The sequence below is a fragment of the Pseudomonas sp. NPDC090203 genome, assembly GCF_044746765.1.
Classification (GTDB): Bacteria; Pseudomonadota; Gammaproteobacteria; order Pseudomonadales; family Pseudomonadaceae; genus Aquipseudomonas; species Aquipseudomonas putida_AD.
The window spans coordinates 56,628-111,202 of record NZ_JBIVCV010000013.1; the positions used below are offsets into that span (position 1 = coordinate 56,628).

Sequence of the window (54,575 nt, forward strand, 5' to 3'; positions counted from 1 at the left end):
TGGTTCGGTGCAGGTGCTGGCCAACATTTCGGCAATTACCCAGTTCATGCCGGGGCTGATCAAATCCTTCATGGCTCAGTACCCGTTGATCAACGTAGGGCTTGAGGAGCAGCCGAGCCTGGCGATCACCAAGGCCGTGGCCGAGAACCGCGCCGACATCGGGATTTTCACCCGCCTGCCCCATGGCGCCGACATCGAAGTCTTCCCGTTCCGGAGCGATCAACTGGTGCTGCTGGTGCCCAATGGTCACCCGCTGGCGGGGCGTGAATCGGTCGCTTTTGCCGAGACGCTGGATCATGAATACGTCACGCTGCGAAGCGGTACGCACCTGAATTTCCAGCTGATAAAAGCCGCCAATGACATGGGCCGTTCGTTGAAAATCCGCATGGAAGTGTCGAGTTATGACGCTTTGTGCCTGATGGTTCAGGCGGGTGTCGGGATCGGCATCATGCCCAGGGGCAGCGTCGAGATTTACCGAATGGACAGCGCCACGGTTGTGCCGTTGACCGATGATTGGGCGCGGCGCGAACTCAGCCTGTGCGTCCGGTCCCGGGAAGGGTTGTCGATGGCGGCAGGGTTGTTTCTGGAGCATCTCCTCAAAAGCTGATCCAAGCCCCCTACGTGGGATTTTGCGACACAACTTGTAGGAGCGCGCTTGCCCGCGACGGCGGTGTGCCTGAGGGATACGAACTGTCTGACACGACGCCATCGCGGGCAAGCGCGCTCCTATAAGACGTTGCGGTGTACCCATAGAATCTACTTGGGGTCATACCCCCCGAAACATGCGCGAACCAACACCAGCATCAACATCAGGTTGCCCTTGAGCCCGCCGATCTTGGTTGGCACCTCACCCTGTGGATAACGTCGTACGCTCGGCAGTTCGATGCAGTGATAACCCAGCTTGGGCGCACGATAGGACAGGTACGCCAGCAGCTCGTAGGTCATGAACGCATCCCGAAAAATCGCCAGGCGCGGGTCGAGGAGGAGTTTGCGGCTGTAGGCGCGAAACCCTTGGGTGGTGTCAGTCCAGTCGTGGCCCGAGGCAATACTCAGCATCGGCGCGTGTATGAAACGGATGGCAATGTCGCGGGACTTTGGCGTGTTCTCTCCCGCACCGCCTGTGAGAAAACGCGACGCCTGAACGAAATCCACCCCTTGCCTGAGCGCGTTGATAAAGCGCGGAATCGCCTGCGGGTCATCCTTGTCGTTGCCGTCGATGGTCACGATCCCTTCGTAACCCTGATCCAGGGCAAAGGCATAGGCACAGCGCAACTGCGCACTGAGCTTGCCCGGTGCGGTCTTGACCAGCAAACCGCGCACCGCAGTGACCATCAGCATGTCGTGGGCCAGGGAATTGTCGGTGCTGCCGCCGTCGACAATGATGATGTCGGCCATCTGGTTGATCGCCAGCGCGGCCATGCGCGCCAGCAGGCTGACGATGCGGTCGCCCTCGTTGATGACCGGGATAATCACGCAGTAAGGATGCAGCCTACCCAGCCACAGCGGGGTGTCGAAGGTGGGAACCTGGCGTGTCAGTTGGGCCAGGCTCGGTCGTCCGGAGGTGTAGGTTGTGTCGGTCATCACGCCACCCGCGCAGTAATCAGGGCGACACCCGCGATTACCAGCACGATGCCGGCCGCCGTCGTCCAATAGAAGGTTTCACGAAAAATCAGCACCGAGGAACAGGCCACGGCAGCCACCGCCCCGGCGGTCAGCACCGGGTGAGCGATATTGAGCGGCAAGCGCGCCAGAGCGGCGGCGTACAGCAGAAAAGCGGTGCCGTATAACCCCAGCCCCAGCCAGAACGGCCAGTTGCCCAGGGCCTGCAGCGGGGCATTGAGCGAGGGAAAACTGCGCGGCGGCATCATGGCCATTTTCACCAGCACACTGGCCGATGCGTTGGAGAGGATCCCCAGGATCAGAATCGCCCACTTCATGATTGCGCCCTCAAGGCTTCGGCCCGGTAATGCCAGATCGCGACGTTCAGGGCACGCTCGATGGTATCGACGTGGGGCTCGTTGCGCTTGGGCAGCATCTCGATGGTGATCAGGTGATCGGGCAGGTAGCGGCTGATTGCGGCCGCCATCCCGGCGTGATCGGCAGTGCCGTCGCCCAGCGGCAGCAGGCTGGGCTCGCTGGCATGGACATGGCCGATCAACTCGGCGGCGCCCTGCAACACAGCGAACGGGTCCTCGCCATTGATCGCCAGTGAACCGGTGTCCAGTTGCATGAGGATATTGGGGTGATCGACCCGCCGCACCACCTCGGCAGTCAACGGGCTGCTGGTCATGAAGTTGGCGCCGTAGCACTCCGGGTTCGGTTCCAGGCAGATGGTCACGCCGTGGTCCCGGGCGACGTTGCCAAGCATTCTGAAAAACGGCACGGCGATGTCCATGGCCTCGTCGTCGCCCAGGCCGTTGCGGTCGCGGTTTTTCGGCGAGCCGAACACCAGTCGTGTCGCACCCAGGCCCTCGCCAATGCGGCAGACCTCATCCAGGTGCTGCAACATCGAGGTCTGGCTGGCGGCGCAGCCAAACAGGTTCAGCCCCTGGGTGCCGAACAGCAGTGCCTGCATGCCGGTGATGTCGATGCCGCGCCCGGCCCAGGTGTCACGCACGTCGGCAATCTGGCCAGGCGTGGCGGCCACCGGATCCGGAAAATACTTGCCCGGCGCGACGTCGATGGCGTCGATGGCGTAGCGCCTGAGCAGGGCTGCGATGTCCCGGTCCTCGACGATGTCCCAGGCGATGTTGGAGATGGCCAGTCTCATGCCCGGTGCTCCGTGGTATGCGGTTCCGATTGCGCATAGGCGCGCACCGCCATCAGCTCTTCCCGGGCGCTGTACTGATAACGCCCGCGAGCGCCGAACAGGGCGGCGTGGCAGGTCTGCATCGCGTAGCGCGCCGGCATCACGCTGCGCACGTTGTCGAACGGCTTGCCGAAACCTTCCTGCGAAATCTCGCTCACGGTGACCGGCTCGGCACACAGGTGCACCAGCTTGAGGCCGGCATTGAGTGCAACCTGGATGTCGTGGCAGAGGTTGACCATCGGGTAGAACTGGAAGGTGCCACGGCTGTCGATGGCCGACAGGTTGTGCTGGTTGTGGATGTCGAACACCACGTTCTTGCGCAGGCCGGGACCGACCAGGCCTGGCAGACGCACGATCAGATGCTGTGGGAAATAGTCCTCCACGAAGCACTCCAGCAAGCGCCGGTTCATGCCGTAGGCGTGCAGGCCCACCTCTTCGACCTGACTGTCTTCGTCCACGCCCATGGGCGTGTGAAAGACGTCCACGGTGCTGATCAGCACGAAGGTGCGGCAGCGCACCGAGCGCAGGTGCTCGATCAGGTTCTCGATCCTCTCGCGGTCGGCATCGGGGTCGCGGTTGGCGATCCATTTCTGTGCGGGGGCTCCAGCGCACACCAGCGCGTCAAAGGAGCGCCCCTCGATTTCGTGAATGTTGGTCGAGCGATACAGCGCGCCGAATTGGGTTTGACGCATCAGGGTCGAGCCGACGAAGCCGGTGTATCCGATCAGACCATTCATAGTTGCGCATCCAGCGGGCAGTGCACCCGGATCAGTTGGGCGTTGTACACGTAGAAATACGAGGTGTAGGTGCAGTTCAGGCGGCTGATTTCGGCCTCCAGCGCCTTGCCGCGCCCGCTGATGTCCTTGTCCAGATTGACGTGGGACACCAGCACGGAAAAGTCCTTGGAGGGGCGCTGTCGCAACAGCTCGGCGAGGGAGTCCAGGTACTCGACCTTGCCCATCTTCGGATCACGCATGCGCGTCGCTTCATCGTTCACACGCACGTACTGATGCTTGCTCAGGCGCTGATCGAGCAGGCTGTAGTACTCAAGCGACGGCTGGGCGTCGGGGTAGACCAGAAACTCGGTGGGCGGCATCTGCGCGATGTGCTCGTAGAGCGCGTTGTTGTCGACGTACTCGTAGTTCACGCCGCGAAGATTGTTGTAACAGGCCTTGCCCGCCTGCAGTGCCATCAGGCTCAGCAGCACCCAGCCCAGCACCTTGAGCGGGCGCGACGGGCTGGCGGTGAATTCCAGTACCCCAAGGCAGGCGATGACCATGCTGAATGGCGCCAGCCAGATCACATGGCGGGGATAGGTGGCAGGGTAGAAACCGGCGATTCGCCCTACGAGTACGATCAGCAGAATGCCAATGAAAAACAGATTCAGCCTGCACACGAAACCGCTTTTGTGGGTAAACAGCAGCACTACGCTGGCAACCCCGGACGTGATGAGCAAGGCTTTGCCATACGCCCCGAGAATCGCCTCCTTCAGCACGCCCAGCGAGCCCAGCGCGGTGGTCTTGTAATAGTCGTCGTAATTGCCCAGTTGAAACACGGTGAGGTACTTCATGTAGGCATACGCGACCACCACCACCAAAGCAGCCCCGGCAATCGCCACGACGGTCGATGCCTCGCGCTCGTTCCTGGGTTGCGACGCATGACGCACCACGGCATACATCAGCAGCGCGCCTGAAACGATCAGTGTTGAAAAACCCAGCACACTGATCGCAGCCGCCATCCCGATGGGCCAATGAAGATTGTCCTGTTCCGAGGACCGCCACAGCGCAGTGATCGCCAGAAAACTCACCGACACTTCGAGGAAGTAGTGCTTGAGCTCGGTCAGAAACAGGCCCATGGAAAACGAGTGGCCGATCAGCGCCAGCACAAACACCAGCGCCCCCCAGCGGTAAGGACGAAACACTGCGAACACCGGCGCGATCAGCACGCAGGAGAGCGCCAGCACCGACAACCTCAGCGGCGCGATGTTGTAGTGGAACAGCAGCATGATCGCCTTGAAGAACAGCGAGGCGAGCACCGGTTCCGCCTGATCGTAGTAAGGCAGCGGCTTGAAGAATTCCTCGGGGCTGCGCAGCTCGATGATGTCCTTGAGCAGCATCGCCTCGTCGATCCAGATCGAACGGGTGGCCAGCGTCAGGAACAGGCTCGCCAGCACCGCCACGGCGACAGGCAGCACGAGGGTCGGGTTGAGGCGCGAAAGATCAAAAGACTTCATTGTCCAGTTTCTCCAGCACGTCATAGATGTTGTCGATCTTGCCGCCAAGCACCGAGTAGCAGCCCGGCAAGCTGGCGTGCTTCTCGAACAGAATCGGGCGCCCGTCGTTGCGGTCGTTGCGCGCCAGGACAGTCTTGACCTCGTACAGCGAGTCGATGTGCTGCGAGTCGAGGATCGCCGGGATGTAACGGGCCACATCGCGCACCATGCGCTCGACACGGCTGGCACGCTCATGTCCGGCGAGCCTGTCGTAGGGGTTGATCGATTTCTCATCGTCCCAGTGCAGGTGCGGCGTGAAGCGCACGTGGGACAGCGTGTGCAGGTTGCGCGACGGAAACGGCATCATCGAAAAGAACGGCCCGTCCATTACCGTCACGCCCAGACCCTGCAGCGCGGACGGCATCTGCATCAGCGCCATTTCCGTGATCTCGTGACGCAGATCGGTGTCCAGCCCCGGGAACTCGCCGTTGAAATGATTGCTGCCGCTGTAGGTGCAATTGAACAGGTAACGGCAGCTCAGGCGCTGCGGGCCGCCCTCACTTTCAGTGACCACCTGCAAGGTGCTGTCGGGGCCCTGGTAGATCTCGGTGGCGCGGGTCAGCAGGCGGATCTGCACGCCGCAGTCTGCCAGTTCACGTTCCGCCCAGTGCGCCAGACGGGTCGAGTCGAAGGCGTATTCCTGCACCTGAAACACCGCCTCGATCAGGCGAGGCTCGAACAGCCCGTGGGCCGCGGCGTCCGCGCGCCTGACCTGGGCGCCGATATCGTGACAAAAGCGTTCGAACTGTCGGGCAGTGACTTTCGAATTGTGTCGGGCGATGGCGTAGAGCTTGGTGAAATCGCTCTTCACCGCATTGGGCCAGTCGGCCACGAAACGCGGCAGGTTGATCCGGCTGCGATAGGCCGTGGTGAAGCTGCGCGGGTAATGATAGCCGTTATGCACCCGCGCCTGATTGTTGTACGAGGCGCGCCTGAGCAAGCCGCTTTCGCGCTCCAGCAGTACGATGCGCTTCAAGCCGCGCTGGCGCGCCAGATGCACCGCAATCGCCGATCCGTAGAAACCACCGCCGATGACGATTGCGTCCAGGCAATCCCCTGGCGCGTTCATCGCGATGCCCGCTCGGCGCCCCAGGCCCGGACCACCTGGGCATTGGGGGTGATTTCTTCGACGTTGAGCCGTTCAAGGCGCGTCATTCGGCAACTGGTAAATTCCTGGCCGATGTAATACAGCGGCCCGTCGTTGGAAAAACTGGCCATGTTCAGGATGTATTCGCCAAGCACCAGCAACACCAGCGAAATCAGAAAGAACATCCCCGACTGCTGCAGCGAAAGGCTGGTCCAGCCTGCTGCCACATCGGTCTTGAACAGCGCGATCCCGACCACATACGCGCAATAGATCAGGTTCATCACCGCGCCAAACAGCGACAGCGCCGTCACCATCCGCATCGGCGCCCGCGTGCTGGAAATCAGCATGCGAATCCCCCGATCGACACTCTCCCCCAGATGCTTGCGCGGTTGCGCCTTGGGCGGAGCCGAGTAACTCAGACAGACCCTGGCAAATCCGCCTGTCGCCGGCAAATGACGGTAGATCATCGTGGGTTTGGGGTGCTGCAGGATGAAACTGATGACCTTGCGCGTCAGCAGCCGAAACTGCGGCGCCTCCTTGACCAGATGAATGCCGTTGAACCACCGGTATGCACGGTGAAAGAGTTTGAAAGCCAGGTAATAAGGCAGGCTTTGCGTGCTGTGCTCGGCGTTGCAGACGAACACCACATCCGCCCCCTGCGCCGCCTGCTCCAGCATGTTGGGCAGGAAGGCGATGTCATCGGCCAGCGGGTCGAGCACCACGGCATAGTCCCCCAACGCATTCTCCAGCCCCACCCAGGACGCCGTGTCCAGATCCACCTCACGGGTCAGCGCATACACCTGAAGATTGGCCACCCCGTCTTCGCCCGTCAGGCGTTTCAACTGCGCGATGCTGTCGTCGGTCGACGCGTTGTCGACAATGATCAGCTCATAGTCCGACACCATCGAAGCGATCAGCCCCGTCGCTTCAAGCAGCATCCCCTCAAGCCCCTCGGCCTGATTACGCACGACCAACACCACCGACAAGAAACAGGGAAAAAAAGCCATGGCGAGATACTCGAAACGGCCTTCCCTGGCGGTGTTTTTTTATAAGAGCGTGCAGACGGGTGTCATCAGGTGAACACGTGGGGAACGGGAATTATTCACAGGGCGGGAGGCGCAGTTTTGAGAGGTTTCAAGCGTGAATCGTTGGCTGCTTCGCAGTGCTATCGGGGTTTTCAAAGCACTGATTAATCAACGGGTTGTGTGTAACGATGTGGGGTATTGATATCCGTGAAGGGAGACAGATGTCAGGGGTTTTTACAGATCTGGTGAGGCGCAGGGCTTATTTAAAGTTTGCATGGGTAGGGCGGGGTTGGAGGGAATACTGGCGCCAGATCTGGAATACGTATGAAACTTGAGTGTATTTGTGGCCCTTGGGCTGCATAATCGACGTTTACGCCATTTTTGATGCCCGAGGGCTACAAATGACTTCGCTTCTCGATGTCGCTGAAATGCTGAAGGACGCCCGCCGTGATGCGCGGCTGAGTCAAGTAGCTATTGCAGATCGGGCAGGCGTGTCTCGATCGACAGTCGCCAGGATGGAAACTATGGCCAGGGGTGATATGAGCGTTTCTGCACTCGTGCGACTTCTGGAAGCAGCGGGGTATGACCTGAAATTGGTCAAGACTGGTCATCAGCGAACTGTCGAGGACATCCTTGCCGAGCAACGCTGCGGAGTTGCCTGACATTTCCACAATTGACTTGGTCAGCCTTGGACTGCCCGTCACTTGAAGTCGTTGGCCGCTAGTAACTATGTAATCGATTTCCGCGCTCGGCATGCTTGAGTCGACTAAGAATCTCCGAGGCCGCTAGATCATAGAAAGTAAGGAGGGACTCATGTTGGTCTTCGACTGCACCCAAGCGGCCTGCGAATTCTTCTCTGGCAAAGTGAAAGGCGAACTGGTCAGCCGCGTCGAGCCGGCCTCAGCAGCTAGCTTGCTGTCCACTGACAGGGAAAATATCGAGCGATGGCAGCTGCACACGACCAAGTTTGGTAAAACCAACATTCTCGTCGCGATGCATGTCGAAACCCGCTACGCAATGCTCTTCGTTGGCCTTAAGCGCAATGACGTCGACGGTTTTCTCCGTCAGTTCATTCCCCGCTATTTAGGCGGCATGGAGCTTATGGCGCTGAACATGGGATTGGTGATGCCACCTGAGGCGGAACTGAATCGGCATGTCAATGAATGGGCAGACACTCTTGAGGATGTACATTTTTACAAACGTGGTGATCGAAGCGTCCAGGCTCACATCAACGACGTCCTGTATCTCGCCGCGCATGAGGCATATGAAGGGCCAGGACTGCCCATCGAGCTTGGTGGCCTCGTTGAGTTTGATGGGATTGCCAACAGATTCCTGAGATCAATCAAAGGGGGTGATTATTTCCGGCCAGCAGAAACTGCTTTCCAGAAAGCCTACAGGCATTTGGGGATAGGCATGGAGCCGGAGGAGGTGGCGCAGGCACACCAACGATGGTTTGCTGGCAAGTGAGGATGTGCTCATGAGCCTTGCCCGATGCAGGGCAGCGATAGCCAACCAATGGATCGATTGATTAGCGGCGTTCCTTTTCCATCCGAATGATTTCGACCTGAGAGACAAATTAAAAAGCCGGCTTGTGGCCGGCTTCTCGGTGACAGGTTTGGTTAGTTTTTGGCTAACCGCACCCGTCCGCAAAAGTGCGCGCTGCAAGGAGGCGCTTGTAAGGTAGACCGGGCGTGTCACAGGGGACGGTGCCGGGTCGATCACCCATCCGCGGGTAGCCGATGGGTGTTGAAACGAAGGCGTGCAGGATACTCATGTTCTGCGCTGATGCCCAGCCTTGATGGGCTGCCATTTGTCTCTTGCTGTTGCGCATCAGGGCATGGTGGCGGGGTGGCGGCGGTTGTTGAGGGTGGACCACCAGAAGATCCAGCCCAGGATCTGGATGTGCTGTTCCTGTATCTGTTCGGCGCTGAAAATCTCGTCGGGGTATTCGCCGGCGTTGTGGCTGCGCAGGCGCAGGCTGCCGCCTGGCAGGCGATAGAGGTATTTCACGCGCAGCATGCCGGCGTGTTCGAGGGCGTACATTTCGCCGTCGATGACGTTGGTGCGGCCTCGGTCGACGCCGATGAGGGAGCCGTCCTGGATCTTGTCCGCCATGCTGTTGCCGACCATGGCGATGCAGATGGCGTTGTGCAGTTCGACGTCCATGGCTTCCAGGACGCGGCGGGATAACCGCACTTTGTGGTTGGGAATTTCGCTGACGGCGGTTTGCCCGGGGTTCTGGGTTTGAAGTTCGGTATAGACGGGCATGTCCAGCTCTTCCCGAACGTGGCCGCGCGCAGGAGGCGTGCGGGACATGCGATCGTGGCCGTTTTTTTCGCGGCCTTCTCCCGGGTGTTTCGGGCCGTCGCCTGTGCGCAGCCATCGTGCGTTGACGCTGAGCAGTTCGGCGACTTCCTCCATGCGTGCCATGGGGATGCCGCGTTTGAACCAGTTGTTCACGTGTTGCGGCGTCACCTTGCGGTTGGCGGCGAAGTCTGTGGCGGAGAGATGGCACTCCCGCAGAAGGACGCGTAGTCGATCACCTGATGTATTCATGGATCGAATTTTACGGACAGTTCAAGTTTGTTTAAATGAACGAAGTGTTCAAATGCGTCAAGCATCAAACTTGAAGTTGACGTTAGGGATTACAACGTTCGAATGAAGTTGTAGGGCATGTCGTTCACTGTTTCTTTTGCGCTCAACAATCCATGCGCCCGGACAAAAGTACCTGTTTTCAAAGGCGTTCCGTGAATCGCCCGATCTAGAGCCTCAAGTCGTCCGTTATCAGGTGCGATGCGGCGAAGTTTTATTGCCAATGAGCCTGCGGCGTTTTATTCGGATAAACGGCAAGACTTTACCCACTAAACTTTAAACATTCAGGGCAAAAAAGTTGCGGGAGTGATGCTGGAGAAAGGTGTCAGGGGGAGAGGCATACAGGCAGGAGGGTGCCACCTGCGAAGCGGCGAGCGCTTCGCAGGGAGCGAACCGGATCAGCCCTTGTAGGCAGCGGCCGATTTGGTGATGGCTTCGCGAGCGGCATCAGCGCCGGCCCAGCCTTCGATCTTGACCCATTTGCCTTTTTCGAGATCTTTGTAGTTCGCGAAGAAGTGCTCGATCTGCTGGATCAGCAGCGGCGGCAGGTCGGTGTATTCCTTCACGTCGACGTACAGCTGGGACAGCTTGTCGTGAGGAACTGCGATGACTTTGGCATCGCCGCCGCCGTCGTCGGTCATGTTCAGTACGCCAACCGGACGGGCGCGGATGACCGAGCCTGGTGCGACCGGGTATGGAGTCACGACCAGCACGTCGAGGGGGTCACCGTCGTCGGCCAGGGTGTTGGGAATGAAACCGTAGTTGGCCGGGTAGAACATCGGGGTGGCCATGAAACGGTCAACGAACAGGCAGTCGCTATCCTTGTCGATTTCGTACTTGATCGGCGCGTGGTTGGCCGGGATCTCGATGGCGACGTAGATGTCATTCGGCAGGTCTTTACCGGCCGGAATTTTGCTGTAGCTCATTGGGCTTTGCCCCCTTGGTTGACCATTGCTGAATCTGGCGTGCAACGCCAAAAAGTGGCCGGATTATAGGCATATTTGGTAACCGTTACCATTACACCCATCGGTCCTGGACCTTGTCTTGAGCCTCATAGACAGGCTTGCAGGCCTAAAGTGCTGCCTGAAGCGCCGTAAGCCGCGCCAGAGGGTCCTGCCGGTAGAACGCCTTGAGCTGCCGATAGACGTCCGGATAGGCCTCGACCAGCAAATCCGGGGCGCTGAAGAAGTACTCGCTAGTGACTGCAAAGAACTCGGCCGGGTTTTCCGCAGCGTAGGGGTCGATGGCCGTTTCGGCGTCGGGGTCGGCGTCCAGCTGGCGATTGAGGTCATCGAAGGCGCCTTGCATGGCGCTGGCCCAGTCGCTGATGCGCATGTCGCTGTGCAGCGGAGGCAGGCCGTTGGCGTCGCCGCCCAGCATGTCGAGTTTGTGCGCCAGTTCGTGGATCGGCAGGTTGTACGCCTCCCAACCGCCGCTGGACAGCACCCCCGGCCAGGCGAGAATCACCGGGCCCTGGCTCCAAGCTTCGCCGCTGTGCTCGCCATCCCACTCGTGTTCGATGCCGCTGGCGTCGCGGTGTTTCTGCGGGCTGATGAAGTCATCGCCATAGAGGATGATTTCGTGAAAGCCGCGATACCAGTCCAGGTCGTCCAGCGCCAGCAACGGCAACTGGGCCTGCGCCGCCAGGAACAGGCAGGACTCGTCGTCCAGTTCGACGCCTTCCAGCGCGGTCAGGGTCTTGGCTTGCAGAAACAGGATGCAGCTGTCGAGCAGGCGGCGATCCTCTTCGGCGCTGAGGCCGTCGAGGATCGGCAAACGCTCGCGCACCCGGCCCCAGAGTTCAGGGGCGACCTGGTGACGTGCCAGCGTGCGGCGCTTGAGCCAGTTGCCAAACGGCCACATGGTTCAGCGCGCTGTGGCGGAACGGCCCATGCGGCTGCGGACCAGGCCAATGATCATCGGCAGCAGCGAGATCAGGATGATGACCAGCACCAGCAAGGTCAGGTTCTTCTTGATGAACGGGATGTTGCCGAAGAAGTAGCCCAGGGTCACCAGGCTGCCGACCCACAGGATCGAACCCAGCACGCTGAAACTGACGAAGCGCAGGTAGTTCATCTTGCCCAGGCCCGCAACGAACGGGGCGAAGGTGCGGATGATCGGCAGGAAGCGCGCCAGGGTCACGGTCTTGCCGCCATGGCGCTCGTAGAACTCGTGGGTCTTGGTCAGGTAGTCGCGGCGGAAGATCTTCGAATTGGGGTTCTTGAACAGCTTGTCGCCCACCGTTCGGCCAATGACGTAGTTGGTGCTGTCGCCGATGATCGCAGCCGCCATCAGCAGCCCGGCCAGCACGACAGGGTCCAGGCCGCCACCGGCTGCCACCGCGCCTGCGATGAACAGCAGCGAGTCACCCGGCAGGAACGGCGTCACCACAAGGCCGGTCTCGCAGAAGATCACCAGGAACAGGATCGCGTAGACCCAGGTGCCGTAGTTGGTCACCAGCATGTCCAGGTAGACGTCCAGGTGGAGAATGATATCGATCGGGTTGAAATCCATGTACGGCACCTGATGATGAGACCCGGTCCGGGTCAGTGGAAAGAGGTGAGGTGGGCCGCATTATAGAGGGAAGAATCGGGGTGTTGCTGGGACTGTGTGCAGATTGAAACGTTTGGTATTGATGGAACACATCTTCCGTAGGAGCGCGCTTGCCCGCGACGGCGGCGTGTCAGACGGCAAATCGTCCCCAGCCAGATCGCCATCGCGGGCAAGCGCGCTCCTACGGGTGCGGGAACCTCAATTGATCGGCAACACGTAGTTCTTGAATTGGGTATCTTCACGAAATCCGATGGATTCGTAGACTTTCTGTGCCACTTCGTTGTTGGCGCTGGTGGACACGCGCATGCGCACGGCCTGGGTTTCGCGGGCCATCTTCTTGGCTTTCTGGATCAGGTGATCGGCGACCAGTTGGCGGCGGGCGTCTTCGGCGACGTAGATGTCGTTGAGGATCCACACGCGCTTGAGCGACAGCGAGGAATAGCTGGGGTAGAGCTGGCAGAAGCCCAGCAACTTGCTGTCGTCATCCATCGGTAGCGCCAGGTAGATCACCGACTCTTCGCGGCGCAGGCGTTTTTCCAGGAAGTCACGGGAGGAATCGGGGTAGGGCAGTTCGCCGTAGAACTCGCGGTATTTGACGAACAGAGGGGTCAACAGGTCCAGGTGCTCCAGGGTGGCTTGAATGATCCGCATGGTTGGGCCTCAGCTTCATTGTGCAATGCATGAAAGGGGGAGGACGCCTGGCACTGGGACAGACGGTTTCGACTTTGCCCAAGCGCTTTAGAAAGTGCAATCCAAAAGCGCTGCTCTCGCCGCACCGTACCCTGTAGGAGTGAGCTTGCTCGCGATAGCGGCAGACCATTGGCGTTGTGGTGGTAGGCAGGCAACCATCGCGAGCAAGCTCACTCCTACAGGAATGTGGTGGCGGTTAAAAAAAAACGGCCTCCGAAGAGGCCGTCATCTGACTGCTGTCACTGGATCAGAAGAAGCCCAGCGGGTTGATGTCGTAGCTCACCAGCAGGTTTTTGGTCTGCTGGTAGTGTTCGAGCGCGACTTTGTGGGTTTCGCGGCCGACGCCGGATTTTTTGTAACCACCGAATGCAGCGTGGGCTGGATACAGGTGGTAGCAGTTGGTCCACACGCGGCCAGCCTTGATGGCGCGGCCCACGCGGTAGGCGCGGTTGATGTCGCGGGTCCACACGCCGGCACCGAGGCCGAACTCGGTGTCGTTGGCGATGGCGACGGCTTCGGCTTCATCCTTGAAGGTGGTCACGCTGACCACCGGGCCAAAGATTTCTTCCTGGAACACGCGCATCTTGTTGTTGCCGCGCAGCAGGGTCGGCTGGATGTAGTAGCCGGTCGCCAGCGAGCCTTCCAGCTTCTCGACCTTGCCACCGGTCAGCAGCTCGGCGCCTTCGCCCTGGGCGATGTCGAGGTAGGAAAGGATCTTGTCGAATTGTTGCTGCGATGCCTGGGCGCCGACCATGGTGTCGGTATCCAGCGGGTCGCCGCGCTTGATCTTCAGGACCTTCTTCATCACCGCTTCCATGAACTGCGGGTAGATGGACTCCTGAACCAGGCAGCGCGATGGGCAGGTGCAGACTTCGCCCTGGTTGAAGAACGCCAGCACCACGCCTTCGGCGGCCTTGTCGATGAACTCGGGCTCGGCGCTCATCACGTCTTCGAAGTAGATGTTCGGCGACTTGCCGCCCAGCTCCACGGTGGACGGGATGATGCTGTCGGCCGCCAGTTTCATGATGTGCGAGCCCACAGGCGTTGAGCCGGTGAACGCGATCTTGGCGATGCGTTTGCTGCTCGCCAGTGCTTCACCGGCTTCGCGGCCATAGCCTTGCACCACGTTGAGCACGCCTTTTGGCAGCAGGTCGCCGATCAGTTCCAGCAGGACGGTAATGCCCAGCGGGGTTTGTTCGGCAGGTTTGAGCACGACGCAGTTGCCCGCAGCCAGGGCCGGCGCGAGCTTCCAGGCGGCCATCAGGATCGGGAAGTTCCACGGGATGATCTGGCCGACGACGCCCAGCGGCTCATGGATGTGGTAGGCCACGGTGTTGCCGTCGATTTCGGCGGCGGACCCTTCCTGGGCACGCAGCACACCTGCGAAATAACGGAAGTGGTCCACAGCCAGCGGGATGTCGGCGTTGAGGGTTTCACGCACGGCCTTGCCGTTGTCCCATGTCTCGGTCACGGCCAGCAGTTCGAGGTTCTGCTCGATGCGGTCGGCGATTTTCAGCAGGGTCAGCGAGCGTTCCTGAACGGAAGTCTTGCCCCACGCATCGGCAGCGGCGTGGGCGGCATCCAGGGCTTTATCGATGTCTTCGGCAGTCGAGCGAGGGAATTCGGCGATCAGTTTGCCGGTGATAGGCGAGGTGTTTTCAAAATACTGGCCTTTGACCGGCGGCACGAATTCGCCACCGATGTAGTTGCCGTATTTGGTCTTGAAGGTAACGATCGAGCCTTCAGTACCGGGATGGGCATAACGCATGGTGAATATCTCCTTGCTCTTGTGATTGTGTGGGGATAACGCGCTGCTGCGCTTGATTAAAGCGTAGAGCAAAGCGCGGGCCACTGCCGTGCGGTGCCCGGTTTACAAGGGTTTTGCCGAAAAATCAGACGCTTGGCTGCTGTCGATGTGCCAGTTGCGGGACGGGCAGAGTGACACTTTGTATCGAATGTGGGACAGCTCGGCGGGCAGGCCCGTGCCAAGGATTGCAATAAGGGAGGGCCTGGAGGATGCTGGTTCGCAAGCATGCACAGGAACAACAAGAAAATGCATAGCAACCACCTAACCCGCCATGCCCGGCAAGTCCTGACATTCGCCCAGGGCAAGGCCGATCACCGCTACGGCCCTGGCGCCGACCCTTCCATCGCCCGCTCCTGGCAGCGTTGTCTTGACGACTATCACCTGGACCCCGCACAGGCCATGGCGCCCACCGTGCTGGAGCATGCCCGGGTGCTGGAAAGCCGCGAACGCCTGCAACAAGTGCTGACCATCGCCGGTGGCGAGATGAACAGCCTGCACCAGCAATTGTCGGGCGGTAATGCGGTGCTGTTGACCGACGCGCGAGGGGTCATCCTCAATTGCGTGACCCAGGACGGCGAGCGCAAGATCTTCGAGCGCGCCGGTTTGTGGCTGGGCGCGGACTGGAGCGAAGCGCGGGAGGGCACCAACGGCATCGGTACGTGCCTGGTGGAGCGGCAATCGGTGACGATCCACCGCGATGAGCATTTTCGCGGGCGGCATACCGGGCTGACCTGCTCGGCCAGTCCGGTGTTCGATCCTCATGGCGATCTGCTGGCGGTGCTGGATGTGTCGTCGGCGCGGCACGATGTGTCTCGCCAGAGCCAGTTTCACACCATGGCGCTGGTCAATCTGTCGGCAAAAACAATCGAAAGCAGTTACTTCCTGCGGCATTTCGACGATCAGTGGCTGCTGCGTTTTCACCTGCAGGCTGGCGCCGTCGGGCTGTTCAACGAAGGGCTGCTGGCGTTCGACGGCGAAGGGCGGGTCAGGGCGCTGAACCAGAGCGCGTTGAACATGCTGAGCCTGGGCCGCGCCGATCTGATTGGCCAGCCGGTCGAGGCATTGTTCGATTGTTCCCTGGACCAACTCTTGAGCCGCGCCTCGCCCGATGCAGCCGCCAGTTGGCCACTGCGAACCCGAGACGGCCGTGGTTTTTTCGCCGTGCTGCGTGGGCAGGCTCAGCCGGTGCTGAAGGGGGTTAGCGCGCCTGTTGTCAGCAAGCCGCTAGAGAAGCCTGCGTTGAGTGGTATCTGCCTGGGCGATCCTTCGCTGCAGGCCGACTTTCGTCGCGCCTTGAAGGTATTCGAGCGTGATGTGCCGCTGTTGATCAACGGTGAAACCGGCTCGGGCAAGGAAGCGTTCGCCAAGGCCGTGCATCAGGCCAGTGGCCGCTCGCACCAGCCATTCGTTGCACTCAACTGCGCCGCCATTCCGGAAAGCCTGATCGAAAGCGAGTTGTTCGGTTATCGCGGCGGCAGTTTCACCGGCGCGCGCAAGGAAGGCATGCGCGGCAAGTTGCAGCAGGCCGATGGTGGCACCCTGTTTCTCGATGAGATCGGCGACATGCCGGTGGCGCTGCAGACACGGCTCCTGCGCGTTCTGGAAGACCGTCTGGTGGTGCCCATCGGCGGTGAGCCGCAGTCTGTGGATGTACGAATCATCAGCGCTACCCACCGCAATCTCTTGGGACGGGTGGAGGACGGCAGTTTTCGCGAAGACCTCTACTACCGGCTCAACGGCCTGGAAATCGCCCTGCCGGCATTAAGAGAACGCAGCGACAAGGCGCAGTTGATGGACTTCCTGCTGGAGGAAGAGGCGGGTGGCCAGCAGGTGGTGATCGACGCCGAGGCCCGGCAGGCGCTGCTCGATTTTCCCTGGCCGGGCAATGTGCGGCAGATGCGCAATGTGTTGCGCACGCTGGCGGCGCTCGCTGAGGATGAAAAAGTCTGCCATGCCGACTTGCCACTGGTAATCCGCCAGGGCGCGGTGAAGAAGGATGTCGCCGCGAAACCCGAGGACTCGCCACTCGATTGTGCCGAGCGTTCTGCGTTGATCGAGATACTGGAGGCGCAGCGTTGGCACATGACACATGCTGCCCAGGAATTGGGCGTCAGCCGTAATACCTTGTATAGAAAGCTGCGCAAGCACGGGATTGCCCGTTAGCCATCCGCAACTGTAGGAGCGCGCTTGCCCGCGAAAGCGTTGTATCAGCCGCCTTCGATGTATCTGATGCACCGCCGTCGCGGGCAAGCGCGCTCCTACAGGCGGAATCGCTGTGCCGATTGAACTGTGCGAACCGACCCTCTCTAAGCTAACCTGCGCGAATGTTTTAAGAGGTCGGTCATGCACATTCATATTCTGGGTATCTGCGGTACGTTCATGGGTTCGCTGGCGGTGCTCGCCAAGGATCTGGGCCATAAAGTCACGGGCTCCGATGCCAACGTCTATCCGCCGATGAGCACGCAGCTCCAGGCACAGGGCATCGAGCTGATGCAAGGGTACGACCCTTCGCACCTTGAGCCTGCGCCGGATCTGGTGGTGGTCGGCAATGCGATGTCCCGTGGCAACCCGGCCGTGGAATACGTCCTGAACAAGGGTCTGCCCTATGTCTCCGGCCCGCAGTGGCTGGCCGATCACGTGCTGCGTGGTCGCTGGGTGCTGGCGGTCGCTGGCACTCACGGCAAGACCACCACCAGCAGCATGCTCGCCTGGGTGCTGGAGCACGCAGGCATGAGCCCGGGCTTTCTGATTGGCGGTGTTCCGCAGAACTTTGCAGTGTCTGCGCGCCTGGGCGACACGCCGTTCTTCGTGGTCGAGGCCGACGAGTACGACAGCGCGTTCTTCGACAAGCGCTCGAAGTTCGTCCATTACGGCCCGCGCACCGCGATTCTCAACAATCTTGAGTTCGATCACGCTGACATCTTCCCGGATCTGCCGGCCATCGAGCGGCAATTCCACCATCTGGTGCGTACCATCCCGAGCGAAGGCCTGGTGATTCATCCGACCACCGAGCCGGCCCTTGAGCGCGTGATCCAGATGGGCTGCTGGACCCCGGTGCAGACCACCGGGCAGGGCGGCCAGTGGCAGGCGAAGCTGCTGCGCGAGGACGGCTCCAGGTTCGAAGTGATCTTCGAAGGCGTCGCTCAAGGCGTGGTCGATTGGGACATGACCGGCCAGCACAACGTTGCCAACGCCCTGGCCACGCTGGCAGCGGCGCGGCATGTGGGCGTCGTACCGCAGCAAGGCGTCGAAGCCCTGAGCGCATTCAAGAGCGTTAAGCGGCGCATGGAGAAGGTCGCCGAAGTGCGCGGCATTACCATCTACGACGACTTCGCTCACCACCCGACCGCTATCGCCACCACGCTGGACGGCCTGCGCAAGAAGGTGGGCGACTCGCCGATCATCGCTGTGGTCGAACCGCGTTCGAACTCGATGAAGCTCGGTGCGCACCGCGACGGCTTGCCGGAAAGCGTCGATCAGGCTGATCAGGTGGTCTGGTACGCGCCGGCCAATCTGGGCTGGGACCTGGCCGCGACCGCCGCGCTGTGCAAGACGCCTTCGGTGGTCTGCGACTCCCTTGAAGCCATCATCGAGCGCGTGAAAAGCCAGGCCCAGCCCGGCACCCACGTGGTCATCATGAGCAACGGCGGCTTCGGCGGGCTGCACGGCAAACTGGCCGAGGCGCTGAAATGAGCGGTCCGGAGCGCATCACCCTGGCGATGACCGGCGCGTCCGGGGCGCAGTATGGTCTGCGCCTGCTCGATTGCCTGGTGCGTGAAGATCGGGAAGTGCACTTCCTGATCTCCAAGGCCGCGCAGTTGGTGATGGCCACCGAAACCGATGTCACCTTGCCGCCCAAGCCGCAGATGATGCAGGCGTTCCTCACCGAATACACCGGCGCCGCCGATGGCCAGATTCGGGTGTACGGCAAGGAGGACTGGATGTCTCCGGTGGCCTCGGGGTCCGGCTCACCCGCGGCGATGGTGGTGGTGCCGTGCTCGACGGGCACTTTGTCGGCCATCGCCACCGGCGCCTGCAATAATCTGATCGAACGCGCCGCCGACGTGACTCTCAAGGAGCGCCGTCAGTTGATTCTGGTGCCCCGCGAGGCGCCGTTCTCCAGTATTCATCTGGAGAACATGCTGAAACTGTCGAACATGGGCGCGGTGATTCTGCCGGCTTCGCCGGGTTTCTATCACCAGCCACAGACCATCGATGATCTGGTGGATTTCGTCGTGGCGCGCATTCTCAACTTGCTCAACATCCCGCAGGACATGCTGCCGCGCTGGGGTGAACATCATTTGGGCGCCGATGAATAAGAAGCTGTTTGTGCTGACCCTCGGGTTGCTGCTGGCCACGGGATGCTCGACTGTGCGCACCCTGGATGCCAACCAGCCCGGCGCGCCGGTGGTGTACTCCGGCACGCGGCTGGACCTGTATGCGATTCAGGGCGGCTGTTGCGAGAAAGACCGCTTCGGCGCCGAAGCTCCGAAATACCCGATGCTGGATCTGCCGGGCAGCGCGCTGCTGGATACGGTGCTGTTGCCGTTGTCGATCCTGACGGCGTTGGGGGTGGGCTTCCAGGCCTCGGGCGGGATGTAGTGCCTGTAGGAGCGCGCTTGCCCGCGATGGCGGTATGTCCAGGCAGCATAGATCCCGCAGATACACCGCAATCGCGGGCAAGCGCGCTCCTACAGGGGGAATGCCTACTTACCCAACCGGCGCAACTCATCGGACTCCACGATCCGCACCCCGTCCTGTTCTTCCAGCGCCAGGCGCCACAGCGCCCTTGCCAGTTGGCAGGCTTCGATGCCGCCGTATTTGCCGGGAATCAGCTTAGCGATAGGCGCGGCCAGTTGCTCTACCAGGCGCTGATCGGCGCGCTCGCCCAGCAGCAGTGACGGGCGGGCGATGGTCAGTTGGGGCCAGTTCTGGTCCCTGAGCGCGGCTTCCATTTCGCCTTTGACGCGGCTGTAGAAGATGCTTGATTCAGGATCGGCATTCACCGCGCTGACGACCAACAGATGCCGCGCGCCCAGTTCACGGGCGCGTCTGCCAAAGGCCACGACCATGTCCATGTCCACGGCGCGAAAGGCGTCTTGCGAGCCGGCCTGCTTGATGGTGCTGCCCAGACAGCAAAAGGCGATGTCCACTCGCCCGCCCAGTTCTGCGAGCAGTGAGGTGAAGTCGCCTACAGGGTTTTCCAGATGCGGATGTTCGGCCAGCGGCCTACGGCTAGGTGCCAGCACGCGGCTGACAGTGGGTTCGCTGAGCAGACGGTCGAGCAGGTGTTCGCCTGTCAATCCCGTGGCTCCGGCAAGCAGGATGTGTTGCGGCGTCAAGTACATGGTCTTTCTCCCTTGATACGACACAAGCATAGGCGCTCTAACGCAACAGACTGTCCACCGACATTGCTGGTTTCACAAATCTTTGCAAATCTTCATCCGCTCAGCGAGCGGGTGCCGGGTTCAGTCCCTTGCCGATGGACACGGTGTTGAGTGCACGCTCGGCCTGGCTCTTGCGCAACTGCTTCCAGCGCGCGATCACGCCCTTGGGCGCCCAGATCTGCGGCTCGGAGGCCTCGAAGTTTTCCTCGATTTCCCGCTGTGCAACCGTGACCTTGGCGTCGTTGAAGGCCTGCTGCAGGTCATCGGTTTCCACCAATGCCTTGCCGAACAGCGCTTCGCCGAAGTAAGTGAAATCCGCTTCTTCGGAGCAGCCGAACGACACCCGGTCTTCCCGTGAGGCGGTGATGACCATGGTGCGTTCGTCCTTGATTGCCGGGATGAACCCCCCGGAGTAACAGGCTGAAATGACCACCACCTTGTCGCGATTCTTCAGCGGCGCCAGCACCGAGGCCATCTCGTTGGCGGGCAGGTCCGACAGTTCCAGGCGCGGCTGATCCAGCACCAGTTCGTGGTCGTGGGTGCCGTGGCTGGTGAGGTAGATGAAGATCAGGTCTTCAGGACCGCTGCGCAGGGCGAGGGTCTGCACCGCGCGGCTGATGTTTTCCCGCGTCGCCAGTGGACGGTCGGCCATGTGGTCGCGATGGTTGACCAGTGCGATCTGGCCATACGCGCCGAAGCGGGTCGCGAGCAGCTTGTTGACGTAGTCGGCCTCGCGCATGAACACGCTCTGCTTGCCGTCGCCGCCGACCACCAGGCTGTAGAGTTCGATGGCGGGGGTCGAAGCCGGGATTGCGGCCAGGGCCTTGTCCAGCAGAGGACCCTGTGCGAGCAGGCCGGTTTCCAGCGGGTCGGGCAGCAGCTTGCCCATGGCGTCACGTACCCGCTGGCCGTTGGCCCAGGTGCCACTCTGCACCTGGCCATCAGGGGAGGTCAGCACGCCCGGACCGTCGTAATTGTCGTTGTCGAACTGGCCGACATAGACAGTGCCGTCCGGCAGCTTCAGACGGCCTTCGCCGGCGAAGCGCCAGTTGCGAAACTGGCCCTGGTAGCTGGTGCCGTCGGCGCCGATCAGTTCGCCCTTGCCGGTGAAGGCGCCATCCTTGAACTGGCCCGACCAGACGTCACCGTCGGCGTTCTCGTAGCGGCCGCGCCCGTTGAGCTGGTTGTTGTGGAAGCCGCCGACGTACTGGTCGCCGTCTGCGCTGTTGAAATTGCCAGTGCCTTCGAGCTGGCCGTCGACGAACTTGCCGCTGAACTGGTTGCCTGCCGCATCGCTGCGCTGGCCTTCGCCATTGGGCTTGCCGCGGGTGAACTGGCCTTGATACTCGCTGCCGTCTTCGAGTTCCAGATGGCCCAGGCCGTCGTAAAGGTCGGCCTTGAACTCGCCGCGGTAGCTCATGCCATGCTCTTTGAGCGTGCCTTCGCCCTCGCGGCGCCCCAGTTTGTAGCCGCCGACGTAGGTGCCGCTACTGGTGGTCAGCGCGCCGGGGCCGTCGAACAGGCCGTCCTTGAAGCCACCTTTATAGAGGTCGCCGTTGCTGGCATGCCACTCGCCCTGGCCGTTCCATTGGCCTTTGCTGAACTCGCCGGCATACCAGCTGCCATTGGGGTAGTCGATGCGGCCTTTGCCTTGCAGCACCCCACTGACCACGTCGCCGCGGTAGCGGCCGCCGTCGGGCAGGCGCGCATCCGGCGGAAGCAGCGATTCGCCATCACCGCAAGCGGTCAGCAGAAGGGTCAGGGCCAGAGGGGCAAACGCACGCATGGTAAATCCCGCAGATGAATAAGTTCGGCGTGATCGGATTCGCGTTCTTGTATCGAGTCGCTCACACGGCCGCAGCGAGTATGCCGCAGCCGGGAAGCGTCATGAAACAGTCAGTTACGACTGTTTCATGTTCAGGGGCGCTTACACGAAGCAGAGGGAAAGGGGTTCAGCGATGAACGCAGGCTTGTCCTGCCCTTCGATTTCAAGCGTTGCAGTGGCTTTGAGCAACCATTGGCCAGGCTTCTTTTCGGTGACTTCGATCAGGGCAACTTTTAGACGAACGCGCGAATCGACCTTCACCGGCTGGATGAAACGTACGCTGTCCAGACCATAGTTGACCGCCATTTTCAGCCCTTCGGGCATGACCAGCAGTGATTCCATGAGTTTGGGAATCAGCGACAGCGACAGGAAACCATGGGCGATGGTCGAGCCGAACGGCGTTTGCGCCGCTTTTACCGGGTCAACGTGGATGAACTGGAAGTCGCCAGTGGCCTCGGCAAACAGATTGATACGTGCCTGATCGATCGTCAGCCACTCGGAACTTCCCAGTTCCTTGCCTTCATAACTCTTGAGCTCTGCAACAGGTACATAGGGCATCGATACTCTCCTTAGTGAATCGGTTTTGTTTTTTCAGTCTGGTGCGGCTATAGGCTCTTTTATTGCTTCACTCAATGATGGGTGTTCACGCAATCCTGTAGGAGTGAGCTTGCTCGCGATAGCAGTCTGTCTGTGAAACATCACTCGACTGATCTTCCGCTATCGCGAGCAAGCTCACTCCTACAGGGATGATGCGATCCAGGCTAAAGATCACCACGCCCACAGGCGTTGGTCAAGAACCCCGGGTTCTGGCGAATACCATCCCATAGCCTGCCAGGCTGCATGCGTATAATGCCGCCGCGAATTTGCTGGAGTTTTCTATGTTGCTAAGAGGCCTGACGTGGTTGGTGCTGTTCCAGTTGCTGGGAACGGCGCTCAATCATCTGATCCTTTCGATACTGCCGGGGCCGATCATCGGGCTGGTGCTGCTGATGATCTACCTGATGGTTCGCGGTGAAGTCAGCGAGCCCATCAGCCTGGCTGCGGGCAGCCTGCTGCGTTATCTGCCGCTGTTGCTGGTGCCTCCGGCCGTGGGGGTGATGGTCTACGCCGGCCAGATCGCCAACGATTTCTGGGCCATTGTAGGCTCCCTGGTGTTGTCGTTAATGATCTCGCTCACCTTTGCCGGCTGGCTGATGCAAAAACTCATCGACCGCCAGCACACCGGGCATCAGCCCAGCCCCAGGGAGCCGTCATGAGTCTGGACTGGCAAGGCGCATGGCTGTCGGTGATCCACCATCCGCTGTTCGGCATCGCCATTACCCTGGGCGCCTATCAACTGGTGCTGGCCGGCTACGAGAAAACCCGCTGGGTGTTCCTGCAGCCGGTGCTGGTGTCGATGCTGGTGGTGATCGGTGTGTTGGTCGCCTGCGGGCTGGACTACGCCGAGTACCGCAAGAGCACCGACATCCTCAGCATCCTGCTGGGCCCGGCGACGGTGGCGCTCGCTGTGCCGCTTTATCTGAATCTGCGGCGTATCCGGCAGTTGTTCTGGCCGGTGTTGACTACGCTGGTGATTGGCGGCGTGCTTGCGACCGGGCTGTGCGTGGCGCTGGGCTGGGTGCTGGGCGCCGATCACATGATCCTGATGACCATGGCGCCCAAGTCGGTCACTTCGCCCATCGCGATGCTGGTGGCCGAGCAAATTGGCGGCGTGGCGGCGCTGGCTGCGGTTTTCGTGTTGATTACAGGTGTCATCGGCGGCATATTCGGCCCCGGCCTGTTGACGCTGGCCGGTGTGCAGAGCCCGGAAGCCCGAGGCATGGCGCTGGGGCTGACGGCCCATGCGGTCGGCACCTCGGCTGCGTTGCAGGAAGGTGAAGAGTGTGGTGCCTTCGCGGCACTGGCGATGAGTCTGATGGGCGTCGCCACGGCGTTGTTTCTGCCGTTGGCGGTGTCTCTTGTGGCTTGAAGATGGGTTGCTTGAGGATGGATTTATGTCGTTGCCCCTGTTTCCGCTGAACGCCGTGCTGTTTCCGGGCTGTGTCCTGGATTTGCAGATATTCGAGGCGCGTTACCTGGACATGATCGGGCGCTGCATGAAGCAGGGCAAAGGCTTCGGCGTGGTCTGCATCACCGAAGGCAGCGAAGTGGGCGATGTGCCCGAAGGTTTCTCGCAGATCGGTTGCGAAGCGCTGGTCACTGACTTCCAGCAGCAGGACAACGGCCTGCTGGGCATTCGTGTGGTCGGCGGGCGGCGTTTCCGGGTGATCGAGGCGCAAGCCCAGCGCGACAACCTGCTGATCGCCGAGGTGCAGTGGCTGGAAGATCCGCAAGAGCAGCCCTTGCAGGAAGAGGACGAAGACCTGGTCGCGCTGTTGGCTGCGCTCGGTGAGCATCCGATGGTAGCGGCCTTGAACATGGGCCTGACCGCCAGTGGTCAGCAGTCGCTGAGCAATCAGCTGGCCTACCTGTTGCCTTTCGCCGAAGAAGACAAGATCGAATTGCTGGAGATCGACGACGCCGAAGAACGGCTCGACGCCATTCAGGACCTGCTCGATGAGATGCAGGGGGATATGCAGGCGTAGATTCCCCTTGTAGGAGCGCGCTTGCCCGCGATGGCGTCGTGTCAGGCAACGCAAATGCCATAGACACGCCGCCTTCGCGGGCAAGCGCGCTCCTACACAGCGGTGGCGGTTGGGGTTTCAATACTCATACCGAATCAGCCCATGGGCCAGCGAGTGGAAGGCAAATCCGCCCAGCAGCGCGACGATCGCCGGTAGCAGCAACCACCACACTCGCAATGGCAGGGCCGGCAACGGCTGGTTTTTCTCAACCAGCGCCAGGCTCGCCGCGCAGGCGAAGAACGCCAGTAGCATCCCCGCCAGCACATCCGTGGGCCAGTGCACGCCCAGGTAGACCCGCGACATCGCAATCGACGCCGCCGGAATCGCCCCGAGCAACAGCCAGGTCAGGCGCAACCGGACCGGCTGGCTTCGCCCTGCCAGCACCGCCAGGGTCATGAACAGCGCGAAAGAGGCTGACGCGTGCCCGCTGGGCATGCTGAACGTGGCCAAGGGTTCGGCCAGGACTTCCGGGCGGGCGCGGGCGAAGGTGTGTTTCATGCACTGGTTGATGATCGCCGCGCCCAGTGTCGTCGAGCAGGCGAAGATCGCATGGCGCCACTGCCGGGTCGCTACCAGGATCAGCAACAGCAGGGCCGCCGCGCAGAATTGCGTGCGGAAGTCGCCAAGGCCTGTAACCAGCACGACGAAGGTTTCCGCCGCCGCGCTGCGATGCTCCTGCACCAGGGTCATCACACCCTGGTCGAGGTGCGCCAGGTACGGCCAACCGAGAAACACGGCCGCCAGCAGGACAAAACTGACCAGCGCGATCAGGCGGGTCGCGTAGGGTTTGCCGTGGGCGCTGCAGTGAACCCCCACGCCCAGCAGGATCGCCAGGCCCGCACCCACCACGCCGGCTTGTGGCCAGAAGCCTTCGGGCAACGGCAGACGCACCGCTGCACCTGCCGCCCAGCCCGGAAGAATGTAGGCCATGGACCAGCCCGCCGCCGCCACCACGCTCACGGCGGCAAACCGCACGAACGGCATGTCGAACATCCCCGCGACCATCGGCAGCATCGGGCGCAGCGGACCGATGAAGCGGCCTACCAGCAGACTCGCGATGCCGTAGCGCTGGAAGTAGGTTTCGGCGCCGGTCATCCATTCAGGGTGATGGCGCAGGCCGGGCAGGCGGCGGATGTTCTGGTGGAAGCGTCTGCCAACAAAGTAGGACACCAGATCACCCAGCAGACCGCCGAGAAAGCCGAGCAGCAGTGCCTGGTGCAGGTCCAGGATTCCGGTCCCTGCCAGTGCGGCAATGGCGAACAGTGCCACCGTGCCGGGTACGATGATGCCCGCGATGGCCAGGCATTCCAGGAATGACACCAGAAACAGCGCGGCCCCCAACCAGGACGGATTGAGGGTCAGCCATGCGGTGATGCTGTCGAGCCATGCGCCCATGGGTCAGTGTCCTTGCTCGATGAAAAGGTAGTCGCGGCCTTCGACTTGGCCGCGTCGCAGAGGGTTCCGTGTGCAGACGCGCGCATACTCGGCGTCCACGAAGCGGTACATCAGGTGCTCGTCGCGCCCGGTCGGGATGCCCAGGCGAGAGGTCTGGATGATGCGCTGCGGATGTTGGCCGACGTCCTCGACGAAGATCCGCTGGTGATCGAAGCGCTTGCCGTCCCACATAGGCACCTTCAGGCCCAGCGCCTTGCACAGCAGGGTCTGCCCGGCGCACAAGCGTTCGCGGGGACGCAGGTTGCCGCTGGCGTCGGGATTGTTGAGCTGCATCTGCGCCAGGCTGTTTTCGTCGCTGAGCCCGTGCTGGCTGGCTTCATCAACCCATGGATAGGCCGATTTGATTAGCACCGCATTGCCCGGGCCGTGGGCGCTGAAGTTCAGCGAATCGCCGCCTCGGGCGTAGTACATATAGATGTGCCCGCCATCCAGAAACAAAGCCTTACGCTTTTCTGTGTAGCCGAGGGACGCATGGCTGCCTTTTTCCTCGAGGTAATAGGCTTCGGTCTCTATGATGCGTGCCGACAACCACAGGTCGCCGACCTTGTGCCGCACGACCTTGCCCAGCAGATCGCGGGCGAGGGTCTGGGCGTCGCGGTCGAAGAAGCTGTCGGGCAGGGCGCGCTGGGAATGCTCGGGCATGGGCGGGGCAACGTGATGGTGTGGCTGGCGATGATAGCAATCCGGGGCTTAATTGCAGCTGAATGGCGGGTGCTGATTCGAATGCTTTCGTAGCAGCACGGCTTGCCGGCGGGGGCGATCTTGAGGGCGCCCCCGCCGGCAAGCCGTGCTGCTACGGTGGCAACTCGTAAATTTCACCCAACAAAACCGGCTTATATCGACCATCCGCCTGTCGCCGCTGTCGTTCGTCACGCCCGGCAGCTATAATCGGCCGCTTTCTTCTCTGCCAAGACCTCTGAGACCATGACTGAGTCCGTTCTTGACTACATGACCCGCCTGGGTCGCGCCGCCCGCGAAGCTTCGCGTGTGATCGGCCGCGCCAGTACTGCGCAGAAAAACCGCGCGCTGGCCGCTACCGCCGCGGCGCTGGACGCTGCCCGTGACGAGCTGGTCGCCGCCAACGAACAGGATCTGGCCGCCGGTCGCGCCAATGGTCTGGAAGCTGCTCTGCTGGAACGTCTGGCCCTGACCCCTGCGCGCATCGACAGCATGATCGCCGGTTTGCGTCAGGTCGCAGGTCTCCCGGACCCCATCGGCACCATCCGTGACATGAGTTTTCAGCCTTCGGGCATCCAGGTCGGCAAGATGCGCGTGCCGCTGGGCGTGGTCGGCATCATTTACGAGTCGCGTCCGAACGTGACGATCGACGCCGCGAGCCTGTGCCTGAAGTCCGGCAACGCCACCATCCTGCGTGGGGGCTCCGAGGCCATCAATTCCAATCGCGCCATTTCCGCCTGCATTCAACGCGGTCTGGCCGAGGCCGGTTTGCCCGCTGCCGTGGTTCAGGTGGTGGAAACCACTGACCGCGCCGCCGTTGGCGCCCTGATCACCATGCCTGAATACGTGGACGTGATCGTCCCGCGCGGCGGCAAGGGCTTGATCGAGCGCGTCAGTCGTGAGGCCCGGGTGCCGGTGATCAAGCACCTGGATGGCATCTGCCACGTCTATGTCAGTGCCCACGCCGATCTGGCAGCGGCCCAGCGCATCGCGTTCAACGCCAAGACCTACCGTTACGGCATCTGCGGCGCCATGGAGACCCTGCTGGTGGATCAGGCCATTGCCGCCGATTTCCTGCCGCAGATGGCTGCCCAGTTCCGCGAGAAGGGCGTCGAGCTACGCGGCTGCGAGCGCACCCGCGAGCTGATCGAGGCGATTGCGGCCACCGAAGATGACTGGCACACCGAGTACCTGGCGCCGATCCTGTCGATTCGCGTGGTGACCGGCCTGGACCAGGCCATCGAGCACATCAATCATTACGGCTCGCATCACAGCGACGCCATCATCTCCGAGCACCAGGGTCAGACGCGCCGCTTCATGGCCGAGGTCGATTCAAGCTCGGTGATGATCAACGCACCCACCTGTTTTGCCGACGGTTTCGAATACGGCCTTGGCGCGGAGATCGGCATTTCCACCGACAAGATCCACGCCCGAGGTCCGGTTGGCCTGGAAGGCCTGACCTGCGAGAAGTACCTGGTGGTCGGCGATGGCCGCCAATTGCGCGGGCAGGGGCCGGTCTGACTTGGCCGACCTTCGGCAGCCGACGGGCAAGAATACGAAAACAGTGGTCAAGTCTGCCGGGAAGAAAGCCTCGCGCACGCCGAAACGTATCGGCATGCTGGGCGGGACCTTCGACCCGGTGCACATCGGCCATTTGCGCGGCGCCCTGGAAGTCGCCGCGCTGCTTGAACTCGATGAGTTGCGCCTGACGCCCAGCGCCCGGCCACCTCATCGCGATATGCCAGGTGTATCTGCGCAGGACCGTCTGGCGATGGTTCGCAGCGCGGTGCAAGGCGTGTCGCCATTGACGGTGGACGACCGCGAATTGCTGCGGGACAAACCGTCTTACACCATCGACACGCTGGAATCGATGCGCGAAGAACTTGCCGTCGATGATCAGCTATTTTTACTGCTGGGTTGGGATGCCTTTTGTGGCCTGCCGACCTGGCATCGATGGGAAGAGTTGCTGGAGCACTGCCATATCGTGGTGCTGCAACGCCCGGACGCCGACAGCGAGTCGCCTGACGCCATGCGCAACCTGCTGGCGGCGCGAGCGGTCAGCGATCCGAAGGCCCTCAAAGGCCCGGGCGGACACATTACATTCGTCTGGCAGACACCGCTTTCGGTGTCTGCCACCCAGATCCGTCAACTGCTGGCCAGCGGTAAGTCGGTACGTTTTCTGGTGCCAGACGCGGTACTGGCCTACATCGAGGCGCACGGACTGTACCGCGCGCCCAATTGAACTGAATGAGTTTTATATGACACAGCAAAAGATTTCCCTGTCCGGCGAAGAGCTGGTTGAACTGGCCAAGGCCGCCCTGGAAGACGTGAAGGCCCAGGACATCCAGGTCATCGACGTCAAGGACAAGCACAGCCTGACCGACTACATGGTGATCGCCACCGGTACCTCGAACCGTCAGATCAACGCGATGCTCGACAAGGTTCGCGAGAACGTCAAATCCCGTGGCGCACAGCCGCTGGGCGAAGAAGGCAAGGGCGAAAGCGACTGGGTCCTGCTGGACCTGGGCGACGTGATCGTGCACATGATGACCGCCGCAGCTCGCCAGTTCTATGACCTGGAGCGTCTGTGGATGGGCGCCGAGCAGAGCCGTGCCGCCAGCGGCGCGCACCACACGCCAGGCAACGAATAAGGGCTTGTCGTGCGTCTGCGCCTGATTGCCGTCGGTTCACGCATGCCCAAGTGGGTGGAAGAAGGTTGGCACGAATACGCCAAGCGTCTGCCATCGGAACTTGCCCTCGAACTGGTGGAGATTCCGCTCAATACCCGCGGCAAGAACGCCGACGTGGCCCGCCTGATCCGTCAGGAAGGTGAGGCCATGCTGGCGAAAGTGCAGCCGGGCGAGCGGATCGTCACCCTCGAGGTGCATGGCAAACCGTGGAGTACAGAGCAGCTGGCGGGCGAGCTTGACCGTTGGCGGCTGGATTCGCGCACGGTCAACCTGATGGTCGGCGGCCCGGAAGGGCTGGCGCCGGAAGTCTGTGCCCGTGCCGAGCAGCGCTGGTCGTTGTCGCCGCTGACGTTGCCGCACCCGCTGGTGCGCATCCTCATCGGCGAGCAGATTTATCGTGCCTGGACGGTGTTGTCCGGTCACCCTTATCACAAGTAGCGCCGCTGCCTTCACTGTGAACACGCCCTAAATGTCTCAGCCGATACGCCTGAAAGATCACGAAAAGGACGCACGACTGGTGCGTAACCGTGTCGTGGTCGGCGCTGGCATCGTGATCGTGCTGATCTGCGTGTTGGTGGCGCGGCTGTATTTCCTGCAGGTCATCCAGTACGACTACCACTCGACCCTGTCTGAGAACAACCGGGTTCACGTGCAGCCGATTCCGCCGAGTCGCGGCCTGATCTACGACCGTAATGGCGTAGTGATAGCTGACAACCGGCCCAGTTTCAACCTGAGCATGACCCGCGAACGTTCCGGCGGTGACTGGGCCAAGATCCTGGACACCATCGTCGAAGTGCTCGAACTGACGCCGGACGACCGGATCATCTTCGAAAAACGCATGAAGCAGGGGCGCCGGCCTTTCGAGCCGGTGCCAATCCTGTTCGAGCTGACCGAAGAACAGATCGCCCGGATTGCCGTCAACCAGTTCCGCCTGCCAGGCGTCGAAGTGGTCGCACAGTTGATTCGCCACTACCCGCAGGGCGCGCATTTCGCGCACTCGGTCGGGTATATGGGCCGGATCAACGAGAAAGAGCTGAAAACTCTCGATCCTGTGAACTACAGCGGCACCCACCACATGGGCAAGACCGGTATCGAGCGCTTCTACGAGCCTGACCTGCACGGCCAGGTGGGGTATGAAGAGGTCGAAACCAACGCTCGCGGGCGAGTATTGCGCGTGCTCAAGCGCACAGATCCTGTGCCCGGCAAGGACATCGTCCTGAGCCTCGACATTCAGTTGCAGGAAGCCGCCGAGGTTGCGCTGGGCGGGCGTCGTGGCGCGGTGGTTGCGCTGGACCCGAGCACCGGCGAAGTGCTGGCAATGGTCAGCCAGCCAAGCTTCGACCCGAATCTGTTCGTGACAGGCATCAGCTTCAAGGCCTATTCCGAGCTGCGCGATTCGGTTGACCGCCCGCTGTTCAACCGCATCCTGCGCGGCCTGTACCCGCCGGGCTCGACCATCAAGCCGGCCGTGGCCATCGCCGGCCTGGACACCGGCGTCGTGACGGCAAGCACCCGGGTCTTCGACCCCGGCTACTACATGCTGCCCAACTACGATCACAAATACCGTAACTGGAACCGTACCGGTGACGGCTGGGTCGACCTGGACACCGCGATCATGCGCTCCAACGACACCTACTTCTATGATCTGGCGCACAAGGTCGGCATCGACCGGCTGTCTTCGTACCTGAACAAGTTCGGCATCGGCCAGAAAGTCTCGCTGGACATGTTCGAAGAATCCCCGGGGCTGATGCCATCGCGTGACTGGAAGCGCATCACCCGCCGTCAGGCGTGGTTCCCCGGCGAAACCCTGATCCTGGGGATCGGCCAGGGCTACATGCAGGCCACCCCTTTGCAACTGGCGCAGGCCACTGCGCTGGTGGCGAACAAGGGCAAGTGGAACCGCCCGCATCTGGCCAAGACCATCGAGGGCCAGAAGCCTGTGGATGCCAACCCGATGCCGGACATCGTCCTGCGCGACCCGTCCGACTGGGCCAAGGTCAACCATGGCATGCAGCAGGTGATGCACGGCGCGCGTGGTACGGCGCGCAAGGCGTCGGTCGGCGCCCAGTACCGCATCGCGGGCAAGAGTGGTACGGCGCAGGTCGTTGCCATCCGCCAGGGCGAGAAGTATGACCGCTCCAAGGTCCAGGAGCGCCACCGCGACCACGCCCTGTTCGTGGGCTTTGCCCCGGCGGACAATCCGAAAATCGTGGTGGCGGTGATGATCGAGAACGGCGAGTCCGGCTCCGGGGTCGCCGCGCCTGTGGTGCGCCAGGTCATGGATGCGTGGCTGCTGGGCCCGGATGGCCGCCTGAAACCCGAATACGCCAGCAATACACTGCCTCCGGAGACCGCGGCCCGTGAAGAGTAATTTCGACCGCATCCTCTCCAGCGAAGATGTGATGCGCCGTCGCGCCACCTTCCTGCAAAAAATCCATGTCGATGGCCCGTTACTGATCCTGTTGCTGACGCTTGCCGCCGGCAGCCTGTTCGTCCTGTATTCGGCCAGCGGCAAGAGCTGGGACCTGCTGATCAAACAGGCCACCTCGTTCGGCATCGGTCTGGTTTCGATGTTTGTCATCGCTCAGCTTGAGCCGCGATTCATGGCCCGCTGGGTGCCGGTGGCCTACGTCTTCGGCGTGCTGTTGCTGGTGGCGGTGGACGTCATGGGCCACAACGCCATGGGCGCGACGCGCTGGATCAACATTCCCGGGGTGATTCGCTTCCAGCCCTCGGAATTCATGAAGATCATCATGCCGGCGACCATCGCCTGGTACCTGTCAAAACGCACGCTGCCGCCGCATCTGAAGCACGTTGCGGTGAGCCTGGCGCTGATCGGCGTGCCGTTCATCCTGATCGTGCGCCAGCCTGACCTGGGGACTTCGCTGCTGATCCTGGCGTCGGGCACCTTCGTATTGTTCATGGCCGGCCTGCGCTGGCGCTGGATCATCGGCGTGCTTGCCGCTGCCGTGCCCGTGGCTGTGGCCATGTGGTTCTTCTTCATGCACGACTACCAGAAGCAGCGGATCCTGACCTTCCTCGACCCCGAGAGCGACCCGCTGGGCACCGGCTGGAACATCATCCAGTCCAAGGCGGCCATCGGTTCGGGCGGCGTCTTCGGCAAGGGCTGGCTGCTGGGCACCCAGTCGCATCTGGACTTCCTGCCGGAAAGCCACACCGACTTCATCATCGCGGTACTGGGCGAAGAGTTCGGCCTGGTGGGCATCTGTGCGCTGCTGCTGATCTATCTGCTGCTGATCGGTCGGGGCCTGGTGATTACCGCCCAGGCCCAGACGCTCTACGGCAAGCTCCTGGCGGGCAGCCTGACAATGACGTTTTTTGTGTATGTTTTCGTCAACATCGGTATGGTCAGCGGTTTGCTGCCGGTGGTAGGTGTGCCGTTGCCCTTCATTAGTTATGGCGGAACTTCGCTGGTGACGCTGCTGTCAGCGTTTGGGGTTTTGATGTCGATCCATACCCACCGCAAGTGGATCGCTCAGGTTTGATTAAGGTGAGAAACCGTTCAGGTTTTCCTAAGGTAAAGAATTCAATGCAGGTAGTGCGTGGCTGGGCTGCTCGATATGTGCCGCTGGTCGGTCTGATGGGCATCCTCGGGTCAGTGCAGGAGTCGCTTGCCGGCGACTATGAGGGTTCGCCCCAGGTCGCTCAGTTCGTCAGTGACATGACGCGCGACTACGGTTTCGCGGGTGAACAACTGATCGAAGTGTTTCGTGATGTGCAGCGCAAACAGTCGATTCTCGATGCCATTTCAAGGCCTGCCGAGAAGGTGAAGGCGTGGAAGGATTACCGCCCGATGTTCCTCACCGACGCCCGCGTCGCCCGTGGCGTGGACTTCTGGCGCCAGCATGAGGCAGTGCTTGCCCGTGCTGAAAAAGAGTACGGCGTGCCTGCCCAGGTGATCGTTTCGATCATTGGCGTTGAAACATTTTTTGGTCGAAATACCGGAAATTACCGGGTAATCGATGCGTTATCGACGCTGGGTTTCGACTATCCTCCTCGTGCGGAATTTTTCCGCAAGGAGCTGCGAGAGTTCCTGCTGCTGGCCCGCGAAGAGCAGGTCGACCCCTTGACGCTCAAGGGATCGTACGCCGGCGCCATGGGTTTGCCGCAGTTCATGCCGAGCAGTTTTCGAGCTTATGCGGTGGATTTCGACGGCGACGGCCACATCAATATCTGGAACAACCCGGACGATGCCATCGGCAGCGTCGCCAGTTATTTCAAGCGCCATGGCTGGGTCGCGGGCGAAGGTGTCGTGAGCCGGGCGAGCGTCAGTGGCGACCGCGTCGACCAGGGTCTGAGCCCGGGCATCGAGCCTGTGAAGACCGTCGGGGAGTTGCGAGCCCTGGGCTGGGCGAGTCATGATGCGCTGCGCGATGATATGCCGGTCACGGCTTTTCGCCTCGAAGGCGACAATGGCCCTGAATACTGGATGGGTTTGAAGAATTTTTACGCAATCACGCGGTACAACCGCAGCGTGATGTACGCCATGGCCGTGCATCAGCTGTCTGAACTGCTTGTTCAAGCTCGGGGCGTCAAGTAATGCGGTCATTGCCGATGCAACAACCATTGAAACTGATGGCCTTCGCGGCGCTGGCACTGCTGGTCGTCAGCTGTTCCACCAGTCGACCGACCCAGCAAGGCAACATCATCCGCTCCCAGCCGGGGCTGGACATCAACCGTGCCCACAAGGACGGCGCGCCGTGGTGGGATGTCGATGTGTCGCGCATTCCCGACGCCGTGCCAACGCTGCACACCGGCGCCTATAAGGCCAACCCCTACACGGTGCTGGGCAAGACCTACTTCCCGCTGAGCGACTCGGCCAGCTACGTGCAGACCGGCACGGCCTCCTGGTACGGCACCAAGTTCCACGGCCAGAACACGGCCAACGGCGAGGTCTACGACCTGTACGGCATGAGCGCGGCGCACAAGACGCTGCCGCTGCCCAGCTACGTTCGCGTGACCAACCTGGACAACAACCGTACCGTGATCCTGCGGGTCAATGACCGTGGGCCGTTCTATTCGGACCGCATCATCGACCTGTCCTACGCGGCCGCCAAGAAGCTCGGCTATGCCGAGATCGGCACCGCGCGGGTCAAGGTTGAAGGCATCGACCCGGCCCAGTACTGGGCCCAGCGTGGCAAACCTGCGCCGTTGATGCTGGATCAGCCGCAAGTGGCGCTCAGCGGCCCGGCGGCACGTCCGCAACCGGCGGCGCCGGTGATTACCGCGTCGGCGGGCACCATCGAGCAATGGACGCCACCGCCGCAGCAGCATGCCGCGCCGGTATCGCCGGTTCCGATCGATGCAAAAAAAAACGCTTCCGGACCAGCGTCTGGGCTGTTTCTCCAGGTGGGAGCCTTCGCCAACCCGGACGCTGCGGAACTCCTGAGGTCCAAGCTGAGCGGGATGGTGCGGGCGCCGGTTTTCGTGAGCTCGATCGCACGCAACCAGCAGACGCTCTATCGCGTGCGGATGGGGCCGGTCGACACGCCGGGTGAAGCCGCGCAGCTGCAGAACAGTGTGAGATCGGCCAACCTGGGGTCGCCGAGCGTCGTCACTTCAGATCAGTAACAATTGGATCAGACTTGCCGCCAGAGCAAGGGTTGTCAGCCACATTTCACGGGCACATCTGTAGAATGTGGGCCCGTTTGCCGGGAAAGCCCGGCACCACCGCTTTGCCCGCAAGGGCATGTTTGCCCATTAGCATTTTCGAGAGACGGATGAACATCACCACCTTCGCAAAAAGACTTTGCCTGCTTATTCCACTGTTCACCGCGCCTGCCGTCTTCGCGGCAGAGCAGATGACGCCATCGCCACCGCAACTGGCTGCCAAGGCTTATGTGCTGATGGATGCCAACAGCGGCAACGTTCTGGTGGAGAACAACGGTGACCAGCGCCTGCCGCCGGCCAGCCTGACCAAACTGATGACGGCCTACATTGCGACCCTGGAAATCCGTCGCGGCCAGATCGGCGAAAACGACCCTGTGACCATCAGCGAAAACGCCTGGCGCACCGGTGGTTCGCGGATGTTCATCAAGGTCGGCAGCCAGGTGACTGTCAGCGACCTGCTGCACGGCATCATCATCCAGTCGGGCAACGACGCCAGCGTCGCGGTGTCCGAGCACATCGCCGGCAGCGAAGATGCGTTCGCCGACATGATGAACAAGACCGCTGGCGACCTGGGCATGGTCAACAGCCACTTCATGAACCCGACCGGCCTGCCGAACCCGGATCACTACTCCACCGCGCACGACATGGCGCTGCTGGCACGTGCGATCATCCACGAAGACCCGGCTCACTACGCGATCTACTCGCAGAAAGAGTTCTTCTGGAACGGCATCAAGCAACCGAACCGCAACCTGCTGCTGTGGCGTGACAAGACCGTCGACGGTCTGAAAACCGGTCACACCGAAGAAGCCGGCTACTGCATGGTGTCCTCGGCCGTTCGTGACGGCATGCGTCTGATTGCCGTGGTATTCGGTACCAACAGCGAGCAGGCCCGTGCTGCTGAAACCCAGAAGCTTTTGACCTACGGTTTCCGTTTCTTCGAAACCCAGACCTTCTACCAGAAGGGCACCGAACTGGCCCAGGCTGCCGTCTGGAAAGGCACCGAGCGTCAGGTCAAGGCCGGCCTGGCCGACGATCTGTCCATGACCATGCCTAAAGGCGAGATGAAGAAGCTCACCGCCAGCATGACCATCAATCCGAAGCTGGTTGCACCTATCGCCAAGGGCGACGTGATCGGTCAGGTTGAAGTGAAGCTGGAAGACAAGGTCGTGCGCACCGCTAATCTCATCGCGATGGACGGCGTTGAGGAAGGTGGTATCTTCCGCCGCCTGTGGGACAGCATTCGCATGTTCTTCTACAGTCTGTTCAACTGATCGTTACTGATCCCGGAAACGATCAGCGTTCCGTGTGCCCCTGCCGCTTTCGCGGTGGGGGCCTGTCCGTTTTCCGGCTTACGAGGCCGTTACTGCCATGACAGATACCGAAGTTAAAGCCCCAAAAATCGAATTCCCATGCGCCGATTATCCGATCAAGATCATCTGCGATACCGGAGCCGGCAATAAAGACAAAGCCATCGAGATCGTCGGCAAACACGCGAAGATCAACGATGAACGCGTGGACGAACGCCAGAGCAGCAACGGCAAGTACACCACCGTGCAGCTGCACATCCTCGCCACCGACCAGGATCAGCTCTACAACATCAACAGCGAGCTGCGGGCCACAGGTTTCGTGCACATGGTGCTGTGATGGGCGAACGTCTGGGCTTTCGTGATCTCGGACTGATCGACTACGAGCCCGCCTGGCAAGCCATGCAGCGCTTCACCGACGGGCGCGATCGGCAAACCCCTGATGAAATCTGGCTGGTCCAGCACCCGCCGGTTTTCACCCAGGGGCAGTCCGGAAAGCCCGAGCATCTACTACTTCCGGCTGATATTCCGGTGGTACAGGTCGATCGCGGTGGCCAAGTGACTTATCATGGTCCCGGTCAACTGGTGGTTTACCTGTTGCTGGACGTGCGTCGCCTGGGTTTTGGCGTGCGCGAACTGGTCACCCGGATCGAAAACAGCCTGATCGATCTGCTGGCCAGCTACGGCGTCACGGCAGCTGCCAGACCCGAGGCACCGGGGGTCTACGTCGATGGGGCGAAGATCGCATCCCTGGGCCTTCGTATCCGTAACGGTTGTTCATTCCATGGGCTGGCGTTGAACGTCGACATGGACCTGGAGCCGTTCCAACGGATCAATCCCTGTGGGTACGCGGGGCTGGCCATGACCCAGCTGCGCGATCTGGCAGGGCCGATTGAATTTGCCGAGGTTAGTGCCCGGCTGCGTGCGCAGCTCGTCAGACACCTCGACTATGCTGAGCAGACGACCCTAGCGGGCGGAATCGATTGATATGACTACTGCGCATGAAGCGGCAGAGACAGCCGTGATTACAGAGACCCTGATCCCGACAGTGAACGTTGTAACGCCTGAGCGTGCAGCGCGTCCCAAAGTTGAAGCCGGCGTGAAGCTGCGCGGTGCGGAAAAAGTTGCTCGCATCCCGGTGAAGATCATCCCGACGGTCGAGCTGCCGAAAAAGCCCGACTGGATTCGCGTGCGCATTCCGGTTTCCCCGGAAGTCGACCGCATCAAGCAGCTGCTGCGCAAGCACAAGCTGCACAGCGTCTGCGAAGAAGCGTCCTGCCCGAACCTGGGTGAGTGCTTCTCCGGCGGCACCGCGACCTTCATGATCATGGGTGACATCTGCACCCGTCGCTGCCCGTTCTGCGACGTGGGTCATGGCCGTCCTAAAGCCCTGGACGTGGACGAGCCGAAGAACCTGGCGGTTGCCATCGCCGACCTGAAACTCAAGTACGTCGTGATCACCTCCGTTGACCGTGATGACCTGCGTGACGGCGGTGCCCAGCACTTCGCCGACTGCATCCGCGAAATCCGCGCCCTGTCGCCGAACGTGCAACTGGAAACGCTGGTTCCGGACTACCGTGGCCGCATGGACATCGCGCTGGAAATCACCGCTGCCACGCCGCCGGATGTGTTCAACCACAACCTGGAAACCGTGCCGCGCCTGTACAAGGCTGCGCGTCCGGGCTCGGACTACCAGTGGTCGCTGACCCTGCTGCAACGCTTCAAGGAAATGGTCCCTCACGTGCCGACCAAGTCCGGCCTGATGCTGGGTCTGGGCGAGACCGATGACGAAGTGATCGAAGTGATGCAGCGCATGCGAGAGCACAACATCGACATGCTGACCCTGGGCCAGTACCTGCAACCTTCCCGCAGCCACCTTCCGGTGCAGCGCTTCGTGCATCCGGACACCTTCGCCTGGTTCGCCGAGGAAGGCTACAAGATGGGCTTCAAGAACGTTGCGTCGGGCCCGCTGGTGCGTTCCTCGTACCACGCTGACGAACAGGCCAAGCTGACCAAGTCGTTGCTGACGGCGGGTTGATGGCTGGTCGGGTTCCCACGCAGAGCGTGGGAACGATCAAAAGGGCCGGATAGCGATATCCGGCCCTTTTTATTTGTGCGGTACTCCCTGTAGGAGCGCGCTTGCCCGCGACGAGGTGTGCCATTCAGCACATCAGTGTCTGAAATGACGCGGTCGCGGGCAAGCGCGCTCCTACAGTAGGTGCTTCAGGGCCGGCGCAGGTTATCCAGCAGCTCTTGCGTCGGGTAGCCATCGGCCGGCCAGCCAAACGACTGCTGCGCGCTGCGAATGGCCTTGCGCGTATTGGCGCCGATGATGCCGTCCGGGGCGCCTGCGTCATACTGACGGGCCGAGAGCAGGGTTTGCAGCTCGATGCGCTCGGAGCGGCTCAGGGGGCGGTCACCGCGTGGCCATTGGCCAATCACATAGCCGCCACCGGTGAAACGCTCGGACAACAGCCCGATGGCCAGTGCATAGGACGACGAGTTGTTGTACTTCAGGATCGCCCGGAAGTTATCCATCACCAGGAACGCAGGGCCTTTGTAGCCGGCTGGCAGCAACAGGGCCGCCTGCTGCTGCAACAGGTTGCCGGGCAGGGTCGAACCGTTCGGCAGCTTGAGGCCCAGTTGTTGCCACTCGCCGATGCTCTTGCGGGTCGAGGCATCGGCCAGGGCATAGTCGAAACCCTGGCTCAATTGCACTTCGAAACCCCAAGGCTGACCTTTCTGCCAGCCTGAGCTTTGCAGGTAGTGGGCAGTGGAGGCGAGGGCGTCGGCAGGCGAGTTCCAGATATCGCGCCGGCCATCGCCGTCGAAGTCCACGGCATGGGTGTTGTAGGTGGTGGGGATGAACTGGGTCTGCCCCATCGCACCGGCCCACGAGCCCAGCATGCTTGGCGCGTCGATATCGCCGTGCTGGATGATCTGCAGCGCGGCGATCAGTTGATCCTGGGCAAACTGTGGCCGACGGCCTTCATAGGCCAGGGTCGCCAGCGAGCGGATCACCGACTGAGTGCCCTGGAACTGCCCGAAGCTGCTTTCCATGCCCCACACCGCGATCAGCGCCTGGCGGTCGACGCCGTAGCGTTGTTCGATGGCCGTCAGCACGTCGGCGTACTGAGCCAGCAACGCCTGGCCCTTGCGCACGCGCACGGCGGACATCGCGCCATCGAGGTACTCCCATACCGGGCGGGTGAACTCGGGCTGGCTGCGGTCAGCCTTGACGACGCTCATGTCCGGGGTCACGCCAGCGAAAGCCTTGTCGAACACATCCGGGCGAATCCCGGCATTGAGGGCCTGGGCGCGGAACATGCTCTGCCACTCACTGAAGCTCATGGCCGGCTGGATTTCGAAATTGCCATCATCTGGCTGCGCTACGGCACCGGGAGGCGGCGGCGAGGCCTTGGCGACCTGCATGGGAGCGGTTTGAAGCGGAGTGGCGACGGCGGCAGTGGGCTGCTCCGCGCAGGCAACCAGCACGAGCGTGCTTGCGGCGGCGATCAGTTGGCGGACATGCCAACGACGGGGAAAGCTAAAGGGCATTCTGGGGTCCACAGGTATAAACCGTAAGGTGTAGACCTTAACATGCTGGCCCGGCCGACGGGGCGCCGGTCAGTAACCTTGCGTGTTTTTCAGGCCGCCATAACGGAAGAAGCCTCCCAGTTTTTCGACTGGAAGGCTTCGCGGCGGTAGCTGCCCTTGCCCTTGGCGGGTTGTTCCTGGCGGCTGCGGAACAGGGGCTGGGCGATGATGGACTTGGCCTTGTTCGGCCGCTTCTTGGCTTTGCTCATGGCATTTTCTCTCGCGGGTGTGGGGGAAAGCGGCAGGGATGATCGGCCAGATTCGGGCGCAGGTCTAATTGATCTGTGCTATCGCATCGCCCCCGCCGGCAAGCCGTGCTGCTACGAGAGCGATGCTTACCTGTAGGAGCGCGCTTGCCCGCGACGACGTGTGCCATTCAGCACATCAGTGTCTGAATAGACGCGATCGCGGGCAAGCGCGCTCCTACAGGGGGAAACGGTTATTCCGACGGCAGCGGCAGACGTTGCCCGGCCATGTGCAGCGACAGCAGGCTCAGGCTGTTCCACACCGAACCCTCGGCCTGGCCCTTGATCTGCGCGTCGATGCGTTGGGCGTCCATCAGCAGTTGGGCCCAGCGCCGCGCCGAGTGGCGTTGCAAGGCCTTGCTCATCAACGGCTTGCGCTTGTCCCAGATGGGTGGTCGCGCCTGGCTGAACGCCTTGTCCAACGGCACGCCCTGGCTGTATTGCAACGCCAGGTTGGCGAGCACCCGCAGCTCCCGCGACAGCGCCCAGAGGATCACCGGAGGCTCGACGCCTTCGCCGCGCAGGCCTTCGAGCATGCGCAGGGCGTGGGAGGCTTCGCCATTGAGGATCGCGTCAGTCAGGCCGAAGACGTCGAAGCGCGCACTGTCGGCCACCGCAGCTTGCACGGTTTCCACAGTGATCTGCCCCTGTTCGGCCATCAGCTTGAGCTTTTCGATTTCCTGGGCGGCGGCCAGCAGGTTGCCTTCAACACGCGCGGCGATCAGCTCGACCGCATCGGGGCTGGCAGCCAGGCCGGCCTGGCCCAGGCGTTGACGAATCCACTGCGGCAACTGGCTGGCATCCACCGGCCAGATCTGCACGAACTGGGTTTGCGGGCCTTCGACCAGCGCCTTGCCCCACTTGGTTTTCTGTGCGGAACCGTCGAGCTTGGGCAGGCTGATGAGCAGCAGCGTGTCTTCGGCAGGGCGGGCGCAGTATTCCAGCAGGGCGGCGGCGCCTTTGTCTCCGGGCTTGCCTGAGGGCAGGCGCAGTTCCAGCAGGCGTCGTTCGGCGAACAGCGACATGCTCGCCCCGGCTTGCAGCAGTGTGCCCCAGTCGAAGTTTGAGTCGGCGCTGAATACCTGGCGTTCATCGAAACCCTGCTGGCGAGCCGCGGCGCGGATGGCGTCGCAGGCTTCCTGGCATTGCAGCGGGTCATCGCCGCTGACGATGTACACAGGCGCGAGTGTGCCTTGCAGGTGCTTGGCGAGTTGGGCGGAGGCGAGTTTCATGATTCGGAAAAGGTTGGGGCCGGCGAACCGGCCCCAGTGCCATCACTTGGACGGGATTTCGATAGGCGACTGCTGAGGCGTCTCGTCGCGAACGCGCTGGGCGGCCGCTTCGGCATCGGCCTGTGCACGGGCCGCGGCATCAGCCTTGGCTTGCAGCTCGTCCAGACGCTGCGGCGTCAGCAGTTGCAGGCGTGCCATCATCTTCTGCACCAGGTCGCTGCGCATTTCCTTGCGGATCTGCTCGGCTTCCTGATCCGAACCGATCAGGTTGTTGCCGTCGTGAACGAAGACCTTGGTGGTCTGAACGTTGTCATCGAGCAGCGGAACGCCCTTGATGCCCTGGACTTCGTACTTGAGCACGGTGGTCAGCTCATATTCAGCCGAGCGACCGGAGCCTGCGTAGCTGGCGGTGCGCTGGGTTTCGTCTTCGCGGGCCAGGAACAGTTTGTACTGGGCGCCGGTGTAGACGTGCACTCCGCTGTTGGTCAGTGTCTGACGCAGTTGGGTGACCACGTCGCCGTAGGCGTCACGGGCGCTCAGGTCCAGCTCCTTGATCGACAGGGCGTTGGTGCCGGTGCCGCGCAGCTGGAAACCACAGGCGCTCAGCAGCACGGCGAGGCCCATTACCAGCAGATTGCGTTTGATCATCTTGTTGCTCCCCTTGAATCCGTTTGAACCCGAAAGTGCGGGCTCTGCAAGTGTGTTCGGCGCCAGAATCGTTCTGGCGCCCGATCCAATCAGCTGGCGACGATGTTCACCAGTTTGCCGGGTACCACGATCACTTTGCGGATCGTCAGGCCGTCGATGAAGCGCAGGACGTTTTCGTTGGTCCGTGCAGCAGCTTCGACTTCCTCGCGGCTGGCGCTGGCCGGCATTTCGATCTGCCCGCGCAGCTTGCCGTTGACCTGGACGACCAGCGTCAGGCTGTCCTGCACCAGAGCGCTTTCATCCTGTACCGGCCAGGTCGCGTCGATCACGGCACCGGTGTGGCCCAGTCGGTTCCACAGCTCATGGCTGATGTGTGGAGTGATCGGTGCCAGCAGCAGGGTGACGGTTTCCAGACCTTCGTGAACCAGCGCGCGATCCTGTTCGGTGTCCTGGGCTGCTTTTTCCAGCACGTTCATCAGCGTCATGACCTGAGCGATGGCGGTGTTGAATTTGTGATTCTGGCCGACGTCGTGGCTGGCCTGCTTGATGGCCAGGTGGATCGAACGGCGAACGGCTTTCTGCTCGTCAGTCAGGCTGGAAATGTCGAGCTTGCCCGGCAGCCCCTGAGCTACGTGGGCCTGAGCCAGACGCCAGACGCGCTTGAGGAAGCGGTGCGAGCCTTCGACGCCGGAGTCGGACCATTCGGCGCTCATGTCTGGCGGCGATGCGAACATCATGAACAGTCGGCAGGTGTCCGCGCCGAACTGATCGATCATCGACTGTGGGTCGACGCCGTTGTTCTTCGACTTGGCCATCTTCTCGGTGCCGCCGATTTCCACCGGCAGACCGTCGGCGATCAGTTTGGCGCTGATGACCTTGGCCTTGCTGTCGCGCTCGAGTTCGACGTCCGCCGGGTTGAACCAGGTGTAGGCACCGTTGGCTTCGCGGCGATAGTAGGTCTCGGCGATCACCATGCCCTGGGTCAGCAGGTTCTTGAATGGCTCGTTGGAGCTCACCAGGCCTTCGTCGCGCATCAGCTTGTGGAAGAAGCGCGCGTAGAGCAGGTGGAGGATCGCGTGCTCGATGCCGCCGATGTATTGATCGACCGGCAGCCAGTGGTCAGCCGCGGATTTTTCCACCAGGCCACCCTCGAAGTGTGGCGAGGCGTAGCGAGCGTAGTACCAGGACGACTCGACGAAGGTGTCCATGGTGTCGGTTTCACGCTTGGCAGGCTGGCCGCATTTCGGGCAGCTGCACTCGTAGAACTCAGGCATGCGCGCCAGTGGCGAACCGGCGCCGTCCGGCACCACGTTTTCAGGCAGCACGACGGGCAGTTGACCTTCCGGCACTGGCACATCGCCGCATGCCTGGCAGTGAATGATCGGGATCGGGCAGCCCCAGTAACGCTGACGGCTGATGCCCCAGTCACGCAGGCGGAACTGAGTGCGCGACTTGCCCAGTTCTTTCTTGATCAGCGCGACTTCGATGGCGTCGAACGCGCCGGAGAAGTCCAGGCCGTTGAACTCGCCGGAGTTGATCAGTTCGCCGTGCTCGCCATACGCTTCCTGCCATGGGGCAGGGGACTCGTCGCCGGCGCTGGTGCGCACCACCGACTTGATCGGCAGGTTGTACTTGTTGGCGAACTCGAAATCACGTTCGTCGTGGGCCGGTACTGCCATTACAGCGCCGTCGCCGTAGTGCATCAGTACATAGTTGGCGACCCACACCGGCAGTTTTTCGCCGGTCAGAGGGTGCTCGACGAACAGCGAGGTCGGCAGGCCTTTCTTTTCCTGGGTGGCGACGTCGGCTTCGGCGACGCTGCCGCTCTTGCATTCGTTGATGAAGGCTTGCAGCTCAGGATCGTTCTGCGCTGCCAGGGTCGCCAGCGGGTGCTCGGCGGCCACGGCCACGTAGGTGGCGCCCATCAGGGTGTCAGGACGGGTCGTGAAGACTTTCAGCGCGCCGGCTTCGCCGATCGAGGCCTGATCGTACGGGAACTGCACTTCCATGCCGCGGGACTTGCCGATCCAGTTGCGCTGCATGGTCTTGACCTGTTCAGGCCAGCCCGGCAGGTCATCCAGACTCTCCAGCAGCTCATCGGCGTAGGCCGTGATCTTGAAGTAGTACATCGGGATTTCGCGTTTCTCGATCACTGCGCCCGAACGCCAGCCGCGGCCATCGATGACCTGCTCGTTGGCCAGAACGGTCTGGTCGACCGGGTCCCAGTTCACGGTGCCGTTCTTGCGGTAGATCACGCCTTTTTCGAACAGGCGAGTGAACAGCCATTGTTCCCAGCGGTAGTAATCCGGCTTGCAGGTCGTGACTTCACGGGACCAGTCCACCGCCAGGCCCAGGCTGCGAAGCTGGGTCTTCATGTAGGCGATGTTTTCGTAGGTCCACTTGGCCGGGGCCACGTTGTTCTTCATCGCGGCGTTTTCCGCCGGCATGCCGAAGGCGTCCCAACCCATCGGTTGCAGGACGTTCTTGCCGAGCATGCGCTGGTAGCGGGAGATCACGTCGCCGATGGTGTAGTTGCGCACGTGCCCCATGTGTAGCTTGCCGCTCGGGTAAGGGAACATCGACAGGCAGTAGTAGCTTTCCTTGCCTGGCTGTTCACTGACTTCAAAGGACTTTTGCTCTTCCCAGAAGGTCTGGGCGGCGGCTTCGATTTCGCGGGGCTGATAGAGTTCGTGCATGGCTACTTTTGACTTGAGATTGGTGACCCTTGACCTCTTCGCTGCGTTCCCGGAACGGGTGGGCGTTACCTGCCTCAAGGGGCATCGGCTGACGCGCGGTGTTCGTGTTCCGGTGAGCGGAAGTGGAATTACAGGAAGCGCCGTAGCATACATGAGCGCCGACTGCCTAGGGAAACCCTGATTTGCCCCGATGGCCCGCGCGCCGCCGTTGGTCGCGGCATCGCGCCGGTTTTTACAGTGCCGCTAAGCTCATTTACGAGGGTATGTGTTTATCTTCAGTGAGGTGAGCGGATGGGAGAGTTGCGGCACCAAGTAGAGAAACCTGATCTGTATGACCGTTTGATCGATCGTCTGGGGCTGGCCTTGGACATGGCGAAAACAGCAGTCCGGCTTCGCAATGAATACCCCGCTGAACTGGAGTTGCGTGGTTTGAGCCAGGCCGAATTCCAGCTGATCGAGGCTTATCTGGATGTTGCACATCCGGACAAGAGAGAAGCCGTCGCAAAAGGGGAAGCATCGAACCTGAAGAAAGGAAGTTCAAGCGCGTCACGTGAGCCGTCCGAACCGGTCCGCGCCCCGCGCACATCAGCCAATGTCATCTGGCTGAAGGATCAGCGTCGCGCCAAGGTGTCGTCGAAGTTGAGTCGTTACAGTTCCAGCAAACATTTCAAGCGTTAACCTTCGCGGGTTTCAATCCCGCCTGATTAAGCATTGTTGCTTAGCGTCAATCCTTTTAGGCTTCGGGCATCTTTCTGGAGATGCCCGATGCCTTTTCGTTACTTCCTCAAAAACCTCTTGTTGCCTCCGGGCATATTCCTGCTGTTTATCCTGTTTGCCTGGTGGTTGAGAAAGTCCAGGCCGCTAGTTGCGCGAGTGCTGTTTGTGGTCGGATTGGGCGGCATGTGGGCCATGAGTTTGCCGATCGTGGTCGAGTGGTCGGGCAAGGGCATCGAGACCATTCCCCCCATGCCCCAGAGCGACTGGGCGACCCTGGCGCAACGGGCCGATGCCATCGTGGTGCTGGGCTCGGGGCGCGAGCGCAATGATCCGAGTTGGGGTGGCGACATTCCTACCGGCACCGCCCTTGAGCGGATGCGCTATGCGGCGCGGATGGCCAAGGCTTCGGGATTGCCGATTCTGGTCGCCGGTGGCCTGCACTACGGTGAGCCGCCCAGCGAGGCGGCGATCATGGCCGATTCGCTGCGCGATGACTTCGGCGTGACCGTGCGCTGGCAGGAAGGCGAGAGCCGCACGACCTGGGAGAACGCCACGATGTCCGCTGCCATGCTGTTGCCTCAGGGTATCAAGCGGGTGGTCGTGGTGACTCAGGCTTGGCACATGCCACGTTCGGTGTGGAGCTTCGAGAAGGCCGGTTTCAGCGTGGTGCCTGCGCCGGTGGGGTATCTGGGCAAGGACAATGCCCGCCCGTTTGGCGGCTGGTCGCCGGAGGCCAGGGCGGTGTGGCAGAACGGGCAGTTGCTCAACGAAGCGGCGGGGCTGGTGGGTTACAAATTGTTCTACCGGTGATGCAAAACCTGTAGGAGCGCGCTTGCCCGCGACGCGATCTGTCTGTGCCAAATATGAACCTGACACGACGCCGTCGCGGGCAAGCGCGCTCCTACAACGTTTGCCGCAACATCAGACGGTTTTGGCGATTCGGCTTGCTATCAGTGCCCAGCCGATCAGCAGCAACGACAGGACGATCAGCGGCCACGAGCGCCAGTGCAGGTATGGCGTGAGGTTGCGCATCGGGGTGACTTCGCCGTACATCACCGCTTTCTCGAACTGCGGCACGGTGGTGGTGATCTTGCCGAACGGGTCGATCAGCGCGCTGACACCGTTGTTGGTGGCGCGGATCATCCAGCGGCCGGCTTCCAGCGCACGCATCTGCGCCATTTGCAGGTGTTGCAGCGGGCCGATGGAGGTGCCGAACCAGGTGTCGTTACTCACGGTGAGCAACAGGTCACTCTGGGCAGACAGCCCGGCAGCGAATTCCGGATACACCACTTCATAGCAGATGAACGGCGCGATCTGGTATCCCTTGGCCTGCAACAGCGGCTGGTCGGCAGGGCCGCGCGCGAAGTCCGACATCGGCAGGTTGAAGAAGGTGATCAGCCCGCGCAGCACGTCCTGCAGGGGCACGTACTCGCCAAACGGCACCAGCTTTTGTTTCAGGTAGGTGCCATCGCCTTCGCCGGTCACGGTAATGCCGTTGTAGTAGCGATATTCGCCGTGACCGCCCATCTGCCGCAGGGGCACGCCGGTAATCAGGGCCGAATTGCGTTCGGCGGCGAATTTGCCCATCACCGACAGATAACCTTCCACCGACTCCTTGAGCACCGGCACGGCAGTTTCCGGCCAGATGATCAGGTCGGCTTTCTGCGCGGTGAACGTCATGTCCCGATACAGCGCCAGTTGCGCATTGAGCGCAGCCGGGTCCCATTTCATGCTCTGCTCGACGTTGCCTTGCATGGCCGCGACCTTCAATGGCGCGCCGGAAGGCTCGGTCCAGACGTGATTCTTCAGGGCGATACCCGCGACCCAGGGTGCCAGCAGCAGAACGATACCCGTGACCAGAAAGCTCTTACGTGCCCGCAAGCGAGGCAGGTTGCACGGCAAGGCCGCCGTGAGCGCGAGGGTAAAGGAGATCAGCCACATTCCGCCCAACGGCGCGAGACCCTGGAGTGGGCCGTCGAGCTGGCTGTAGCCGGAATACAGCCAGGGGAAGCCAGTGAGGAACCAGCCACGGAACATTTCCTGGCCGAACCACAGGGCGGCGAAGGCCAGTGCGTCAGCCAGCGGCGCCTCGTTGCGGCGAATCCAGCGCGCCCAGAGCCAGGCGGGCAGGGCAAAGAAGAGCGCCACCGATGCGCAGAACAGCACCATCAGGAACACCGCCAGCCACACCGGCGCCTCGCCATAGGTGTGGATGCTGACGTAGATCCAGCTGGTGCCGCCGCCGAACAGGCCGAAGCCGTAGCTCCAGCCGCGCCACAGTGCCTGACGAGGCTTGAGGTCGCGCAGGCCCAGGTAGAACAGCACCAGCGCGACTATCGCCAGCGGCCAGATATCGAATGGCGCCAGGGCCAGGGTGACCAATGCGCCAGCCACCATGGCCAGCAGGTTACCGGGCCAGCCGGGGCGGGTGATCCAGCGCATTTACATTCCTTAGCGTGAGATCGGGCTCAGGCGCAACAGGTGGATACGACGGCTATCGGCGTTGAGAATGCGGAAACGGTACGCGCCGATTTCGGTGATTTCGTTACGCTTGGGCAAATGCCCGAACGCATTCATCACCAGGCCGCCGACGGTGTCGAATTCGTCGTCGGAGAATTCGCTGTCGAAGAACTCGTTGAAGCTCTCGATCGGCGTCAGCGCCTTGATCAGGAAGTCGCCGCTGGGCAACGGCTTGATGTAGCTGTCTTCCTCGACGTCGTGTTCATCCTCGATGTCGCCGACGATCTGCTCCAGCACGTCCTCGATGGTGACAAGGCCGGCCACGCCGCCATATTCGTCAATGACGATGGCCATGTGGTTGTGGTTGGCGCGGAATTCACGCAGCAGCACGTTCAGGCGCTTGGACTCGGGCACGAAGGTGGCCGGACGCAGCAGATTCTTCACATCGCCCGCGCCGCCGTCGTCCTTGAGGATCAGTGGCAGCAGGTCCTTGGCCAGCAGCACGCCGAGCACGTCGTCGTGGCTTTCGCCGATGACCGGGTAGCGCGAGTGCGCCGAGTCGATCACCGCAGGCAGGAATTCACGAGGGCTATGGCTGGCCTTGATGCTGATCATCTGCGAACGCGGCACCATGATGTCGCGAACCTGCAGGTCGGCGACCTGAATCGCGCCTTCGACGATGGCCAGCGCTTCGCTGTCCAGCAGCTTGTTCTGGTGGGCTTCGCGCAGTAGCTCTAGCAGCTCCTGGCGGTTTTTCGGCTCGTGGGCAAATGCCTGGGTCAGTTTGCCCAACCATGACTTTTGCCCGTTGCTCGATCGGTCTTCGCTCATAGCCCTTACTCGTGGTCCTTGCCGGGTGTTGCAGTGTGTGGGGTGTCGACGAGTTCGTCGTCGGCGTAGGGATCGGGGTAGCCCAGTTCTGCAAGCAACTCCCGTTCCAGTGCTTCCATCTCTTCGGCTTCGTCGTCTTCGATGTGATCGAAGCCCAGCAGGTGCAGGCAGCCGTGTATCACCAGGTGCGCCCAGTGGGCGTCCAGCGCCTTGCCCTGTTCGGCAGCCTCGCGGGCGACGACCGGCACGCAGATCACCAGATCGCCCAGCAGGGGAATGTCCAGCAGATCGTCGGGCACGTCGGCAGGGAACGACAGCACGTTGGTGGCGTAATCTTTGTGACGCCAGGTGTGGTTCAGCTCGCGGCCTTCGGCTTCGTCGACCAGGCGGATGGTCATTTCCGAGTCAGCCGAGCGCTGGCGCAGGCCCATCTCGCACCAGAGGCGAAACTGGGCTTCGCTCGGGGCGCTGGCTTCACTGGCAATTTGCAGGTCCAGTTCAAGCATCGCGGCGATTATCCCCGCTGGCCTGGCCGTTCTGGGCGGCGTTGGCCTCGAAGCGCTCGTAGGCTTCGACGATGCGTTGCACCAGTGGGTGGCGCACGACGTCCTTGGGTGCGAAGTGCGTGAAGCTGATGCCCGGTACATCCTTGAGCACGTCGATGACGTGGGTCAGGCCGGATTTCGTGCCGCGAGGCAGGTCGATCTGGGTGATGTCACCGGTGATGACGGCGGTGGAGCCGAAGCCGATACGGGTCAGGAACATCTTCATCTGCTCGACGGTGGTGTTCTGACTCTCGTCCAGAATGATGAAGCTGTTATTAAGGGTGCGGCCGCGCATGTAGGCCAGCGGCGCAACTTCGATCACCTGTTTCTCGATCAGCTTGGCCACGTATTCGAAGCCGAGCATCTCGTAGAGTGCGTCGTAGAGCGGTCGCAGGTACGGGTCGATCTTCTGCGCCAGGTCGCCAGGCAGGAAACCGAGCTTCTCGCCCGCTTCGACCGCCGGACGAACCAGCAGGATGCGGCGAATGGTTTCGCGCTCCAGCGCATCGACGGCTGCGGCGACGGCAAGGTAGGTCTTGCCGGTACCGGCCGGGCCGATGCCGAAGTTGATGTCGTTGGCGAGGATTTCCTTCACGTAGCGCTGCTGATTCAGGCCCCGTGGGCGAATCATGCCTTTCTTGGTGCGCAGGGCAACGCCGACTTCGGCGGCAGGATGGTTATCCAGCTCTTCGACGCCCGATTCCTGCAGGAACAGGTGAACCATGTCCGGTGACAGCTCGGTGCTCTTGGTTTCCCGATACAGTCGACGCAGCAGGTTTTCGGCCGAGGTGGTCTGTTTGCGCTCGCCGATCATCTCGAACTGGCCTCCGCGATTGCGGATCTCGATGTCCAGGCGTTGTTCGATCAGGCGCAAATGCTCGTCGAATTGCCCGCACAGATTGGCGAAGCGATGGGCCTCGATAGGTTCGAGGCTGAAACGATGTGGTTCGATAGGTGCGTTCAAAGTGGTTTTTAGCCGCCCGACGGCAAGAATGATGAGATGAAGGATAAACCCTGCGGGCGGTGTTCGAAAGGGGCCGCTTACTAATGGTCTGTGAGCAGCTTCGATTTCTTTTGTAGGAGCGCGCTTGCCCGCGATTGAGGTGTGTCAGTCAACTTGAATCTGGCTGACACACTGCGGTCGCGGGCAAGCGCGCTCCTACAGGGTTTTGTGCAGGTTACTGAAGCAACGACCCACGCAGCGAATGCGGTTGCGCGCTGTCGATGTGCACGTCGACGAACTGGCCGATCAGCTTGGGGTTGTCGCAACGGAAGTTGACGATGCGGTTGTTCTCGGTGCGGCCCTGCAGCTCGCCGGGGTCCTTTTTCGAATAGTCGGTCACCAGGATGCGCTGCACGGTGCCGGCCATCTTGCGGCTGATCTCGAAGCCCTGACGGTTGATCAGCTCCTGCAGTTGCTTGAGCCGTTCCTTCTTGACCTCTTCCGGGGTGTCGTCGGCCAGGTCTGCTGCTGGCGTGCCCGGGCGCGAGCTGTAGACGAAGGAGTAGGAGAAATCCATGCCCACGTCTTCGACCAGCTTCATGGTGTTCAGGTGGTCTTTCTCGGTTTCGCCGGGGAAGCCGACGATGAAGTCCGAACTGATGCAGATGTCCGGCACCGCTGCGCGCAGCTTGCGAAGGCGCGATTTGTATTCGAGCACCGTGTGGTTGCGTTTCATCGCCGCCAGGATGCGGTCCGAGCCCGATTGCACCGGCAGGTGCAGGTGCTTGACCAGCTCGGGCACCTCGGCGTGGGCCTGGATCAGGCTGTCCGAGAATTCCAGCGGGTGCGAGGTGGTGTAGCGAATGCGGTCGATGCCGTCGATGGCCGCGACTGTGCGAATCAGCTCGGCGAGGTCTGCCACGTGGCCGTCATGGGTGGTGCCGCGATAACCATTGACGTTCTGGCCCAGCAGCGTCACTTCGCGCACGCCGTTCTCGGCCAGGTGGAACACCTCGGTGATGACGTCGTCGAACGGCCGGCTGACCTCTTCGCCACGGGTGTACGGCACGACGCAGAAGGTGCAGTACTTGCTGCAGCCTTCCATGACCGACACGTAGGCGCTCGGGCCGTCTACGCGGGGCTCGGGCAGGTGGTCGAATTTCTCGATCTCGGGGAATGACACGTCCACCTGCGGCAACTGGGTGGTACGCGCCGCGTCAATCATTTCCGGCAGGCGGTGCAGGGTCTGCGGGCCGAACACCACATCGACGTAGGGCGCACGGTCACGAATCGCCGCGCCTTCCTGGCTGGCAACGCAACCGCCGACCGCGATCACCATCTGCGGGTTCGCCAGCTTCAGTTCACGCCAGCGGCCAAGCTGGGAGTAGACGCGATCCTGCGCCCGCTCGCGGATCGAGCAGGTGTTGAGCAGGATGACATCGGCGTCTTCCGCGCGTGCGGTGACTTCCAGTGCCTGATGTTCGCCCAAAAGGTCCACCATGCGCGAGCTGTCGTACTCGTTCATCTGGCAGCCGTGGGTTTCGATGTAGAGCTTCTTGGCCATGCGGGTTCATCAGGTGATTCGAAGAACCGCGCATTATAGTGCTGCGGGCCCCGGGTTCCTAGCATTGCCTCACGAGCGGCATGCTATAGTTCGCGCCCTTTCAAGACACCGATCATTACCTGCCTGTTATGACCAAACGCGAAGCTCCAATCTACAAGGTGATTTTTCTCAACCAGGGACAGGTGTTCGAGATGTACGCCAAACAGATCTACCAAAGCGATCTGTGGGGTTTCCTGGAAGTGGAGGAATTCGTCTTCGGTGAGCGCACGACCGTTGTGGTAGACCCCAGCGAAGAGAAGCTCAAGGCGCAGTTCGATGGCGTGGTGCGCAGCTTTGTGCCGATGCATTCGATCGTGCGTATCGACGAGGTGGAGCGCATGGGAACGGCGAAAATCAGCGAGGCGCGCCCGACCGGAAATGTCATGCCGTTCCCGATGCCGATGCAGGACAAGTAACCCGGTTAAGGCTTGCTGGTGTCGGGGAAGGGCGCGAAAGGTGTGCGCCCTTCGGCGGTTTGCAGTTCCAGCAGGTATTTGCGGAAAATCTGCCCCAGTACTTGGGTCGCGACTTCCAGGTCTTCCTTTTTCATCTGTGCGGAAACTTCGTCGGCCTGGTCCAGGGCATCTTCCGAACCGTTGACCGCCGCCATCTTCAGCACGATATAAGCCTGGATGTTATTGGCTTGCACGCCTTCGCCACGGAAGAACATCAGGCCCAGTTGATACTGTGCCTGGGCATGGCCTTGCAACGAGGCCTGTTCGAAGTAGTTGAGTGCCTGAGTCAGATCACGCGGTGCATTCTTGCCGTCGTAATAGAACTGTCCCAACTCGTATTGTGCTTGCGCATCCCCGCCCTTTGCCGCCTGCTGACAGGCCGCCAGCGCTGCTGGCAAGTTGTCCGGCTGAGTATTCAGGGTGCAACGACCCACCGCTGGGATTAACAACGAGTTGCCACCTGCATTCGCCAGCAGGGGATGAAGAAGCAACAGGCAGCCCAATGCAAGGGTGCGGCCGGTGCGATTCATGGAAGTCGACTTACCTCTGAAAAAGGTGCGGGTATGCCCGTCCAGCTGAACGTGCTGGCTGCGCATTATGAAATAAGCAGGGCCAACCTTACAAAGTCTTTGCAGTTTTTCTGCTGCACGGGCTTGATTTGCCTGTATTCAGGGCGTCAAAGCGGCGTGCAGAACTAAACATCCAATAAAAATAACCCACGGATATCGCAAATCAACCTGCCATGGTGATTATAGGACGACGCCGTCGCGGGCAAGCGCGCTCCTACAAGTGATCGCGTTCCGACCTGTAGGAGCGCGCTTGCCCGCGACCGCGTCGTGTCAGCCAGCGTTGCCTTGACTGACACTCCCTGTTCGCCGGCAAGCCGGACTGCTACGGGTGGTGTGCGTCACTTGAGCTGGGCAAACGCCTTCTCGGCCGCGTCCAGGGTCAGCTGCAACTCCGCTTCGCCATGGGCGATGGAGGTGAAGCCGGCTTCGAACGCGCTCGGCGCCAGGTACACGCCGCCTTCGAGCATCAGGTGGAAGAAGCGCTTGAAGCGCTCTGCGTCGCTGCTCATGACGTCTTCGAAGGTGACGATCTGCTTGGCGCTGGTGAAATACAGGCCGAACATGCCGCCCGCCTGGGTGGTCACGAACGGGATGCCCGCGGCGTCAGCGCGCTGTTGCAGGCCTTCGAGCAGGCGCGTGGTGAATGCGCTCAGTTCGTCGTGGAAGCCCGGGCGGCTGATCAGGCGCAGGGTGGTCAGGCCAGCGGCCATCGCCAGCGGGTTGCCCGACAGCGTGCCCGCCTGATAGACCGGGCCCAGCGGTGCGATGTGCGACATGATTTCGCGCTTGCCACCGAAGCAGCCCACCGGCATGCCGCCGCCGATGATCTTGCCGAAGGTGCTCAGGTCAGGTTTGACACCGTAATAGGCCTGGGCACCGCCCAGAGCAACGCGGAAACCGGTCATCACTTCGTCGAAAATCAGCACCACGCCGTGCTTGTCGCATTCTTCGCGCAGGCCTTGCAGGTAGCCGGGTGCAGGCGGTACGCAGTTCATGTTGCCCGCGACCGGCTCGACGATGATGCACGCCACTTCCTGGCCGACTTCGGCAAGCATCGCCTTGACCGCTTCGATGTCGTTGAACGGCAGGGTCAGGGTGTGTTTGGCGAACGCGGCAGGCACGCCCGGCGAGCTTGGCACGCCCAGGGTCAGCGCGCCGGAGCCGGCCTTCACCAGCAGGCTGTCGGAGTGACCGTGGTAGCAGCCCTCGAACTTGATGATGCTGTCGCGGCCGGTGTAGCCGCGGGCCAGACGGATCGCGCTCATGGTGGCTTCGGTGCCGGAGCTGACCATGCGCACCATTTCCATCGACGGCACGATCGAGCAGACCAGGTCCGCCATCTCGGTTTCCATCGCGGTCGGCGCGCCGTAGGACAGGCCGTGTTCCAGTTGCTTGCGCACGGCATCCAGGACGTCCGGATGGCTGTGGCCCAGAATCATCGGACCCCAGGAGCCGACGTAATCCACATAGCGCTTGTCGTCTTCGTCGGTGACATAGGCGCCAGCTGCGTGCTTGAAGAACAGCGGAGTGCCGCCCACGCTCTTGAAGGCGCGAACCGGCGAGTTGACGCCGCCGGGGATGTGTTTCTGGGCGTTGGCGAACAGG

55 protein-coding genes (2 of these 55 cut by a window edge) are annotated in these 54,575 nt (G+C 61.6%); 25 read left to right on the forward strand and 30 right to left on the reverse strand.

Annotated features, from left to right (window positions below):
• A protein-coding gene (locus ACIPO9_RS21415; protein ID WP_400783361.1) for a LysR family transcriptional regulator crosses the window boundary here: on the forward strand, window positions 1-607 show its 3' portion. The gene continues 275 nt to the left of window position 1, outside the view; only the last 607 of its 882 coding nucleotides appear in the window; its start codon lies off the left edge, out of view; its stop codon occupies window positions 605-607.
• 149 nt (window positions 608-756) lie between these two features.
• Here ACIPO9_RS21415 and ACIPO9_RS21420 read toward each other — a convergent pair whose 3' ends face one another.
• Genes ACIPO9_RS21420 through ACIPO9_RS21450 form a run of 7 tightly spaced genes read right to left on the reverse strand, consistent with a single transcriptional unit; the run spans window position 757 to window position 7,175 of the window.
• A complete protein-coding gene (locus ACIPO9_RS21420; RefSeq protein WP_274136272.1) occupies window positions 757-1,581 on the reverse strand; it encodes a glycosyltransferase family 2 protein in 825 nt (274 codons plus the stop codon).
• Window positions 1,581-1,937 (reverse strand): multidrug transporter, encoded by a 357-nt coding sequence (locus tag ACIPO9_RS21425; RefSeq protein WP_400783364.1) that lies wholly within the window; start codon window positions 1,935-1,937, stop codon window positions 1,581-1,583. Before ACIPO9_RS21425 ends, ACIPO9_RS21420 begins: the two co-directional genes overlap by 1 nt.
• A complete protein-coding gene (locus tag ACIPO9_RS21430) occupies window positions 1,934-2,770 on the reverse strand; it encodes a sugar phosphate isomerase/epimerase (RefSeq protein WP_274136275.1) in 837 nt (278 codons plus the stop codon). Before ACIPO9_RS21430 ends, ACIPO9_RS21425 begins: the two co-directional genes overlap by 4 nt.
• On the reverse strand, window positions 2,767-3,546 hold the full coding sequence (locus tag ACIPO9_RS21435; RefSeq protein WP_274136277.1) for a pyridine nucleotide transhydrogenase: 780 nt from the start codon (window positions 3,544-3,546) through the stop codon (window positions 2,767-2,769). Before ACIPO9_RS21435 ends, ACIPO9_RS21430 begins: the two co-directional genes overlap by 4 nt.
• Window positions 3,543-5,042, reverse strand: coding sequence for a hypothetical protein (locus tag ACIPO9_RS21440; RefSeq protein WP_274136278.1), 1,500 nt, complete (start codon window positions 5,040-5,042; stop codon window positions 3,543-3,545). Before ACIPO9_RS21440 ends, ACIPO9_RS21435 begins: the two co-directional genes overlap by 4 nt.
• A complete protein-coding gene (locus ACIPO9_RS21445) occupies window positions 5,029-6,150 on the reverse strand; it encodes an FAD-binding oxidoreductase (protein WP_274136279.1) in 1,122 nt (373 codons plus the stop codon). Before ACIPO9_RS21445 ends, ACIPO9_RS21440 begins: the two co-directional genes overlap by 14 nt.
• Window positions 6,147-7,175, reverse strand: coding sequence for a glycosyltransferase (locus tag ACIPO9_RS21450; protein ID WP_400609037.1), 1,029 nt, complete (start codon window positions 7,173-7,175; stop codon window positions 6,147-6,149). The genes ACIPO9_RS21445 and ACIPO9_RS21450 overlap by 4 nt, the downstream gene beginning before the upstream one ends.
• Window positions 7,176-7,594: 419 nt before the next feature.
• Between ACIPO9_RS21450 and ACIPO9_RS21455 the strand changes: the two genes are divergently transcribed.
• A complete protein-coding gene (locus ACIPO9_RS21455) occupies window positions 7,595-7,855 on the forward strand; it encodes a helix-turn-helix domain-containing protein (protein WP_400783367.1) in 261 nt (86 codons plus the stop codon).
• Between the two features lie 151 nt (window positions 7,856-8,006).
• Window positions 8,007-8,660 carry a DUF6933 domain-containing protein gene (locus ACIPO9_RS21460; protein ID WP_400783369.1) on the forward strand — a complete coding sequence of 218 codons (654 nt, stop codon included), beginning with the start codon at window positions 8,007-8,009 and terminating at the stop codon, window positions 8,658-8,660.
• A 363-nt stretch (window positions 8,661-9,023) separates the two neighbouring features.
• Here ACIPO9_RS21460 and ACIPO9_RS21465 read toward each other — a convergent pair whose 3' ends face one another.
• The 6 genes from ACIPO9_RS21465 to ACIPO9_RS21490 all read right to left on the reverse strand — a co-directional run bounded on the left by ACIPO9_RS21465 (window position 9,024) and on the right by ACIPO9_RS21490 (window position 14,796).
• Window positions 9,024-9,749, reverse strand: coding sequence for an XRE family transcriptional regulator (locus ACIPO9_RS21465; RefSeq protein ID WP_337993918.1), 726 nt, complete (start codon window positions 9,747-9,749; stop codon window positions 9,024-9,026).
• A gap of 434 nt (window positions 9,750-10,183) precedes the next feature.
• Complete coding sequence (gene ppa, locus ACIPO9_RS21470) at window positions 10,184-10,711, reverse strand: inorganic diphosphatase (protein ID WP_274136284.1); 528 nt, start codon at window positions 10,709-10,711, stop codon at window positions 10,184-10,186.
• 145 nt (window positions 10,712-10,856) lie between these two features.
• A complete protein-coding gene (locus tag ACIPO9_RS21475) occupies window positions 10,857-11,648 on the reverse strand; it encodes a zinc-dependent peptidase (protein WP_400783371.1) in 792 nt (263 codons plus the stop codon).
• 3 nt (window positions 11,649-11,651) lie between these two features.
• Window positions 11,652-12,299, reverse strand: a complete 648-nt coding sequence (locus ACIPO9_RS21480) for a DedA family protein (protein ID WP_274136286.1) — start codon at window positions 12,297-12,299, stop codon at window positions 11,652-11,654.
• A 237-nt stretch (window positions 12,300-12,536) separates the two neighbouring features.
• Window positions 12,537-12,989, reverse strand: a complete 453-nt coding sequence (locus tag ACIPO9_RS21485) for a GNAT family N-acetyltransferase (RefSeq protein ID WP_400783372.1) — start codon at window positions 12,987-12,989, stop codon at window positions 12,537-12,539.
• A gap of 286 nt (window positions 12,990-13,275) precedes the next feature.
• On the reverse strand, window positions 13,276-14,796 hold the full coding sequence (locus ACIPO9_RS21490; protein ID WP_274136289.1) for an aldehyde dehydrogenase family protein: 1,521 nt from the start codon (window positions 14,794-14,796) through the stop codon (window positions 13,276-13,278).
• 285 nt (window positions 14,797-15,081) lie between these two features.
• Here ACIPO9_RS21490 and ACIPO9_RS21495 point away from each other — a divergent pair, with 285 nt between their 5' ends.
• From ACIPO9_RS21495 to ACIPO9_RS21510, 4 genes are all read left to right on the forward strand, one after another.
• The gene (locus ACIPO9_RS21495; RefSeq protein ID WP_400783374.1) at window positions 15,082-16,998 is read left to right on the forward strand and encodes a sigma-54-dependent Fis family transcriptional regulator; all 1,917 of its coding nucleotides are present in this window, start codon (window positions 15,082-15,084) and stop codon (window positions 16,996-16,998) included.
• Window positions 16,999-17,178: 180 nt separating this feature from the next.
• Window positions 17,179-18,528, forward strand: a complete 1,350-nt coding sequence (gene mpl, locus ACIPO9_RS21500) for a UDP-N-acetylmuramate:L-alanyl-gamma-D-glutamyl-meso-diaminopimelate ligase (protein WP_274136291.1) — start codon at window positions 17,179-17,181, stop codon at window positions 18,526-18,528.
• The gene (gene ubiX / locus ACIPO9_RS21505; RefSeq protein WP_400609055.1) at window positions 18,525-19,154 is read left to right on the forward strand and encodes a flavin prenyltransferase UbiX; all 630 of its coding nucleotides are present in this window, start codon (window positions 18,525-18,527) and stop codon (window positions 19,152-19,154) included. Before mpl ends, ubiX begins: the two co-directional genes overlap by 4 nt.
• The gene (locus ACIPO9_RS21510) at window positions 19,147-19,437 is read left to right on the forward strand and encodes a YceK/YidQ family lipoprotein (RefSeq protein ID WP_400783375.1); all 291 of its coding nucleotides are present in this window, start codon (window positions 19,147-19,149) and stop codon (window positions 19,435-19,437) included. Before ubiX ends, ACIPO9_RS21510 begins: the two co-directional genes overlap by 8 nt.
• 104 nt (window positions 19,438-19,541) lie before the next feature.
• Here the strand turns inward: ACIPO9_RS21510 and ACIPO9_RS21515 are convergent, their stop codons facing one another.
• The 3 genes from ACIPO9_RS21515 to ACIPO9_RS21525 all read right to left on the reverse strand — a co-directional run bounded on the left by ACIPO9_RS21515 (window position 19,542) and on the right by ACIPO9_RS21525 (window position 22,605).
• Window positions 19,542-20,183 carry an oxidoreductase gene (locus ACIPO9_RS21515; RefSeq protein ID WP_274136295.1) on the reverse strand — a complete coding sequence of 214 codons (642 nt, stop codon included), beginning with the start codon at window positions 20,181-20,183 and terminating at the stop codon, window positions 19,542-19,544.
• A gap of 100 nt (window positions 20,184-20,283) precedes the next feature.
• Window positions 20,284-22,008, reverse strand: a complete 1,725-nt coding sequence (locus ACIPO9_RS21520) for a C13 family peptidase (RefSeq protein WP_400783376.1) — start codon at window positions 22,006-22,008, stop codon at window positions 20,284-20,286.
• 141 nt (window positions 22,009-22,149) lie between these two features.
• Window positions 22,150-22,605: a MaoC family dehydratase gene (locus ACIPO9_RS21525; protein WP_274136297.1), complete on the reverse strand. Its 456-nt coding sequence runs from the start codon at window positions 22,603-22,605 to the stop codon at window positions 22,150-22,152.
• Window positions 22,606-22,925: 320 nt separating this feature from the next.
• Between ACIPO9_RS21525 and ACIPO9_RS21530 the strand changes: the two genes are divergently transcribed.
• From ACIPO9_RS21530 to ACIPO9_RS21540, 3 genes are read left to right on the forward strand one after another with little or no spacing between them, the layout of a single operon-like run.
• Complete coding sequence (locus tag ACIPO9_RS21530) at window positions 22,926-23,303, forward strand: CidA/LrgA family protein (protein ID WP_274136298.1); 378 nt, start codon at window positions 22,926-22,928, stop codon at window positions 23,301-23,303.
• Window positions 23,300-24,016: an LrgB family protein gene (locus tag ACIPO9_RS21535; protein ID WP_274136299.1), complete on the forward strand. Its 717-nt coding sequence runs from the start codon at window positions 23,300-23,302 to the stop codon at window positions 24,014-24,016. Before ACIPO9_RS21530 ends, ACIPO9_RS21535 begins: the two co-directional genes overlap by 4 nt.
• Before the next feature lie 25 nt (window positions 24,017-24,041).
• Window positions 24,042-24,632 (forward strand): LON peptidase substrate-binding domain-containing protein, encoded by a 591-nt coding sequence (locus tag ACIPO9_RS21540; protein WP_274136300.1) that lies wholly within the window; start codon window positions 24,042-24,044, stop codon window positions 24,630-24,632.
• Window positions 24,633-24,749: 117 nt separating this feature from the next.
• Here the strand turns inward: ACIPO9_RS21540 and ACIPO9_RS21545 are convergent, their stop codons facing one another.
• Both ACIPO9_RS21545 and ACIPO9_RS21550 read right to left on the reverse strand, forming a co-directional pair.
• The gene (locus ACIPO9_RS21545) at window positions 24,750-26,066 is read right to left on the reverse strand and encodes a bifunctional DedA family/phosphatase PAP2 family protein (protein ID WP_400783378.1); all 1,317 of its coding nucleotides are present in this window, start codon (window positions 26,064-26,066) and stop codon (window positions 24,750-24,752) included.
• Between the two features lie 3 nt (window positions 26,067-26,069).
• A complete protein-coding gene (locus ACIPO9_RS21550) occupies window positions 26,070-26,768 on the reverse strand; it encodes a DNA-3-methyladenine glycosylase (protein ID WP_400783381.1) in 699 nt (232 codons plus the stop codon).
• A gap of 282 nt (window positions 26,769-27,050) precedes the next feature.
• On the opposite strand from ACIPO9_RS21550, the gene ACIPO9_RS21555 reads away from it, so the two are divergent.
• The 12 genes from ACIPO9_RS21555 to lipA all read left to right on the forward strand — a co-directional run bounded on the left by ACIPO9_RS21555 (window position 27,051) and on the right by lipA (window position 38,467).
• Window positions 27,051-28,325, forward strand: a complete 1,275-nt coding sequence (locus ACIPO9_RS21555; protein WP_274136563.1) for a glutamate-5-semialdehyde dehydrogenase — start codon at window positions 27,051-27,053, stop codon at window positions 28,323-28,325.
• The gene (gene nadD / locus ACIPO9_RS21560; protein ID WP_274136562.1) at window positions 28,291-29,046 is read left to right on the forward strand and encodes a nicotinate-nucleotide adenylyltransferase; all 756 of its coding nucleotides are present in this window, start codon (window positions 28,291-28,293) and stop codon (window positions 29,044-29,046) included. The genes ACIPO9_RS21555 and nadD overlap by 35 nt, the downstream gene beginning before the upstream one ends.
• A 16-nt stretch (window positions 29,047-29,062) precedes the next feature.
• Window positions 29,063-29,455 (forward strand): ribosome silencing factor, encoded by a 393-nt coding sequence (gene rsfS, locus ACIPO9_RS21565; RefSeq protein ID WP_274136561.1) that lies wholly within the window; start codon window positions 29,063-29,065, stop codon window positions 29,453-29,455.
• Window positions 29,456-29,464: 9 nt separating this feature from the next.
• Window positions 29,465-29,932 (forward strand): 23S rRNA (pseudouridine(1915)-N(3))-methyltransferase RlmH, encoded by a 468-nt coding sequence (gene rlmH, locus ACIPO9_RS21570; RefSeq protein ID WP_037017961.1) that lies wholly within the window; start codon window positions 29,465-29,467, stop codon window positions 29,930-29,932.
• A 31-nt stretch (window positions 29,933-29,963) separates the two neighbouring features.
• Entirely contained in the window at window positions 29,964-31,865 is a 1,902-nt protein-coding gene (gene mrdA / locus ACIPO9_RS21575; protein WP_274136559.1) for a penicillin-binding protein 2, read from the forward strand.
• A 31-nt stretch (window positions 31,866-31,896) separates the two neighbouring features.
• Window positions 31,897-33,000 carry a rod shape-determining protein RodA gene (gene rodA, locus ACIPO9_RS21580; RefSeq protein WP_274136565.1) on the forward strand — a complete coding sequence of 368 codons (1,104 nt, stop codon included), beginning with the start codon at window positions 31,897-31,899 and terminating at the stop codon, window positions 32,998-33,000.
• A gap of 44 nt (window positions 33,001-33,044) precedes the next feature.
• Complete coding sequence (gene mltB, locus ACIPO9_RS21585) at window positions 33,045-34,055, forward strand: lytic murein transglycosylase B (protein ID WP_274136564.1); 1,011 nt, start codon at window positions 33,045-33,047, stop codon at window positions 34,053-34,055.
• Window positions 34,055-35,086: a septal ring lytic transglycosylase RlpA family protein gene (locus tag ACIPO9_RS21590; protein ID WP_274136557.1), complete on the forward strand. Its 1,032-nt coding sequence runs from the start codon at window positions 34,055-34,057 to the stop codon at window positions 35,084-35,086. The genes mltB and ACIPO9_RS21590 overlap by 1 nt, the downstream gene beginning before the upstream one ends.
• Window positions 35,087-35,235: 149 nt before the next feature.
• Complete coding sequence (locus ACIPO9_RS21595) at window positions 35,236-36,396, forward strand: D-alanyl-D-alanine carboxypeptidase family protein (protein WP_274136555.1); 1,161 nt, start codon at window positions 35,236-35,238, stop codon at window positions 36,394-36,396.
• A 97-nt stretch (window positions 36,397-36,493) separates the two neighbouring features.
• Complete coding sequence (locus tag ACIPO9_RS21600; protein WP_274136553.1) at window positions 36,494-36,769, forward strand: DUF493 domain-containing protein; 276 nt, start codon at window positions 36,494-36,496, stop codon at window positions 36,767-36,769.
• A complete protein-coding gene (lipB, locus tag ACIPO9_RS21605; protein WP_400783384.1) occupies window positions 36,769-37,416 on the forward strand; it encodes a lipoyl(octanoyl) transferase LipB in 648 nt (215 codons plus the stop codon). The genes ACIPO9_RS21600 and lipB overlap by 1 nt, the downstream gene beginning before the upstream one ends.
• A gap of 1 nt (window position 37,417) precedes the next feature.
• Complete coding sequence (gene lipA / locus ACIPO9_RS21610; RefSeq protein WP_400783387.1) at window positions 37,418-38,467, forward strand: lipoyl synthase; 1,050 nt, start codon at window positions 37,418-37,420, stop codon at window positions 38,465-38,467.
• 185 nt (window positions 38,468-38,652) lie between these two features.
• Here the strand turns inward: lipA and ACIPO9_RS21615 are convergent, their stop codons facing one another.
• From ACIPO9_RS21615 to leuS, 5 genes are all read right to left on the reverse strand, one after another.
• Window positions 38,653-39,987, reverse strand: coding sequence for a lytic murein transglycosylase (locus tag ACIPO9_RS21615; RefSeq protein ID WP_274136549.1), 1,335 nt, complete (start codon window positions 39,985-39,987; stop codon window positions 38,653-38,655).
• An 89-nt stretch (window positions 39,988-40,076) separates the two neighbouring features.
• Window positions 40,077-40,235 carry an alternative ribosome rescue factor ArfA gene (arfA, locus tag ACIPO9_RS21620; RefSeq protein ID WP_274136547.1) on the reverse strand — a complete coding sequence of 53 codons (159 nt, stop codon included), beginning with the start codon at window positions 40,233-40,235 and terminating at the stop codon, window positions 40,077-40,079.
• A gap of 230 nt (window positions 40,236-40,465) precedes the next feature.
• Window positions 40,466-41,503, reverse strand: a complete 1,038-nt coding sequence (gene holA / locus ACIPO9_RS21625) for a DNA polymerase III subunit delta (RefSeq protein WP_400783390.1) — start codon at window positions 41,501-41,503, stop codon at window positions 40,466-40,468.
• A 42-nt stretch (window positions 41,504-41,545) separates the two neighbouring features.
• Entirely contained in the window at window positions 41,546-42,151 is a 606-nt protein-coding gene (gene lptE, locus ACIPO9_RS21630) for an LPS assembly lipoprotein LptE (protein ID WP_400609087.1), read from the reverse strand.
• 89 nt (window positions 42,152-42,240) lie between these two features.
• Window positions 42,241-44,847: a leucine--tRNA ligase gene (leuS, locus tag ACIPO9_RS21635; protein WP_400783392.1), complete on the reverse strand. Its 2,607-nt coding sequence runs from the start codon at window positions 44,845-44,847 to the stop codon at window positions 42,241-42,243.
• Between the two features lie 291 nt (window positions 44,848-45,138).
• Between leuS and ACIPO9_RS21640 the strand changes: the two genes are divergently transcribed.
• Both ACIPO9_RS21640 and ACIPO9_RS21645 read left to right on the forward strand, forming a co-directional pair.
• Window positions 45,139-45,525, forward strand: a complete 387-nt coding sequence (locus ACIPO9_RS21640; protein WP_400609091.1) for a hypothetical protein — start codon at window positions 45,139-45,141, stop codon at window positions 45,523-45,525.
• A gap of 87 nt (window positions 45,526-45,612) precedes the next feature.
• Window positions 45,613-46,374 carry a YdcF family protein gene (locus tag ACIPO9_RS21645; RefSeq protein WP_400783394.1) on the forward strand — a complete coding sequence of 254 codons (762 nt, stop codon included), beginning with the start codon at window positions 45,613-45,615 and terminating at the stop codon, window positions 46,372-46,374.
• 111 nt (window positions 46,375-46,485) lie between these two features.
• Here the strand turns inward: ACIPO9_RS21645 and lnt are convergent, their stop codons facing one another.
• The 5 genes from lnt to miaB form a co-directional block, all read right to left on the reverse strand.
• Window positions 46,486-48,006: an apolipoprotein N-acyltransferase gene (gene lnt / locus ACIPO9_RS21650; RefSeq protein ID WP_400783396.1), complete on the reverse strand. Its 1,521-nt coding sequence runs from the start codon at window positions 48,004-48,006 to the stop codon at window positions 46,486-46,488.
• A gap of 9 nt (window positions 48,007-48,015) precedes the next feature.
• The gene (locus tag ACIPO9_RS21655) at window positions 48,016-48,855 is read right to left on the reverse strand and encodes an HlyC/CorC family transporter (RefSeq protein WP_274136740.1); all 840 of its coding nucleotides are present in this window, start codon (window positions 48,853-48,855) and stop codon (window positions 48,016-48,018) included.
• A 5-nt stretch (window positions 48,856-48,860) separates the two neighbouring features.
• Window positions 48,861-49,361, reverse strand: coding sequence for an rRNA maturation RNase YbeY (ybeY, locus tag ACIPO9_RS21660; RefSeq protein WP_274136741.1), 501 nt, complete (start codon window positions 49,359-49,361; stop codon window positions 48,861-48,863).
• On the reverse strand, window positions 49,354-50,364 hold the full coding sequence (locus tag ACIPO9_RS21665) for a PhoH family protein (protein WP_274136742.1): 1,011 nt from the start codon (window positions 50,362-50,364) through the stop codon (window positions 49,354-49,356). Before ACIPO9_RS21665 ends, ybeY begins: the two co-directional genes overlap by 8 nt.
• 214 nt (window positions 50,365-50,578) lie before the next feature.
• On the reverse strand, window positions 50,579-51,907 hold the full coding sequence (gene miaB / locus ACIPO9_RS21670; protein WP_274136743.1) for a tRNA (N6-isopentenyl adenosine(37)-C2)-methylthiotransferase MiaB: 1,329 nt from the start codon (window positions 51,905-51,907) through the stop codon (window positions 50,579-50,581).
• A 128-nt stretch (window positions 51,908-52,035) separates the two neighbouring features.
• On the opposite strand from miaB, the gene ACIPO9_RS21675 reads away from it, so the two are divergent.
• Window positions 52,036-52,362 carry a DUF1820 family protein gene (locus ACIPO9_RS21675; protein ID WP_274136744.1) on the forward strand — a complete coding sequence of 109 codons (327 nt, stop codon included), beginning with the start codon at window positions 52,036-52,038 and terminating at the stop codon, window positions 52,360-52,362.
• A gap of 5 nt (window positions 52,363-52,367) precedes the next feature.
• Here ACIPO9_RS21675 and ACIPO9_RS21680 read toward each other — a convergent pair whose 3' ends face one another.
• Window positions 52,368-52,931 carry a tetratricopeptide repeat protein gene (locus ACIPO9_RS21680; protein WP_274136745.1) on the reverse strand — a complete coding sequence of 188 codons (564 nt, stop codon included), beginning with the start codon at window positions 52,929-52,931 and terminating at the stop codon, window positions 52,368-52,370.
• Window positions 52,932-53,308: 377 nt separating this feature from the next.
• A protein-coding gene (hemL, locus tag ACIPO9_RS21685) for a glutamate-1-semialdehyde 2,1-aminomutase (RefSeq protein WP_274136746.1) crosses the window boundary here: on the reverse strand, window positions 53,309-54,575 show its 3' portion. 17 nt of this gene lie beyond the right edge of the window; only the last 1,267 of its 1,284 coding nucleotides appear in the window; its start codon lies off the right edge, out of view — the gene reads right to left on this strand; its stop codon occupies window positions 53,309-53,311.

What these genes read in the sequence shown, in the direction of transcription:
- ACIPO9_RS21420 (WP_274136272.1), bottom strand. Translation starts at nt 1,581, where the DNA reads ATGACCGACACAACCTACACCTCCGGACGACCGAGCCTGGCCCAACTG.
- ACIPO9_RS21425 (WP_400783364.1), bottom strand. Translation starts at nt 1,937, where the DNA reads ATGAAGTGGGCGATTCTGATCCTGGGGATCCTCTCCAACGCATCGGCC.
- ACIPO9_RS21430 (WP_274136275.1), bottom strand. Translation starts at nt 2,770, where the DNA reads ATGAGACTGGCCATCTCCAACATCGCCTGGGACATCGTCGAGGACCGG.
- ACIPO9_RS21435 (WP_274136277.1), bottom strand. Translation starts at nt 3,546, where the DNA reads ATGAATGGTCTGATCGGATACACCGGCTTCGTCGGCTCGACCCTGATG.
- ACIPO9_RS21440 (WP_274136278.1), bottom strand. Translation starts at nt 5,042, where the DNA reads ATGAAGTCTTTTGATCTTTCGCGCCTCAACCCGACCCTCGTGCTGCCT.
- ACIPO9_RS21445 (WP_274136279.1), bottom strand. Translation starts at nt 6,150, where the DNA reads ATGAACGCGCCAGGGGATTGCCTGGACGCAATCGTCATCGGCGGTGGT.
- ACIPO9_RS21450 (WP_400609037.1), bottom strand. Translation starts at nt 7,175, where the DNA reads ATGGCTTTTTTTCCCTGTTTCTTGTCGGTGGTGTTGGTCGTGCGTAAT.
- ACIPO9_RS21455 (WP_400783367.1), top strand. Translation starts at nt 7,595, where the DNA reads ATGACTTCGCTTCTCGATGTCGCTGAAATGCTGAAGGACGCCCGCCGT.
- ACIPO9_RS21460 (WP_400783369.1), top strand. Translation starts at nt 8,007, where the DNA reads ATGTTGGTCTTCGACTGCACCCAAGCGGCCTGCGAATTCTTCTCTGGC.
- ACIPO9_RS21465 (WP_337993918.1), bottom strand. Translation starts at nt 9,749, where the DNA reads ATGAATACATCAGGTGATCGACTACGCGTCCTTCTGCGGGAGTGCCAT.
- ppa (WP_274136284.1), bottom strand. Translation starts at nt 10,711, where the DNA reads ATGAGCTACAGCAAAATTCCGGCCGGTAAAGACCTGCCGAATGACATC.
- ACIPO9_RS21475 (WP_400783371.1), bottom strand. Translation starts at nt 11,648, where the DNA reads ATGTGGCCGTTTGGCAACTGGCTCAAGCGCCGCACGCTGGCACGTCAC.
- ACIPO9_RS21480 (WP_274136286.1), bottom strand. Translation starts at nt 12,299, where the DNA reads ATGGATTTCAACCCGATCGATATCATTCTCCACCTGGACGTCTACCTG.
- ACIPO9_RS21485 (WP_400783372.1), bottom strand. Translation starts at nt 12,989, where the DNA reads ATGCGGATCATTCAAGCCACCCTGGAGCACCTGGACCTGTTGACCCCT.
- ACIPO9_RS21490 (WP_274136289.1), bottom strand. Translation starts at nt 14,796, where the DNA reads ATGCGTTATGCCCATCCCGGTACTGAAGGCTCGATCGTTACCTTCAAG.
- ACIPO9_RS21495 (WP_400783374.1), top strand. Translation starts at nt 15,082, where the DNA reads ATGCATAGCAACCACCTAACCCGCCATGCCCGGCAAGTCCTGACATTC.
- mpl (WP_274136291.1), top strand. Translation starts at nt 17,179, where the DNA reads ATGCACATTCATATTCTGGGTATCTGCGGTACGTTCATGGGTTCGCTG.
- ubiX (WP_400609055.1), top strand. Translation starts at nt 18,525, where the DNA reads ATGAGCGGTCCGGAGCGCATCACCCTGGCGATGACCGGCGCGTCCGGG.
- ACIPO9_RS21510 (WP_400783375.1), top strand. Translation starts at nt 19,147, where the DNA reads ATGAATAAGAAGCTGTTTGTGCTGACCCTCGGGTTGCTGCTGGCCACG.
- ACIPO9_RS21515 (WP_274136295.1), bottom strand. Translation starts at nt 20,183, where the DNA reads ATGTACTTGACGCCGCAACACATCCTGCTTGCCGGAGCCACGGGATTG.
- ACIPO9_RS21520 (WP_400783376.1), bottom strand. Translation starts at nt 22,008, where the DNA reads ATGCGTGCGTTTGCCCCTCTGGCCCTGACCCTTCTGCTGACCGCTTGC.
- ACIPO9_RS21525 (WP_274136297.1), bottom strand. Translation starts at nt 22,605, where the DNA reads ATGCCCTATGTACCTGTTGCAGAGCTCAAGAGTTATGAAGGCAAGGAA.
- ACIPO9_RS21530 (WP_274136298.1), top strand. Translation starts at nt 22,926, where the DNA reads ATGTTGCTAAGAGGCCTGACGTGGTTGGTGCTGTTCCAGTTGCTGGGA.
- ACIPO9_RS21535 (WP_274136299.1), top strand. Translation starts at nt 23,300, where the DNA reads ATGAGTCTGGACTGGCAAGGCGCATGGCTGTCGGTGATCCACCATCCG.
- ACIPO9_RS21540 (WP_274136300.1), top strand. Translation starts at nt 24,042, where the DNA reads ATGTCGTTGCCCCTGTTTCCGCTGAACGCCGTGCTGTTTCCGGGCTGT.
- ACIPO9_RS21545 (WP_400783378.1), bottom strand. Translation starts at nt 26,066, where the DNA reads ATGGGCGCATGGCTCGACAGCATCACCGCATGGCTGACCCTCAATCCG.
- ACIPO9_RS21550 (WP_400783381.1), bottom strand. Translation starts at nt 26,768, where the DNA reads ATGCCCGAGCATTCCCAGCGCGCCCTGCCCGACAGCTTCTTCGACCGC.
- ACIPO9_RS21555 (WP_274136563.1), top strand. Translation starts at nt 27,051, where the DNA reads ATGACTGAGTCCGTTCTTGACTACATGACCCGCCTGGGTCGCGCCGCC.
- nadD (WP_274136562.1), top strand. Translation starts at nt 28,291, where the DNA reads ATGGCCGCCAATTGCGCGGGCAGGGGCCGGTCTGACTTGGCCGACCTT.
- rsfS (WP_274136561.1), top strand. Translation starts at nt 29,063, where the DNA reads ATGACACAGCAAAAGATTTCCCTGTCCGGCGAAGAGCTGGTTGAACTG.
- mrdA (WP_274136559.1), top strand. Translation starts at nt 29,964, where the DNA reads ATGTCTCAGCCGATACGCCTGAAAGATCACGAAAAGGACGCACGACTG.
- rodA (WP_274136565.1), top strand. Translation starts at nt 31,897, where the DNA reads ATGCGCCGTCGCGCCACCTTCCTGCAAAAAATCCATGTCGATGGCCCG.
- mltB (WP_274136564.1), top strand. Translation starts at nt 33,045, where the DNA reads ATGCAGGTAGTGCGTGGCTGGGCTGCTCGATATGTGCCGCTGGTCGGT.
- ACIPO9_RS21590 (WP_274136557.1), top strand. Translation starts at nt 34,055, where the DNA reads ATGCGGTCATTGCCGATGCAACAACCATTGAAACTGATGGCCTTCGCG.
- ACIPO9_RS21595 (WP_274136555.1), top strand. Translation starts at nt 35,236, where the DNA reads ATGAACATCACCACCTTCGCAAAAAGACTTTGCCTGCTTATTCCACTG.
- ACIPO9_RS21600 (WP_274136553.1), top strand. Translation starts at nt 36,494, where the DNA reads ATGACAGATACCGAAGTTAAAGCCCCAAAAATCGAATTCCCATGCGCC.
- lipB (WP_400783384.1), top strand. Translation starts at nt 36,769, where the DNA reads ATGGGCGAACGTCTGGGCTTTCGTGATCTCGGACTGATCGACTACGAG.
- lipA (WP_400783387.1), top strand. Translation starts at nt 37,418, where the DNA reads ATGACTACTGCGCATGAAGCGGCAGAGACAGCCGTGATTACAGAGACC.
- ACIPO9_RS21615 (WP_274136549.1), bottom strand. Translation starts at nt 39,987, where the DNA reads ATGCCCTTTAGCTTTCCCCGTCGTTGGCATGTCCGCCAACTGATCGCC.
- arfA (WP_274136547.1), bottom strand. Translation starts at nt 40,235, where the DNA reads ATGAGCAAAGCCAAGAAGCGGCCGAACAAGGCCAAGTCCATCATCGCC.
- holA (WP_400783390.1), bottom strand. Translation starts at nt 41,503, where the DNA reads ATGAAACTCGCCTCCGCCCAACTCGCCAAGCACCTGCAAGGCACACTC.
- lptE (WP_400609087.1), bottom strand. Translation starts at nt 42,151, where the DNA reads ATGATCAAACGCAATCTGCTGGTAATGGGCCTCGCCGTGCTGCTGAGC.
- leuS (WP_400783392.1), bottom strand. Translation starts at nt 44,847, where the DNA reads ATGCACGAACTCTATCAGCCCCGCGAAATCGAAGCCGCCGCCCAGACC.
- ACIPO9_RS21640 (WP_400609091.1), top strand. Translation starts at nt 45,139, where the DNA reads ATGGGAGAGTTGCGGCACCAAGTAGAGAAACCTGATCTGTATGACCGT.
- ACIPO9_RS21645 (WP_400783394.1), top strand. Translation starts at nt 45,613, where the DNA reads ATGCCTTTTCGTTACTTCCTCAAAAACCTCTTGTTGCCTCCGGGCATA.
- lnt (WP_400783396.1), bottom strand. Translation starts at nt 48,006, where the DNA reads ATGCGCTGGATCACCCGCCCCGGCTGGCCCGGTAACCTGCTGGCCATG.
- ACIPO9_RS21655 (WP_274136740.1), bottom strand. Translation starts at nt 48,855, where the DNA reads ATGAGCGAAGACCGATCGAGCAACGGGCAAAAGTCATGGTTGGGCAAA.
- ybeY (WP_274136741.1), bottom strand. Translation starts at nt 49,361, where the DNA reads ATGCTTGAACTGGACCTGCAAATTGCCAGTGAAGCCAGCGCCCCGAGC.
- miaB (WP_274136743.1), bottom strand. Translation starts at nt 51,907, where the DNA reads ATGGCCAAGAAGCTCTACATCGAAACCCACGGCTGCCAGATGAACGAG.
- ACIPO9_RS21675 (WP_274136744.1), top strand. Translation starts at nt 52,036, where the DNA reads ATGACCAAACGCGAAGCTCCAATCTACAAGGTGATTTTTCTCAACCAG.
- ACIPO9_RS21680 (WP_274136745.1), bottom strand. Translation starts at nt 52,931, where the DNA reads ATGAATCGCACCGGCCGCACCCTTGCATTGGGCTGCCTGTTGCTTCTT.